56 protein-coding genes, 1 pseudogene and 1 riboswitch are annotated in these 54,845 nt (G+C 61.1%); of the genes and pseudogenes, 16 read left to right on the top strand and 41 right to left on the bottom strand.

All coding sequences use genetic code 11. The features are described 5' to 3' along the window. From ACPYOI_RS12850 to ACPYOI_RS12810, 9 genes are all read right to left on the bottom strand, one after another. Positions 1-1,026, bottom strand: a 1,026-nt coding sequence (locus ACPYOI_RS12850) for a beta-ketoacyl-ACP synthase (protein WP_481422919.1), incomplete at its 3' end; no start/stop codon positions are given. Next, positions 1,023-1,505 carry a 3-hydroxyacyl-ACP dehydratase FabZ family protein gene (locus ACPYOI_RS12845; protein WP_481418654.1) on the bottom strand — a complete coding sequence of 161 codons (483 nt, stop codon included), beginning with the start codon at positions 1,503-1,505 and terminating at the stop codon, positions 1,023-1,025. The genes ACPYOI_RS12845 and ACPYOI_RS12850, both read right to left, overlap by 4 nt. A gap of 113 nt (positions 1,506-1,618) precedes the next feature. Next, positions 1,619-1,897: an acyl carrier protein gene (locus ACPYOI_RS12840; RefSeq protein ID WP_007533215.1), complete on the bottom strand. Its 279-nt coding sequence runs from the start codon at positions 1,895-1,897 to the stop codon at positions 1,619-1,621. Between the two features lie 194 nt (positions 1,898-2,091). Continuing rightward, positions 2,092-3,072: an adenosylcobinamide-phosphate synthase CbiB gene (gene cbiB, locus ACPYOI_RS12835; protein ID WP_481418653.1), complete on the bottom strand. Its 981-nt coding sequence runs from the start codon at positions 3,070-3,072 to the stop codon at positions 2,092-2,094. Then, positions 3,069-4,070, bottom strand: a complete 1,002-nt coding sequence (cobD, locus tag ACPYOI_RS12830) for a threonine-phosphate decarboxylase CobD (RefSeq protein ID WP_481418652.1) — start codon at positions 4,068-4,070, stop codon at positions 3,069-3,071. The genes cbiB and cobD overlap by 4 nt, the downstream gene beginning before the upstream one ends. Continuing rightward, positions 4,067-5,374 carry a cobyrinic acid a,c-diamide synthase CobB gene (locus tag ACPYOI_RS12825; protein ID WP_481418651.1) on the bottom strand — a complete coding sequence of 436 codons (1,308 nt, stop codon included), beginning with the start codon at positions 5,372-5,374 and terminating at the stop codon, positions 4,067-4,069. The genes cobD and ACPYOI_RS12825 overlap by 4 nt, the downstream gene beginning before the upstream one ends. Continuing rightward, on the bottom strand, positions 5,371-6,213 hold the full coding sequence (cobA, locus tag ACPYOI_RS12820) for a uroporphyrinogen-III C-methyltransferase (RefSeq protein ID WP_481418650.1): 843 nt from the start codon (positions 6,211-6,213) through the stop codon (positions 5,371-5,373). Before cobA ends, ACPYOI_RS12825 begins: the two co-directional genes overlap by 4 nt. Positions 6,214-6,397: 184 nt before the next feature. Next, positions 6,398-7,348 carry a nucleoside hydrolase gene (locus tag ACPYOI_RS12815; protein ID WP_481418649.1) on the bottom strand — a complete coding sequence of 317 codons (951 nt, stop codon included), beginning with the start codon at positions 7,346-7,348 and terminating at the stop codon, positions 6,398-6,400. Positions 7,349-7,418: 70 nt separating this feature from the next. Next, positions 7,419-7,838: a cobalamin biosynthesis protein gene (locus ACPYOI_RS12810; RefSeq protein WP_481418648.1), complete on the bottom strand. Its 420-nt coding sequence runs from the start codon at positions 7,836-7,838 to the stop codon at positions 7,419-7,421. 95 nt (positions 7,839-7,933) lie between these two features. Here ACPYOI_RS12810 and ACPYOI_RS12805 point away from each other — a divergent pair, with 95 nt between their 5' ends. Then, positions 7,934-8,719, top strand: coding sequence for a TSUP family transporter (locus ACPYOI_RS12805; protein ID WP_481418647.1), 786 nt, complete (start codon positions 7,934-7,936; stop codon positions 8,717-8,719). Here the strand turns inward: ACPYOI_RS12805 and ACPYOI_RS12800 are convergent. The 5 genes from ACPYOI_RS12800 to cobU all read right to left on the bottom strand — a co-directional run bounded on the left by ACPYOI_RS12800 (position 8,716) and on the right by cobU (position 15,777). Then, positions 8,716-9,390: a cysteine hydrolase family protein gene (locus ACPYOI_RS12800; protein ID WP_481418671.1), complete on the bottom strand. Its 675-nt coding sequence runs from the start codon at positions 9,388-9,390 to the stop codon at positions 8,716-8,718. The genes ACPYOI_RS12805 and ACPYOI_RS12800 overlap by 4 nt on opposite strands. Positions 9,391-9,479: 89 nt before the next feature. Beyond that, positions 9,480-10,112, bottom strand: coding sequence for a cob(I)yrinic acid a,c-diamide adenosyltransferase (gene cobO / locus ACPYOI_RS12795; RefSeq protein ID WP_481418646.1), 633 nt, complete (start codon positions 10,110-10,112; stop codon positions 9,480-9,482). Further along, positions 10,112-14,188: a cobaltochelatase subunit CobN gene (gene cobN / locus ACPYOI_RS12790; protein ID WP_481422918.1), complete on the bottom strand. Its 4,077-nt coding sequence runs from the start codon at positions 14,186-14,188 to the stop codon at positions 10,112-10,114. The genes cobO and cobN overlap by 1 nt, the downstream gene beginning before the upstream one ends. A 9-nt stretch (positions 14,189-14,197) precedes the next feature. After that, positions 14,198-15,247 carry a cobalamin biosynthesis protein CobW gene (cobW, locus tag ACPYOI_RS12785; RefSeq protein WP_481422917.1) on the bottom strand — a complete coding sequence of 350 codons (1,050 nt, stop codon included), beginning with the start codon at positions 15,245-15,247 and terminating at the stop codon, positions 14,198-14,200. 5 nt (positions 15,248-15,252) lie between these two features. Beyond that, a complete protein-coding gene (gene cobU, locus ACPYOI_RS12780) occupies positions 15,253-15,777 on the bottom strand; it encodes a bifunctional adenosylcobinamide kinase/adenosylcobinamide-phosphate guanylyltransferase (RefSeq protein WP_481419161.1) in 525 nt (174 codons plus the stop codon). A 132-nt stretch (positions 15,778-15,909) separates the two neighbouring features. Then, positions 15,910-16,302: riboswitch (cobalamin riboswitch) on the bottom strand. A gap of 206 nt (positions 16,303-16,508) precedes the next feature. On the opposite strand from cobU, the gene ACPYOI_RS12775 reads away from it, so the two are divergent. Next, positions 16,509-18,299 carry a chloride channel protein gene (locus ACPYOI_RS12775; RefSeq protein ID WP_481419160.1) on the top strand — a complete coding sequence of 597 codons (1,791 nt, stop codon included), beginning with the start codon at positions 16,509-16,511 and terminating at the stop codon, positions 18,297-18,299. Positions 18,300-18,307: 8 nt separating this feature from the next. Here the strand turns inward: ACPYOI_RS12775 and ACPYOI_RS12770 are convergent, their stop codons facing one another. Then, positions 18,308-19,762, bottom strand: coding sequence for a cobyric acid synthase (locus ACPYOI_RS12770; protein ID WP_481419159.1), 1,455 nt, complete (start codon positions 19,760-19,762; stop codon positions 18,308-18,310). A gap of 539 nt (positions 19,763-20,301) precedes the next feature. On the opposite strand from ACPYOI_RS12770, the gene ACPYOI_RS12765 reads away from it, so the two are divergent. Beyond that, positions 20,302-21,288 (top strand): glycine betaine ABC transporter substrate-binding protein, encoded by a 987-nt coding sequence (locus ACPYOI_RS12765; RefSeq protein ID WP_481419165.1) that lies wholly within the window; start codon positions 20,302-20,304, stop codon positions 21,286-21,288. Between the two features lie 105 nt (positions 21,289-21,393). After that, positions 21,394-21,744, top strand: coding sequence for a hypothetical protein (locus tag ACPYOI_RS12760; protein ID WP_481419158.1), 351 nt, complete (start codon positions 21,394-21,396; stop codon positions 21,742-21,744). 6 nt (positions 21,745-21,750) lie between these two features. On the opposite strand, the gene ACPYOI_RS12755 is transcribed toward ACPYOI_RS12760, so the two are convergent. Both ACPYOI_RS12755 and ACPYOI_RS12750 read right to left on the bottom strand, forming a co-directional pair. After that, a complete protein-coding gene (locus ACPYOI_RS12755; RefSeq protein ID WP_168830937.1) occupies positions 21,751-21,906 on the bottom strand; it encodes an entericidin domain-containing protein in 156 nt (51 codons plus the stop codon). A gap of 99 nt (positions 21,907-22,005) precedes the next feature. Then, positions 22,006-22,947: a LysR family transcriptional regulator gene (locus ACPYOI_RS12750; RefSeq protein WP_205927203.1), complete on the bottom strand. Its 942-nt coding sequence runs from the start codon at positions 22,945-22,947 to the stop codon at positions 22,006-22,008. Between the two features lie 66 nt (positions 22,948-23,013). On the opposite strand from ACPYOI_RS12750, the gene ACPYOI_RS12745 reads away from it, so the two are divergent. The 3 genes from ACPYOI_RS12745 (at position 23,014) to ACPYOI_RS12735 (ending at position 24,797) form a co-directional block, all read left to right on the top strand. Continuing rightward, entirely contained in the window at positions 23,014-23,235 is a 222-nt protein-coding gene (locus tag ACPYOI_RS12745) for a hypothetical protein (RefSeq protein WP_481419157.1), read from the top strand. 60 nt (positions 23,236-23,295) lie between these two features. Then, positions 23,296-23,493, top strand: a complete 198-nt coding sequence (locus ACPYOI_RS12740) for a hypothetical protein (protein WP_481419156.1) — start codon at positions 23,296-23,298, stop codon at positions 23,491-23,493. A gap of 284 nt (positions 23,494-23,777) precedes the next feature. Next, positions 23,778-24,797, top strand: a complete 1,020-nt coding sequence (locus tag ACPYOI_RS12735) for a GlxA family transcriptional regulator (protein ID WP_481419155.1) — start codon at positions 23,778-23,780, stop codon at positions 24,795-24,797. A gap of 16 nt (positions 24,798-24,813) precedes the next feature. Here the strand turns inward: ACPYOI_RS12735 and ACPYOI_RS12730 are convergent, their stop codons facing one another. The 8 genes from ACPYOI_RS12730 to ACPYOI_RS12695 form a co-directional block, all read right to left on the bottom strand. Beyond that, positions 24,814-26,145 carry a diguanylate cyclase gene (locus ACPYOI_RS12730; protein ID WP_481419154.1) on the bottom strand — a complete coding sequence of 444 codons (1,332 nt, stop codon included), beginning with the start codon at positions 26,143-26,145 and terminating at the stop codon, positions 24,814-24,816. A 201-nt stretch (positions 26,146-26,346) separates the two neighbouring features. Then, positions 26,347-27,177 carry a response regulator gene (locus tag ACPYOI_RS12725; RefSeq protein WP_481419153.1) on the bottom strand — a complete coding sequence of 277 codons (831 nt, stop codon included), beginning with the start codon at positions 27,175-27,177 and terminating at the stop codon, positions 26,347-26,349. 146 nt (positions 27,178-27,323) lie between these two features. Continuing rightward, positions 27,324-29,837: a GcvT family protein gene (locus tag ACPYOI_RS12720; protein WP_481419152.1), complete on the bottom strand. Its 2,514-nt coding sequence runs from the start codon at positions 29,835-29,837 to the stop codon at positions 27,324-27,326. Between the two features lie 194 nt (positions 29,838-30,031). Then, positions 30,032-30,295, bottom strand: coding sequence for a hypothetical protein (locus ACPYOI_RS12715; RefSeq protein WP_481419151.1), 264 nt, complete (start codon positions 30,293-30,295; stop codon positions 30,032-30,034). A gap of 121 nt (positions 30,296-30,416) precedes the next feature. Continuing rightward, positions 30,417-32,975, bottom strand: coding sequence for a mechanosensitive ion channel domain-containing protein (locus tag ACPYOI_RS12710; RefSeq protein ID WP_481422916.1), 2,559 nt, complete (start codon positions 32,973-32,975; stop codon positions 30,417-30,419). A gap of 88 nt (positions 32,976-33,063) precedes the next feature. After that, a complete protein-coding gene (locus ACPYOI_RS12705) occupies positions 33,064-33,612 on the bottom strand; it encodes a DUF924 family protein (protein ID WP_481419164.1) in 549 nt (182 codons plus the stop codon). A 24-nt stretch (positions 33,613-33,636) separates the two neighbouring features. After that, positions 33,637-34,692 (bottom strand): sensor histidine kinase, encoded by a 1,056-nt coding sequence (locus ACPYOI_RS12700; protein ID WP_481422915.1) that lies wholly within the window; start codon positions 34,690-34,692, stop codon positions 33,637-33,639. Positions 34,693-34,961: 269 nt separating this feature from the next. Further along, positions 34,962-36,407, bottom strand: coding sequence for an MFS transporter (locus tag ACPYOI_RS12695; RefSeq protein WP_481420187.1), 1,446 nt, complete (start codon positions 36,405-36,407; stop codon positions 34,962-34,964). A 233-nt stretch (positions 36,408-36,640) separates the two neighbouring features. On the opposite strand from ACPYOI_RS12695, the gene ACPYOI_RS12690 reads away from it, so the two are divergent. From ACPYOI_RS12690 to ACPYOI_RS12675, 4 genes are all read left to right on the top strand, one after another. Continuing rightward, positions 36,641-36,901 carry a hypothetical protein gene (locus tag ACPYOI_RS12690; protein WP_168830926.1) on the top strand — a complete coding sequence of 87 codons (261 nt, stop codon included), beginning with the start codon at positions 36,641-36,643 and terminating at the stop codon, positions 36,899-36,901. A 106-nt stretch (positions 36,902-37,007) separates the two neighbouring features. After that, on the top strand, positions 37,008-37,997 hold the full coding sequence (locus ACPYOI_RS12685) for a DMT family transporter (protein ID WP_481422914.1): 990 nt from the start codon (positions 37,008-37,010) through the stop codon (positions 37,995-37,997). A 61-nt stretch (positions 37,998-38,058) separates the two neighbouring features. Then, the gene (locus tag ACPYOI_RS12680) at positions 38,059-38,295 is read left to right on the top strand and encodes a hypothetical protein (protein ID WP_168830924.1); all 237 of its coding nucleotides are present in this window, start codon (positions 38,059-38,061) and stop codon (positions 38,293-38,295) included. A gap of 94 nt (positions 38,296-38,389) precedes the next feature. Continuing rightward, the gene (locus ACPYOI_RS12675; protein ID WP_481419577.1) at positions 38,390-38,626 is read left to right on the top strand and encodes a hypothetical protein; all 237 of its coding nucleotides are present in this window, start codon (positions 38,390-38,392) and stop codon (positions 38,624-38,626) included. 6 nt (positions 38,627-38,632) lie between these two features. On the opposite strand, the gene ACPYOI_RS12670 is transcribed toward ACPYOI_RS12675, so the two are convergent. Next, on the bottom strand, positions 38,633-38,824 hold the full coding sequence (locus ACPYOI_RS12670; RefSeq protein WP_168831280.1) for a hypothetical protein: 192 nt from the start codon (positions 38,822-38,824) through the stop codon (positions 38,633-38,635). Between the two features lie 248 nt (positions 38,825-39,072). Here ACPYOI_RS12670 and ACPYOI_RS12665 point away from each other — a divergent pair, with 248 nt between their 5' ends. Continuing rightward, entirely contained in the window at positions 39,073-39,477 is a 405-nt protein-coding gene (locus ACPYOI_RS12665) for a hypothetical protein (RefSeq protein WP_481419576.1), read from the top strand. A 31-nt stretch (positions 39,478-39,508) separates the two neighbouring features. Here ACPYOI_RS12665 and ACPYOI_RS12660 read toward each other — a convergent pair whose 3' ends face one another. Beyond that, entirely contained in the window at positions 39,509-39,670 is a 162-nt protein-coding gene (locus tag ACPYOI_RS12660; protein WP_168830921.1) for an entericidin, read from the bottom strand. 230 nt (positions 39,671-39,900) lie between these two features. On the opposite strand from ACPYOI_RS12660, the gene ACPYOI_RS12655 reads away from it, so the two are divergent. Both ACPYOI_RS12655 and ACPYOI_RS12650 read left to right on the top strand, forming a co-directional pair. Then, entirely contained in the window at positions 39,901-40,086 is a 186-nt protein-coding gene (locus ACPYOI_RS12655) for a hypothetical protein (protein WP_168830920.1), read from the top strand. A 98-nt stretch (positions 40,087-40,184) separates the two neighbouring features. Next, positions 40,185-40,460 carry a hypothetical protein gene (locus ACPYOI_RS12650; RefSeq protein ID WP_481419575.1) on the top strand — a complete coding sequence of 92 codons (276 nt, stop codon included), beginning with the start codon at positions 40,185-40,187 and terminating at the stop codon, positions 40,458-40,460. A gap of 66 nt (positions 40,461-40,526) precedes the next feature. Here ACPYOI_RS12650 and ACPYOI_RS12645 read toward each other — a convergent pair whose 3' ends face one another. The 4 genes and pseudogenes from ACPYOI_RS12645 to ACPYOI_RS12630 all read right to left on the bottom strand — a co-directional run bounded on the left by ACPYOI_RS12645 (position 40,527) and on the right by ACPYOI_RS12630 (position 44,579). Next, entirely contained in the window at positions 40,527-42,113 is a 1,587-nt protein-coding gene (locus tag ACPYOI_RS12645; protein ID WP_481419574.1) for a gamma-glutamyltransferase family protein, read from the bottom strand. A 123-nt stretch (positions 42,114-42,236) separates the two neighbouring features. Further along, a pseudogene (locus ACPYOI_RS12640) lies at positions 42,237-43,236 on the bottom strand (LuxR family transcriptional regulator). 35 nt (positions 43,237-43,271) lie between these two features. After that, positions 43,272-43,466 carry a hypothetical protein gene (locus ACPYOI_RS12635; protein WP_481419573.1) on the bottom strand — a complete coding sequence of 65 codons (195 nt, stop codon included), beginning with the start codon at positions 43,464-43,466 and terminating at the stop codon, positions 43,272-43,274. Between the two features lie 285 nt (positions 43,467-43,751). Further along, complete coding sequence (locus ACPYOI_RS12630) at positions 43,752-44,579, bottom strand: universal stress protein (protein ID WP_481419572.1); 828 nt, start codon at positions 44,577-44,579, stop codon at positions 43,752-43,754. Positions 44,580-44,870: 291 nt separating this feature from the next. On the opposite strand from ACPYOI_RS12630, the gene ACPYOI_RS12625 reads away from it, so the two are divergent. Both ACPYOI_RS12625 and ACPYOI_RS12620 read left to right on the top strand, forming a co-directional pair. Beyond that, positions 44,871-45,782: a DnaJ C-terminal domain-containing protein gene (locus tag ACPYOI_RS12625; RefSeq protein ID WP_481419571.1), complete on the top strand. Its 912-nt coding sequence runs from the start codon at positions 44,871-44,873 to the stop codon at positions 45,780-45,782. After that, entirely contained in the window at positions 45,782-46,120 is a 339-nt protein-coding gene (locus tag ACPYOI_RS12620) for a chaperone modulator CbpM (RefSeq protein WP_481419570.1), read from the top strand. The genes ACPYOI_RS12625 and ACPYOI_RS12620 overlap by 1 nt, the downstream gene beginning before the upstream one ends. Positions 46,121-46,199: 79 nt before the next feature. Here the strand turns inward: ACPYOI_RS12620 and minE are convergent, their stop codons facing one another. The 10 genes from minE to ACPYOI_RS12570 all read right to left on the bottom strand — a co-directional run. Next, the gene (gene minE / locus ACPYOI_RS12615) at positions 46,200-46,460 is read right to left on the bottom strand and encodes a cell division topological specificity factor MinE (RefSeq protein ID WP_168830912.1); all 261 of its coding nucleotides are present in this window, start codon (positions 46,458-46,460) and stop codon (positions 46,200-46,202) included. Beyond that, positions 46,457-47,275 (bottom strand): septum site-determining protein MinD, encoded by an 819-nt coding sequence (minD, locus tag ACPYOI_RS12610; RefSeq protein WP_168830911.1) that lies wholly within the window; start codon positions 47,273-47,275, stop codon positions 46,457-46,459. The genes minE and minD overlap by 4 nt, the downstream gene beginning before the upstream one ends. A gap of 29 nt (positions 47,276-47,304) precedes the next feature. Then, complete coding sequence (gene minC, locus ACPYOI_RS12605; protein ID WP_481419569.1) at positions 47,305-48,039, bottom strand: septum site-determining protein MinC; 735 nt, start codon at positions 48,037-48,039, stop codon at positions 47,305-47,307. Positions 48,040-48,433: 394 nt separating this feature from the next. After that, entirely contained in the window at positions 48,434-48,769 is a 336-nt protein-coding gene (locus tag ACPYOI_RS12600; RefSeq protein ID WP_481419568.1) for a hypothetical protein, read from the bottom strand. Next, on the bottom strand, positions 48,756-49,169 hold the full coding sequence (locus tag ACPYOI_RS12595) for a hypothetical protein (protein WP_481419567.1): 414 nt from the start codon (positions 49,167-49,169) through the stop codon (positions 48,756-48,758). The genes ACPYOI_RS12600 and ACPYOI_RS12595 overlap by 14 nt, the downstream gene beginning before the upstream one ends. Before the next feature lie 286 nt (positions 49,170-49,455). Further along, positions 49,456-49,695, bottom strand: a complete 240-nt coding sequence (locus ACPYOI_RS12590) for a hypothetical protein (protein ID WP_481419566.1) — start codon at positions 49,693-49,695, stop codon at positions 49,456-49,458. A gap of 111 nt (positions 49,696-49,806) precedes the next feature. Then, positions 49,807-50,766, bottom strand: a complete 960-nt coding sequence (locus ACPYOI_RS12585) for a S1C family serine protease (protein WP_481422913.1) — start codon at positions 50,764-50,766, stop codon at positions 49,807-49,809. A 183-nt stretch (positions 50,767-50,949) separates the two neighbouring features. Beyond that, positions 50,950-51,357 (bottom strand): response regulator transcription factor, encoded by a 408-nt coding sequence (locus ACPYOI_RS12580; RefSeq protein ID WP_481419564.1) that lies wholly within the window; start codon positions 51,355-51,357, stop codon positions 50,950-50,952. Between the two features lie 307 nt (positions 51,358-51,664). Beyond that, a complete protein-coding gene (locus ACPYOI_RS12575) occupies positions 51,665-54,181 on the bottom strand; it encodes an ImcF-related family protein (RefSeq protein WP_481419563.1) in 2,517 nt (838 codons plus the stop codon). Next, positions 54,178-54,845: M15 family metallopeptidase (locus ACPYOI_RS12570; protein WP_481422912.1), on the bottom strand; the 668-nt coding region annotated here is incomplete at its 5' end. The genes ACPYOI_RS12570 and ACPYOI_RS12575, both read right to left, overlap by 4 nt.

Here is a 54,845-nt window from a genome sequence, read left to right as displayed (position 1 = left end):
TATGGCATGGCCGGAAACGCCGCCGAAGCCGCGGACGGCCGCGCCCGGAAGCTGGTGCTCGAGAACCGCCTTCTCGCGTGCCGCCAGATCATGCATGCCGGTCGAGCCCGAGAAGATGGCGGTGCTTTCCGGCGGCAGCGCCTTCGCTGGCCGAAGCAGGCGCTCGAGGCGGGCTTCGAAGTTTCCGGCATTGCGGCTCCCGCGATCGCCTTCGATGGAATCGACCGTGGCATAGATATGAGCGCCGCGCTCTTCGGCGTGCTTGCGCGATTCGAGCACGAGGAACGCACCCGCCGTTCCCAGGATCATGCCGCCGCCTTCACCGTCCTTGCGGGACCAAAGGGGAGCCCAATTGCCCTGCGCGTGGGCACCGATCGATTCCGGGAGCAGGATCATGTCCTGGCGCTCGGCGGCAAAAGCGCCGCCGACAAGCGCATGCGAGGACTCGCCGGACTTGATCCGGTAGAATGCAGTCTCGACGGCGGAGATGCCGGCCGCTTCCTCGCCCATGAAGGTACGCGAGGAGCCGGTGACCTTGTGCACGATCGAGATATTGCCGGCGAGCAGGTTGGAAAGCTGCGCCAGAAAGAGCGTCGGACGCAGTTCCGTGGTCAACTTCTCATTGAGCAGCAGCTCGCGGTCATTGCGCTTCAGGCCCTCGTCGACGATCAGCGTATCGACATTGATGTCGCGCTCGCCGCCGCCGGCCGCCACGATCATGTCCATGGTGCCGCAGGCCGCCGCATCATCCTTGAAACCTGCGTCATCGAGCGCGAGGCCGGCGGCAAAGACGCCGATCCGCTGCCAGTTTTCCATCTGCCGCTGATCGCCTCGCTTGGCGATCTGCTCTGACCAGTCGATTTCGGGCAGCGGGTGGACCGGATAAGGTTTGAACTTCTCGGCCTCGACGACCGGCTCCGGCGCGCGGCTGGCAGTCAGCAGCGCGACATGCGCCTCCGTGCCGACGCCCTGACAGGTGACAATACCAACGCCGGTAATGACGACATCATTTTGAGCCTTGCTCATCCCTTCACTCCCTGTCGAGCGATTGCATCCATAAGGCCTACTTCGCTCGCGCGCTTCTTCACGATATCGCCAAGCGGAATCTCACTGAAAGGCATGGTACGCAGCTTCAATTGCGCATCGCAGACCTTCTTGCCGCCGCTCGTGATCTTGGCCTTGGTCACGGCAAAGCCAGACCCGTCATGCTCCAGAACCGCCTCGATGTCGAGAACCGCCTCGGGCTCGACAAAGGTGCGCATCTTGGCGCCATCGACCGACATCAAGAAGGGCATCGCGGCAAAGTCTGTCGCCGCCAGCACCAGCATGCCGGATGCCTGCGCCATGGTTTCGATGAGAAGAACGCCCGGAACGAGCGGCATGCCTGGAAAATGGCCTTCAAAGACAGGGCTTTTCGCCGGCACGACCGAACGTGCCTTGAGCGTCCCCTTTTCGAGGTCAACCGTTTCTATGCGGTCAATCATCTGGAAATATTCCAGCAGCATCGGATCCTCCGGCCCGGCGGAAAAGAAACCGCCGAAGACGCCTAGTTAGGAACAAAACCGCCCGGCCGCTACGGTTCGCAGAGGCAGGGCGGAAAAAAATTCAGCGGTAGCGTTCAGGCCTTGGCGGCGCGAAGCTCGTCGATCTTGGCGCAAAGGTTCTTCAGCACGAAGTATTCTTCGGTGGAAACCTTGCCCTCGTTGACTTCCTGCGTCCACTTTTCGAGCGGGATCTTGATGCCGAATTCCTTGTCGATGGCGAAAACGATATCGAGGAAGTCGAGGCTATCGATACCGAGGTCGTCGATCGTATGGCTTTCCGGCTTGATCGTGTCGCGGTCGATCTCGCTGGTTTCGGCTATGATGTCGGCGACTTTATCGAATGTAGCGGTCACGCACTGTACCTCTTTGAATGACGGATTTATCCCCCTCATAGGCAAATCCGGTTCAAAAGCCAATGCTTTCGGACGGTCTGCTCTAAATTTTGGCGTACAGCTGTTGCCGAAACAGCAAAGCAGCAAAGCGCCGGGAGCCGCGCAGGCCGGCTTTCGGAAGCGCCATCCGCATTTTACCAGTGATGACGCGTGCCTCAGAGCAGGGCAAAGAAAATCAGAAACACAGCGATCGCCAGTACCATGCAACTCGCGTTGAATACCCCAAGAGCATCTTCGACATCTTCGACGGTAGCAATGGCGCGACCGCCGCCGTTGATCATCGGCTCCTTGACCAGGATGCCGGAATAGACACGCGGACCCGCAAGTTGAATATTCAGTGCTCCGGCCATCGCCGCTTCAGGCCGGCCGGAATTTGGCGACCGGTGAAGGCCGCCGTCGCGGATCGCAATCTTGAAGGCGTCGCGGCAGGCGCGCCCTCCGCGCCGAAGCCAGGCTCCTGCGGCGATCAGCAGAATCGAAAGACGTGCGGCAGGCCAGTTTGCGACATCATCGAGGCGCGCCGCCGCCCAGCCGAAATCCACATACTTGTCCGACTTGTGGCCGATCATGGAGTCGGCGGTATTCAACATCTTGTACATGAACAGTCCGGGCAGCCCGAGCAATGCATACCAGAGGGCCGGCGCAACGACGCCATCGGAGAAGTTTTCGGCGAGACTTTCGATCGCAGCACGACACACGCCCGCCTCATCCAGGATTTCGGGATCGCGGCCGACAATGCGCGAGACGGCTTTGCGGCCGGCGAAGATTCCCTCTCCGCGCAGGGCGTCCGCCACAGCAGACACATGGTCCGAAAGGCTCTTCTGCGCGAGCAGGATGGCGACGCAGACGACCTCGAGCAGAATACCGACAAAGCCGAGCAGGCCGAAAAACTCATGAAGCACAACACCTGCGGCGGCACTAAGCGCAAGCAAAATGGTGATGGAAACGGTGCCGTTCAGCCGCCGCTCGGCCTTCGTCAGCGTCTCGCTGTTGAATTGCCGGTCGAAATGCGAGATCGCCTTGCCGAAGATGGCGACGGGATGCGGACTCCGCGACCAGAGCCAATCGGGATCACCGACAATCCAATCCAGCAGGAGCGCCAGCAAAAGGACAAGGAGATTTTCGTCGATCATCATCCGTCGAAGCTTTCCAAAGCGGCCGCCAGTCTCTGGTCGGCGACAGGATCGGGCGAGAGGCCGAAGCGCAGCCAATCCGGCGCATAGTCAAACTTGCGGACGAGAATATGATGGCGGCAGAGGTGTGTGTGAATGTCGCCTGCACGGCCGTCTTCAACGAGTGCAAAGAGCGCAGTGCCGCCGGCGATTTTCAAACCGGACCTTTTCAGCACGTCCTGCAGCGCATCATGGCGCTCGGCGATCCTGCGGACAATCGGGCCGGTATCCGCCCGCAGCAGGGATGCGGCAAGCGATAGCGCCGGACCGGATACCGCCCAGGGGCCAAGCCAATCCTCAAAACGCTCGCGGATCCCGCCGACTGCGATGACGAAGCCAAGCCGCAGACCTGCTAGCCCGAAGAACTTTCCGAACGAACGGAAGATGACGAGATTTGAAAGCTGTGACGCCAGAGGCGCAAGGCTCCCGTCCGATTCCATATCGCCAAAGGCTTCGTCGACAACGAGATAGCCGCCCTGCCCTTTGAGCCGATTATGCAGCGCGGCCAGTTCGTCGGCTCCGTGGCTTCGGCCATCGGGATTGTTCGGATTGACGACAACGGCAAGCGCATGCCCGTCATCGATGGCGGCGATGCCATCGACCATATCCACGATGAAGCCCGCGGATTCGAACGCCTTCTGGTATTCCCCGTAGGTCGGCGAAACGATCGCCACCCGCCTGCCGGACTCGACCAGCCGCGGCAGCAGCTGAATGACCGATTGCGTGCCCGGAACAGGCAGCGGCAGGAGAGCACCGCTGCGATAGTAGTCGCGGGCAGCGAGCACAGCGGATTGCACCAGATGCTTGTCGGGCAGGCGATGCCATGATGCAGCGGGGATGGCGGGCAGCGCAACCGGACATGGGTTGATGCCGGTCGACAGATCGAGCCAGTCCTCCGGCCTTCCGCCGAAAGCGGCGGCGGCAGCAGTGATCCCGCCGCCGTGGACGATCGGAGCGCTCATGCAGGCGCTCCGGCAAGGTCGATCAGATGCATGTAGGACCCTGCGATCTGGCCGCGGCGAAGGCCAGCCTCACCGAGATCGGTCCCGAGCGCGTCGCGGACTCGGAAGAGCCGGTCGGCCTCGCCTTCCCGGACGACATTCGAAAAATGAAATTCATGGGCCGTCATCGGGTGGCCGAAGAACGACTCGTCGACCGGCTGAACGCGGCGATAACCGAGGTGGCGGCTGCGCTCCTCATAGCTCGTGACGACCGGCAGCAGGCCGAGCATTTCGTGCCGTTTGCCATCGGCGTCGATCAGCCCTTCTCCGAGCACCATGTAGCCGCCGCACTCGCCATAGATGCGCGTGCCGCGCCCTGCGGCCTCCATCATCCGTCGGCGAAAGTTCCGGGCGCCTGCGATTTCTCCGGCATGCAGCTCCGGGTAGCCGCCGGGCAGGTAGATTGCATCGGCATCGGCAGCGGGCGCCTCATCGGCAAGCGGCGAGAAGAAGGAGATCGTCGCTCCCCGCCGGCGCCAACCGAGCAGCATATGTTCGTAGGAAAAGGCAAAGGCGATATCGCGGGCGACGGCAATGTGAGTTCCGAGCGGCGGAAGCCGACGGATATTGGCGATAGAGGGGGTGTTGAGGCCCTGCCGCGCGACCCGCAGAAGAAATTCGAAATTGCAATCGACCGAGACTGCCTCGGCCGCATGCTCGATGAAGGCTTCGAGCCCCTGATGTTCGCCGGCCTGGACGAGGCCCAGATGCCGCTCCGGCAGGACCAGCGTCTTGTCGCTGCGAATGACCGCAACCACCGGCATGCGGATCGCATCCAACGCGTGGCGCAGCATCGCCTCGTGCCGATCGCTGCCTACCTTGTTGAGGATGACGCCGGCGATGCGGACATCGGCGCGAAAACCCGCAAAGCCGGTGACGAGCGGCGCGACCGAGTGCGACATCCGCGACGCGTCGACGACGAGAACGACGGAAAGGCCCATCATCGCAGCGAGGTTGGCGGGAGAGCCCGTGCCATCGGCAGCGCCGTCGAAAAGCCCCATCATCGCCTCGATGACGAGGATGCGGTCGCCGCTCCGATGCAGCGCGGCATTGGCGGAAATCAGTTCCGGCCGCATTGCCCAGGCATCGAAATTCAGGCACGGCGTTCCGCTGGCTGCCGAGTGAAATGCAGGATCGATATAATCCGGGCCGGCCTTGCCGGGGGCGATGGCGACGCCGCGGTTGCGAAGCGCTCGAAGCAGGCCGAGCGTGATCGTGGTTTTGCCAGAACCGGAAGACGGCGCGGCGATCAAGAGCCCGCTCATGCCGTCACCCTGCCTTCGGTGTCCCGGAACGGATCGGGCTCAAGCCGGCGTCCCGCCAGCGCGCCTAGCCAATCAAGCGAGGAGCGCAGCCTCACGACCTCGCCGACGACGACGACAGCGGGCGGCTCAAGGCCGGATGCGGCCACGGCCGCCGGTGCCTCGCCAAGTGTGGTCTCCAGCACCTGCTGACCGCGCGTGGCCGCATTGCAGACGAAGGCGACGGGCTCCGACGGCTTACGGCCCGCTGCAATCAGATTGGCGCTGATCTGCGCAATGTGCTTCATCGCCATATACATGACGATGACCGGCGAGCCGCGACCGATCGCTTCCCAGTTGACCGCGTCCGGCACGATGCCGGAGGAATCGTGGCCGGTCAGGAAGGTGACGGCGTGATTGACGTCGCGATGGGTGACGGGAATGCCCGCATAGGCGAGGCCGCCGATACCCGCCGTGATGCCGGGCACGATGCGGAACGGAATGTTGTGCTCGACCAGCGTCAGCGCCTCCTCGCCGCCGCGGCCGAAGACGAAAGGATCACCGCCCTTCAGCCGCAGCACACGCTTGCCGGCGCGCGCGAGCTCGACCAGGCGAAGTGAGATATCGCGCTGCTTGGCGGAAGGCTTGCCGCCCCGCTTGCCGGCATATTCGAGAACTGCGTCGGGCCGGGCGAGCTTCAGGCATTCCTCATTCACCAGCGCGTCGTGAACGATCGCATCGGCTTCTGCCATTCCCTTTGCGGCAAGCAGCGTCAGCAGCCCAGGGTCGCCCGGCCCGGCGCCCACGAGCCAGACGCTGCCCGGCTCCAGCACCGGCAGATGTAAGAATGCGTTTTCAATCATCCTGGTGGTCTATGCCCGGCGGCAGACTAGGTCAACGGCAACCGTAGAATCCGGGCGCAGGTGCGAAATGGAAGCCGACTCAATTTTCGAAGACGCTGTATCCGGATGAAAGGAAAGCGCGCCATCCCATTGATCGGATTCGACAAGAGCGGACCGGCCGGAGACCCGGCCGGTCCGCAATTCATCAAACGCGCAGCAGCGTTTCGCGAATGAGGCCGATCACCTTTTCCGACTCGATGCCGGTGCACACGATTTGGCTCGGACGGCCATCCCATTCGCCCGGCGGGAAGCGCCGGCCATCCGGCTTCAAGATCGTCTGACCATCGGCGATACCACCGCAGACGACGCGAACCGGGCCGGTCATCGTCGTGAAGAGTTCCGGCGCCACGAGGTAGACGCAGGCGCAGCTGTCATGCACCATCATGCCGTCGTCGACCGCATGCTTATAGAAGTCGATGTAATCTTGTGAGAGAGCGTCGAGCAGCCTGACGGCCTCGTCGCCGCGTGCCGCCATCTCGCCGAGATAGCCGCGGCTCATCGTGGTGACGGCGGTGACGTCGAGACCGATGACGGCCACCTTCCAGGGCGCGGTCATGACGATGTCGGCCGCTTCCGGGTCACCGTGGATATTGGCTTCGGCGACGGGCGAGACGTTGCCGTGCACATAAAAATTGCCGCCCATGATGACGACGGCCTTCACCAGCCTGGCGATCTCCGGATCTTCTCTCAGCGCCAACGCAAGGTTCGTCATGCGGCCGACGGCAACGAGTGTTACCTCGCCGGGATTGGCGCGCACGGTATCGATGATGAACCTATAGGCCGGACGCGGATCGAGCGGCAGATCGATGGTTTCCGGCACATCGATATTGCCGAGGCCATCTTCGCCGTGGACGTGGGTCGGCCAACCGATCTCCCTCCGGGACGGATCGATCGTTGCATTCGCCCCCTTGGCAACCGGTGCCGGGATATTCCATTCACGCTTCAAAAACAGCGCGTTGCGCGTCGTCGTCTCGATCGAGGCATTGCCGAAGACCGTCGTGATGCCGATCAGATCGATGTCCGGATGACGGTGCAGGAAGAGGAGCGCCATGGCGTCGTCGACGCCCGGATCGGTGTCATAAATGACCTTGTGCATGAAATTTCCTTTTAGTGCTATTTGCCAACGCGCGAGGATGGCGAGCGAAGTGGCAACACCATAACGCCCGCTATTCTTTCTGCAACAGCGTGCGGGCGATCGCTGCGGTGGCGTGTGGCGATTTTATCTTGGGTACCGCGAGCTCGGCCATCTCACCGGCGGCGGCCAATGCGGCGGACTCGGCAACGCCGTGGCACCCGACGCGGGCAAAAACGACGTCGGAAGGGTTCTTGAGCCTCGGCGTCTCCTCCTCGAGCCGTGCGGCGCTGAAAAACAGCACCGGTACGCCGAGGCGCGCAGCGGCCTCAAGAACGGCAGGCTCCTCAGCACGGCCGTCGATGGAGGCTACCGCCGCAAGATTGCCGGGCGCCAACCCAGCCAGCCGCAGGGCTTCGGCCGCGAGCGTCAGAACCTCATCGGCCGGTGTCCCGCGCTCGCAACCGAGGCCAAGCACATGGCGGTGTGAGATATCGAATTTGATCCCGGTCATCGGCCCTTGAAATAACGCGTCTATGTGTCTCCAGCCATTGCAGGCCAAGGCTGGAAATGCAACAAGGCGCAGCCCCAGTTTTCGAGTTCCCCGCCTTGCCCGATATCGCCCTTCATCTGCTTCTTCTCCTCTGCATCGCGGCGTTCTTTGCCGGTTTCGTCGATTCCATTGCAGGCGGCGGCGGGCTCATCACCGTGCCTGCGATGCTGATCGCCGGCATTCCGCCGCTGCAGACGCTTGGCACGAACAAGGTGCAATCGATGTTCGGCGCGGCCTCCGCGACACTCGCCTATGCCCAGAAAGGACATGTGAACCTGCAGGAGCAGCTTCCCATGGCAATGATGGCGGTCATGGGCGGCGCGCTCGGCGCAGCACTCGCGACCATCGTTCCGGGTGAAGTCCTGCAGGCCGTCATGCCGGTGCTGCTCGTCGCCATCGCGATCTACTTCGCCTTCAAGCCGAACCTCAGCGACAACGACACGCATCGCCGGATAACGCCTTTTGCATTCGGCCTGACGCTGGTGCCGGCAATCGGCTTTTATGACGGCGTTTTCGGCCCCGGCACCGGCTCCTTCCTGATGCTCTCCTTCGTGACGCTTGCCGGCTTCGGCATGCTCAAGGCAACCGCGCACACGAAACTTCTCAATCTCGGCTCGAATGTCGGCGCGCTGATCGTCTTCGCTTCCTTCGGCGCGACGCTCTGGAAAATTGGCCTACTGATGGGGTTCTGCCAGTTCCTCGGCGCCCAGGTAGGCTCACGGCTTGCCATGCGCATTGGCGCAAGGCTTATCAAGCCGCTGCTCGTCGTCGTCTGCATCGCCTTTGCGATCAAGCTAATCGCCGATCCGGTAAATCCGCTACGTGTCTGGCTCGGTCTCTAGTTGGACTTCTCGAACTTGATGTCGTCGATCTTCGTCAGCGTCGTCTTGGCGGAAACCCCGGGCGCATTGGCGAAGTGCCAGGCCACATATTGCTCGGCGTAAGGATCGGTGGACGACATGCCGTCGACCGGCAAGATGACATTCATGCCCTTGAGGGCCGCATAGGCGGCCGTATTCAGGACAGCACCCTCGGATGCGGTCCCCGTCACGATCACGGTCTTGATGCCCTTGCCGGCCAGTATCTTTTCGAGATCGGTATTGATGAACTTGTTGGCGCCAGACTTCACGACTGCGTCGCCATCCTTGGGGGCAAGCACAGTCGCGATATCGGCGGGCGTGGCATTTGCCGTTATACTGTAGATGATAGGCACCCCTGCCGAGCGAGCCGCTTTCATCAGCTTCTCGACCTGCGGCAGCGAGGCGAGGCAGCGCGGTTTGGTCTTGCTGTTGCACGGTCCCTTGTCGGGATTCTGCGCGCCGTTGAAATCGAGCAGCAGAAGCGCCGTGTCGGAACTGTTGACCGTCACCGACTTCAGCTCGGGTGCTGCCGGTGCCTTGACCGTGTTCCAATCATCGACGATCGTCGCATGCGCGGAAGAGAAGCCGAGAACGGCAATCAACAGCGAGCCGGCAGCCGCGACAGCCGGACCCTTCATCTTGCTCGACAACATTTTCACAGCACCCTCCGCCCGCTCAAAAACTGGCAGAACTCTTGAGGCAAGCCGTGCCGCTGTCAAATCACCAAGCCGCGATTGCGTCGTCAGAACTCCACGCCCGGCTGGCCCTTGATGCCCGAGCGGAACGGATGCTTGATCAGCTCCATCTCGGTCACGAGATCGGCAATCTCGATCAGTTCGTCCTTGGCGTTCCGGCCGGTCAGTACGACGTGCGTCATGTAGGGCTTCTCGGCCTTGAGGAAGGCAATCACCTCGTTGACGTCCAGATAGTCGTAGCGCAGGGCAATGTTGATCTCGTCGAGCAGCACCATGGAATTGCGTTCGTCGCGAATCAGCTCCTTCGCCTTCTCCCAAGCGGCAGCAGCCGCCGCCACGTCGCGGGCGCGGTCCTGCGTTTCCCACGTGAAGCCCTCGCCCATGGTGTGGAATTGGCAGACGTCGGAGAAGTGCTTCTCGATCAGATCGCGCTCGCCGGTCCACATCGCACCCTTGATGAACTGCACGACCGCCGACGGCTTGCCGTGGGCGATGTGGCGGAAGATCATGCCGAAGGCAGCCGAGGATTTGCCTTTGCCTTTGCCGGTATGGACGATGATCAGGCCCTTCTCGTCCGTCTTGGTCGCCATGATCTTGTCGCGCGCGGCCTTCTTCTTCGCCATCTTTTCGGCGTGACGTGCATCGTCCTTTTCGCTGGTCTCTGCTGGTTCTTCGCTCATCATTTTTCCAATCGAATTTTGGCCGTTTCAGTGTGAGGCGTTGACGCAAGGTCGAAGCGCGCCGAGTTGCTGCGCGGGGTCCAGAGATTGCGGTCGATCGCCTCGAGCAGCCGCTCCTTCATTTCCGCAAGCGCCGCCGGGTTCTTCGCCGCCATGAAATCGCGGACCTTGGGATCGGCGACGAAAGCCTGATAGACCGCTTCGAAGTGATGGTTGCCGACAGCACCGGTCGTCGCCGCGAAGGCAAAAAGGTAGTCGACCGTCGCGGCGATCTCGAAGGCACCCTTGTAGCCATGACGCATGGCGCCGTCGATCCATTTCGGATTGACGACGCGCCCGCGCACGACGCGGCCTATCTCTTCTTCGAGCGAGCGAATGACCGGCTTTTCCGGCCGCGAATGATCGTTGTGATAGATCGCCGGGCGACTGGTCCCCAGATGTTCGGCCGCAGCCGCCATGCCCCCTTCGAACTGGTAGTAGTCGTCGCTATCGAGCAGGTCGTGCTCGCGGTTGTCCTGATTCTGCACGACGGCCTGGATCGAGCGCAACCGCTCCTCGAAGATCCCGCGCTCGGCCCGGCCCTCTTCCGCCGCACCATAGGCATAGCTGCCCCAGACGAGATAGGCCTCCGCCAGATCAGCACGCCGCTCCCAGCCCTTCTCGTCGATCAGCGCCTGCAGGCCCGCGCCATAGGCGCCGGGTTTCGAGCCAAAGATACGGTAGCCGGCGCGTTTCAGGGCGGAGGCCTCGTCGAGCCCGGCTGCCGCAAGCCGCGCCACCTCGCCGCGCATGCGGGCGGCGATCGGATTGTCGGCAGCATCCTCGTCCAGCATGCCGACCGCACGGATCGCCTTGTCGAACAATGCGATCTGCTCTGGAAACGCATCGCGGAAAAAGCCGGAGATGCGCAACGTCACGTCGACGCGCGGGCGCCGAAGCAGCGCGGGTGGAATGATCTCGTAGCCGGTGACGCGGCGCGAAGTCATGTCCCAGACCGGTTTGACGCCGATCAGCGCCAGCGCCTGGGCGATGTCGTCGCCGCCGGTGCGCATGTTCGAGGTGCCCCAAGCCGTGAGGCCGAATGAAATCGGCCACTCGCCGTGATCCTGCACATAACGGCGTACCAGCAGCTCGGCCGATTTCTTGCCGAGCTCGTAGGCTGCAGGCGTCGGAACGGCGCGGCTGTCGACGGAGTAGAAGTTCCGGCCGGTCGGCAGCACATCAGGCCGCCCGCGCGTCGGAGCACCGGATGGGCCGGGTTCGACGAAGCTGCCATCGAGGCCGCGCAGGAGACCGTCGATTTCAGCCGTGCCGCAGGCGAGGATCGAGGGTTTCAGGCGGGCTTCGATTTCAGTGAGGACCGATCTGGTTTGGGACCAGAGGGCGGGGCATGGGGTTTCACCGGAGACGAGTTTTGCGGCAAGCAGTTCGATGCGCTCGACGGTGTCGCCGTTGGTGCGCCACGGGGCATCGGAGATGTCGGCGAGAATCGCCGGTTTCGGACCGGACCAAGGGGCGGCCATGTTGCAGTCCAGGGGATCGAAGGAAGACCCCTCCCCAACCCCTCCCCACAAGGGGGAGGGATTTCCCGCGGGCGCCTCGCTGAATCGATCTACCGCAACCTCGGCAACGGAGTTGGATCGAGAGGGCTGCAACGGGTTAAGTCCCTCCCCCTTGTGGGGAGGGGTTGGGGAGGGGTTTCCGAACAAGTCCCTTGCAATCGCCCGCTGCAAACTCTGATCGCCGCCCTCGCCCAGCCCACGCGGCACGCGGGCGAGCGCCACGGTCAGATCGGTCAGCAGGCGGCCCTCCGGCGCGATCCCGAAGATGTGCAATCCGTCGCGGATCTGCATTTCCTTCAGGTCGCAGAGATAGGCATCGAGCTTCCTCAGCGCTTCGTTTTCGCTTTCGCCTTTTGCGATGCCCGCATCCTTGTCCAGGCCGATGTCGGCGACGAGATCGAGGATCTGTTTGCTGAGCAATCTTATGCGCCGCGGATCGCTGCCGGAGGCTTCGTAATATTCGTCGACCAGCGCCTCCAGGTCTTTCAGCGGGCCATAGCTTTCGGCTCGGGTCAGCGGCGGCGTGAGGTGATCGATGATGACGGCGCTCGAGCGGCGCTTGGCCTGCGTGCCCTCGCCCGGATCGTTGACGATGAAGGGGTAGAGATGCGGCAGCGGGCCGAGAATCGCTTCGGGGTAGCATTCCTCGGAAAGCGCCAGCGCCTTGCCGGGCAACCATTCCAGATTGCCGTGCTTGCCCATATGGATCACCGCATCGGTATCGAATTCCTGCCGCAGGAAGGCATAGAAGGCGAGATAGCCATGCGGTGGCACGAGATCCGGCGAATGATAGCTTTCCTTCGGATCGATGTTGTAGCCGCGCGCCGGCTGGATGCCGATGAGCATGTTTCCGAAGCGAGTGAAGGGCAGAGCGAAACTGCCATCCGCGAAATAGGGATCGGCCTCGGGACCACCCCAGCGAGCTTCGATATCTTCTTGAATCTTTTTGGGAAGCGATGCGAAGAACGCCTTGTATCGACTCAAGGAAAGCGTTTCGCGGATCACCTTGCCGTCCCGGCCCGAATTGGTCGGGCCTTCGGAGAGATGACGCATCAGGGCATCGCCATTCGCCGGGAAATCGGCAATCGCGTAGCTCGTATCCCGCAACGCCTTCAGCACCTCGATCGTGCCGGCCGGCGTATCGAGACCGACGCCGTTGCCGAGACGGCCGTCGCGGTTCGGGTAGTTCGCCATCACCAGTGCGATCCGCCGATCTGCAGCTTGTCGGTTTCGCAGGCGCGCCCAGTTGGCCGCAAGTTTGGCCGTGTAGCGCATTCGGCCTTCGTCAGGCTCGCTGGCAACGATATTCGCCTCGACAGCCGCATCATAGCGGGCGGCCGATTTGAAGGAGACCGCACGCGAGAGAACGCGGCCGTCGACCTCGGGAAGTGCGACATTCATGCCGAGGTCGCGGGCGGAAAGACCTTGGGACGAGGAGGCCCATGCCTCTCTTGATGAGGCTGAGAAAATCGCCTGAAGAACGACGGCGCCATTTGATTCCAGCACGGTCGGCGCGCGGTCGGCGCCGGGCGCGGACACGGCAAAGCCGGTGGTGTTGATGACGACATCGGGCTTCGCTTCGGCAAAGACCGTTTCCAGAATGCCAGTGGAGACAGGGTCCTTGAGGCTGTAGGCAAAGACGGGCAGAGGGCGTAGGTTCTCTGCCGCCAGCGCTTCGATCAGCGCTTCGGCGGGTTTCGTCTCGCCGCTCTGGACGAGCGCACGGTAGAAGCTGATGGCGACGGTGGGGGGGTCGCAGGAACTTCCCTTCTCCCCAGCGGGGAGAAGGTGGCCCGAAGAGTCGGATGAGGGGGCAGCGCGGCAATCGCCAACTTCGCCCTCCTGGCCCTGTTCGCTCCTCGCGTCGCTCGCCCCCCTCATCTGCCCTGCCGGGCATCTTCTCCCCGCTGGGGAGAAGAGCGACTCGGAGAGAGCTCGCCACTCCTCCACACTGACAACGCCCCTGCCCGGCCACCAGATGCCCGCCTTCATCAGGGGCGCGGCAGCGGCAGGCTTTTCGGCGCCGCCCGAAAGCATCGCGGCAGCATAGTCCAGCAGACGCCGCGAATTCTCGTCGCCGCCTTCGATCAGATAAGCCCAAAGTGCATTCAGATCATCGAGCGGCACATTCGAGAACGGCGTCAGCCCGGCATCCGGCTTGGAATCCCCCGGCAGCACGGCAATCATCGCGCCGTGGCGTGCCGCCGCAGCGTGCAGTGCTTCCAGCGCGTAGTGGAAGTAGCTCGCCCCGCCGAGCGCACGGACGATGATCAGCTTCGCACGCCGCGCGGTCCGCTCGATATAGGCATCGACGGACATCGGGTGCTTGAGGCTCATCAAACTGGCGAGCCGAAGCGTGAAGGGTTTCCCTCCGCTCTGGCCGTGCGCAGCGGCGATTGCCGCAAGTTCGGTATCCGCCGCCGAAAGGAACAGGATATCGCCGGGCGACTGGCCAAGGTCGATCGCCTCGTCGCCGTCGCTGATCGTTCCTTTCTGGGCTAGAAGGAGGTGCATGGCCGAGCCTTAAACGAGCGCCTCAATGGCCTTGCGGACAACAGCCTGATCCATCTCGTGCAGGCCAATGACGACGAGGCGCGTGCCGCGCGTTTCGCCATTTGCCCATGCACGGTCGAAATACTGGTCGATGCGGCTGCCGACAGCCTGGATCTGCAGGCGCATCGGCTTTCCAGCCACGTCGGCAAAGCCCTTCAGGCGCAGAACGTCGTGTTCCGCAATCACCGCCTTCAGCTTTTCGACGAAGCCTGCCGGATCGGCGATCGCGCCAAGCTCGACGACGAAGCTGTCGAACTCGTCGTGGTCGTGCGGCGCGCCATCCTCATGCTCCAGCTCGTGATGGGACTTGCGGTTGGCGATATCCGCCTCCGTGCCAATGCCGAGGCCGAGCAGCACGCCTGCCGGAACCTCGCCGTTCCTCGCCTCGATCATGACAGGCTTGCGGGCAATGCGGGAGGTTACCTCCTGGCGCACGCGGCCGAGGCCGGCGGTATCGAGGAGATCCGTCTTGTTCAGAACGATCAGATCCGCGCAGGTCAGCTGGTCCTCGAAGAGTTCTTCGATCGGGCTTTCGTGGTCGAGCGACGCATCCTCGGCGCGCAGCGCATCGACGGCGTCGTGATCGTCGGCGAAACGGCCCGCCGCCACAGCTGCGCTGTCGACCACGGTGATGACGCCATCGACCGTCACTTCGCTGCGGATATACGGCCAGTTGAAGGCGGCGACGAGCGGCTGCGGCAAGGCAAGGCCGGAGGTCTCGATGACGATGTGGTCCGGGCGCTGCTCGCGCTCCAGAAGCTTCGTCATGGTCGGGATGAAATCGTCGGCGACGGTGCAGCAGATGCAGCCGTTGGTGAGCTCGATGATGTCGTCTTCCGTGCAGTTTTCCGCCCCGCAGCCCTTCAGCACGTCGCCATCGACGCCGAGATCGCCGAACTCGTTGATGATCAGTGCGATCTTCTTGCCGCCCGTGTTGGAAAGAAGATTGCGGATCATCGTCGTCTTGCCCGCGCCGAGGAAGCCGGTGATGACCGTTGCGGGAATTTTCTGCTGGTTCATAGGACTCAACCCTTCATTTTCAGCGGCAGACCCGCCGCGATAAAATACACTTCCGCGGCTTCCGCCGCGATCATCTGGTGCAGCCTTCCGGCGTGGTCACGGAAATCCCGCGCCATGTGGTTTTCCGGCACGATGCCGAGGCCGACTTCATTGGAAACGAGGACGAGGCGCGCCCTGGCTTTCGGCAGCCAGCCGGCAAGCGCGGTAAATTCCGCCGCCATGTCGCGCTCTTCCATCATCAGATTGGTAACCCAGAGTGTCAGGCAGTCGACGAGGATCGCCCGGCCCTCGCCGTCGATCGCGGAAAGACATGCGACGAGCTCAAGAGGCTCCTCATGCGTCGCCCAGAGCGGGCCCCGGTCTGCCTTGTGCTTATCGATGCGCTCACGCATCTCGTCATCCCAGGCACGGCCGGTCGCGACGTAATGGCGCTCCAAGCGGCTGTCGGTGACAAGCTGCTCGGCGAAACGGGATTTGCCGGAACGCGCACCGCCGAGAACGAAGGCGGTGCCGGTGATGGATCCACTCATGGGAAGCACGGTCCGATCTGGAGCGGACTGCGACGGACAGCAAAAACGTTCGCGGCATGCGAACGCAGAACTTCTCTTTCAGCCATGCAAACCTCCGTGCTGGCGGTGGGGAACAATACCCCAGGGTGGGCTTCTCGCCCGGCACGCATGGCAGGTCTCCTGGCTCGCGGGTCTCGGCCGCGACCGGAGCGACCATTGAGGTCGCCCTGATCGTGCCAGCGGATCTCCCTCGCCTTCCCGGCTGCATTTCGTGAAAAGGCGGACGATTCGTAGAAATAGAGGCGTCCTGCCCCGGCTGATCACGATGCATTTCCAGTGGCTTTTCCGGCGCCCTTGCCGCCTCACCCATTCCGCGACATGCGAAACAGCCATGAATTGGCCCAAACACCGGACGGAAGACCCTGACCGCTCTACAGTCGCGGGGTCGGCTGTGATGAGAACGCCCTGTTTGGGTCCGCCCCTTCACATTCCCTTTTCATCCGGATCGACGCATGTCGATCCGAAACCATCCGTTATGATAATGCATGGTTAGGCGCCCACCCCTGCCATGTCAATCAGCCGGAGGCGGACAAGGCGTTCATCTCGACTTACACTACCAACATTGTCGTTTTTAATCAGAGACTTACGTCATAAAAACTTTACTGCTGCGCCGGTATTCTGCCGCAATTGGCAAGCATGCGGAGGCCGCCCGCCGGCCTTGACCGCCACTCCTGCCGCCTAGTTGTCCTATGATGCTCTCCAGAATGCATATCCGCCGCCTCGGCCCTCTCACCATCTTTTTTGATATCGGCCGATTGCGGGCGCTCGCCCGACGCAGCGAGATGGGCATGGTCTTTGCCGGCGCGCTCGTCGGTGTCGCATCGGGGCTTGCGGTCACCGCCATGAGACTCGTCTCCGAGGAAATGCACAGGCTGATCTTCGGCATCGACGTCACGACCCGGCTCAGTGCCTCTCAGATCGACAATAAGCTCCTGCTGCTTACAGCTCCCGTCGCCGGCGGCGTCTTGCTCGGTCTCCTCATCTTCATTCTCGCCAGATGGCGCAAGAAGCCGATGGTCGACCCGATCGAGGCCAATGCGTTGCATGGCGGCCGCCTGTCACTGACCGACAGTATCCTCGTCAGCATCCAGAACCTCGTCTCCAATGGCTTCGGCGCGTCAGTGGGGCTCGAGGCCGGCTATACGCAGCTTGCCGCCGGTATCGCCTCGAAATTTGGGCTGAAACTGCAGCTTCGTCGTGCGGATCAGCGCACACTCGTCGGCTGCGGCGCGGCGGGCGCAATCGCTGCCGCCTTCAACGCTCCCCTAGCCGGCGCCTTCTATGCTTTCGAGCTGATCATCGGCACCTATTCGATCGTGTCGCTGACACCGGTCGTCGTTGCCGCGCTGGTCTCAACGCTGGTCGCACGGCTCCTCGCCGGCAGCGATTTCGTTATCGACATCGGCAGCTTCGGCACGGTCGCGCCGGCGGATTACGTGCCTGCCGTGCTGCTCGGCGCCTTCTGCGCCGGCGTCGGCATCCTGGTGATGCAGGGCGTCTCCTTCGTTGAGGAACTGGCACGCAAGAGCTCAATCGCTCCGCCCTTCCGACCAGCGCTCGGCGGCATCGTCGTCGGCCTGCTGGCGCTGGTCTCGCCGCAGGTGCTTGCGGCAGGTCATGGCGCGCTGCATCTGAACCTCGCCCGCGAGGTGACGATTCCCGCGCTCGTCAGTCTCTTCCTGCTGAAATCTTTCGCCTCCGCGATCTCGATCGGCTCGGGCTTCAGGGGCGGCCTGTTCTTCGCCTCGCTCTTCATGGGCGCCCTGCTGGGCAAGCTCTTCGCCTATTCCGCACCCTACTTCGCGGACGCGACACTGACGCCGGTCGTTTACGCCGTGGTCGGCATGAGCTCGCTTGCCGTCGCCATCATCGGCGGGCCGCTGACGACGACCTTCCTGGCGCTGGAGATCACCGGCGACTTTCCCATCACCGCGCTGGTGCTGGCGGCGGTCATCACCTCTTCGCTCGTCGTCAGAAGCACTTTCGGCTACTCCTTCGCCACATGGCGCTTCCACCTTCGTGGAGAGAGCATCCGCAGCGCTCACGATGTCGGCTGGATCCGCAACCTGACCGTCGACAAGCTGATGCGCGCCGACGTGAAAACGGCGAAGACCGGCTTGACGCTGGAGGAGTTCAAGCGAGCCTTTCCGATCGGCTCGACGCAGCGAGTCATCCTTATTGACGACTCCGACAAATATGCCGGCATCGTGCTTGTTCCTGACATCTACGCGAGCCTGGTCGATACCGACGACGAGGGCAAGGGCCTCCAGGATTTCATCCGCTACCGGAACGACTTCCTGCAGCCGCAGATGAATGCAAAGCAGGCCGCCGCGATCTTCGACAAGACCGAGAGCGAAGCGCTCGCCGTCGTCAACAACCTCATCGAGCGCAAGGTGGTCGGCCAGCTCAGCGAAAGCCATACCCTGCGTCGCTATAGCGAAGAACTGGACCGCCGCCGCCGGGATGTCTCCGGCGAAATCTAAATCCTGGGCTAACCGAGAAGCCCGGCCAGCCAGGCCTTGTCGAGATGCGTCTCAAGGTCGGCGGCGACCTCGTCCAGCGCCTGATCGACGCTTTGCCGATAGCCCTGCCGCTGACCGGAGAGCCCGAAACTCTCCAGAAGCTTGCTGCGATAGGCGTCGCTGCCGAAAAGCCCGTGAAGATAGGTTCCCATCACTCGCCCATCGGTAGAAACGGCGCCGTCCGGAACCCCATCGATGAGAGCCGACGGCCTTGCGCAATCCGGTCCAGTCGTTAGACCGAGATGGATTTGGTAGCCGGCAAGCGGAACCTCATATTCAGCCGAAACCGCCAGGCTGTTTCGCACGGTCTTTTCCGGCGCCATTTCCGTCTCGACATCGAGCAATCCGAGGCCCGCGGTCTCTGCACTTGCCCCTTCGATGCCAAGCGGGTCATGAACCATGCGGCCCAGCATCTGATATCCGCCGCAGATGCCGATGACGCGGCCACCGCGCCGCACGTGCGCCTCCAGATCGCGATCCCAGCCAGCCACGCGCAGGTCGGCAAGATCGGCGATCGTCGATTTCGAGCCGGGCAGGATCACCAGCGCTGCATCGGCCGGCAGGCGCTCGCCCGGCTTGACAAAAACGAGCTCGACGTCGGGCTCCGCGCGAAGCGGATCAAGATCGTCGAAGTTGGCAATGCGCGGCAGAACCGGCACGGCGATCTTCAAGGCGCCGGACGCACCCCCGGCAAGGCGTTCGAGCACGACGGAATCTTCCGCCGGCAAGCGCCCCGCCGCCTTCAGCCACGGCACGACACCAAAACATGGCCATCCCGTGAAGCGATTGATTGCGGCAATCCCCTCATCGAAAAGGGAAACATCGCCGCGGAACTTATTGATGATATAGCCGGAAATCATCGCCCGGTCGGCGTCCTCAAGGATCGCGTGCGTGCCGGCAAGCGAGGCAATGACGCCGCCGCGGTCGATATCGCCGACAAGCACGACGGGGACATTGGCCCGGGTCGCAAACCCCATATTGGCGATATCGCCCGGACGCAGGTTGATTTCCGCCGGCGAGCCAGCGCCCTCGACGATCACCAGATCGGCACCCTCGGAAACGATCTCGAAGCTCTGCAGAACATATTCCAGAAGCTGCGGCTTGAGCCTCTGGTAATCGCGGCCCCTAGCCTGGCCCCAGACTTTGCCCTGCACGACGATCTGGCTGCCGTTTTCCGACTGCGGCTTCAAGAGCACCGGATTCATATGCACCGACGACGGCGTGCGCGCGGCAAGCGACTGCAGCCACTGCGCCCGCCCGATCTCTCCCCCGTCATCGGCAACGGCGGCATTGTTCGACATGTTCTGAGGCTTGAAAGGCTTGACCTTGAGCCCGCGATTGGCGGCTAGCCGGCAAAGCCCGGCAACAAGTACCGTCTTGCCGACATCCGAGCCGGTTCCCTGGAGCATAATGGCCTTGGTCATACGGCGAGGCCTACAACGCGTCGCTGGCTGTGGTCAATCACCTGCCTGAAACACGAAAACCGCGCGGCCTGGCAGCGCGCGCGGTTTGCCGAAACTCTGGCGTATTCGCCAATACGCGGCGAAACTCGATTCTCCGGGACGCATTACCTAATCCGGAGAAAAACAGCGGTTGTCCCCCGCCGTTGCCCAACTGATACAGTGACATTCTTACCGGAATGTTATTGAGGACTTAAACAACGATTAATTTCGGCTTTTTTTGAAATTTTACTGATTTTTCCGCTGCCTATTCCATAGCTGGCAGACAACTCTGACTGGCCCGGGTTTACGCAACGGAAGACGATGCATCTTAGTGAAGGCTGAGCAGTTACTTAGCTGAAAGTCTTGATCCGCGCTGGATTTTCGGTATCGCGTCCAGTTCGGGGCCTGGAACAAGCAAAATCGACCGGGCGCAGCGTTCACCGAACAGAGAGATTTTGCGGCTAACATTGCAACCTAAAAGCTGCACGCCAGCAGAAAATGGGAACAGCCGAATGAAAGTCATGCGGGCCTTGCTTTTCCTCGCCGTATGTCTGCTTGATGGCGCTCGCGCCGCACAGGCGGATTGCGGCAATGTCTCGATTGCGGAGATGAAGTGGAAGTCGGCAGCCATCGCTGCCAATTTCGACAAATTCATTCTCGAAAACGGCTACGGCTGCAATGTGACGCTCGTGCCGGGCGGTACGATGCCCACCTTCGCTTCAATGGACCAGAAGGGTGAACCCGACATTGCCCCCGAGCTTTGGATCGGTTCCATCAAGACTGGATTCGATAAAGCGATAAAGAACGGACAGCTGATCGAAACCTCGAAGATCCTGTCGAATGGGGGGATCGGAGGCTGGTGGATCCCGAAATTCATTGCCGATGCGAATCCCGATATCCGTTCGGTGCAGGATGCCCTGAAGCGGCCGGACCTCTTCCCTGCGCCTGGAGCCAGCTCCAAGGGAGCCGTTCACAACTGCCCTCCAGGTTGGAGTTGCAGGATTTCGACGGCCAACCTTTTCAAGGCTCTCGATGCGGGCAAGGCGGGCTTCGAGCTGATCGACAGCAAAAATCCGGATGACCTGGACGATTCGATTGCCAACGCCTTCAAGACCAAGACCGGCTGGCTGGGCTATTATTGGGCGCCGACGGCGATCCTCGGACAATACGACATGATGCAACTCAGCATGAGTGTTGCCCACGACAGCGCGGAATGGCGGGCTTGCACGTCGGTCGAGGGATGCGCCCATCCGCAAGTCAACGCTTACCCCGTTTCTGAAGCCGTCACCGTCGTCACCAGGGCCTTTGCCGACCGAGCCGGTCCGGCACTCGGCTATTTGCGCGCCCGCACCTGGGACAACGCCACCATAAACGACGTTCTGGCCTGGCAGGATGAAAATCATGAGAGCAATGAGGGTGCCGCACTCTACTTCCTGCGCAACTACTCCGAACTCTGGGTACCATGGGTGCCGGCCGACGTCGCGGAAAAGGTGAAAGCGGCTCTTTAAGCGAAATGTCCGCGATTCCAGCCTCGCGAATGCTTTGGTGCGTAGCTACCGCAACTACTCAGCACTAAAGCTGCCGTGCATGCGGCGCCTTGTTATGGATACCCGATGACGCCAGCCGCTTCCTTCCCTGATCGCGAAATTGTCGCCAGCAAATTTGCGGGGGCCGCCGAAGCGGATAAATCGTATCTCTCGCTGCTCATGGAGAATGTGGCGCAAGATGATAATCTCATCGAGGGTTTGCACCGCTATCTGGATCTGGCGGCTGCTGCGCCGTTTCTCAATTCGCTGAAACTGGAAAAAACCGGACTATGGATCGGCGAAGCCGCCCCGGGACGGCTTCAGATCCGTCTGATGGAAGCGGCCAAGTCCAGCCAGCACCCGGCTTATCTTGCCTTCCGAGCCGGCTTGGTGCGGTCGGGCGGCCTCGAGCGGGCCTACCCAACCGCGGCAATCTGAAAAAGCTTAGCGGCTAGCGGCGCGGTTCACCGACCTTCCGGCATCCTGCGTTGCATTGACGACGTTTGCCGTATCGCGGCCCACGCCGCGGATGGTGTTGCCGCAGGAGGAAAGCGCCAGAAGCAGCATGAGCGCAGCGCCGATCTTGACTGTCATCGTCATCTTGAGAACCTCTCTAGAAACCAGAAATCGCGTGCTCGAATCGGTTAGCCGCTTAGAGCATAAACGCGACGAGATGCATAAGGTTCATCGGCGTTCGGTTCAAGCGGCGACAGCCTTTGCCTTTTCCGCAAAAGCGAAGCGGATGCTCTCGGCTACGGCTGCCATAGGACCCGAAAGCTGCGAGGCGGTGAGCAGCCGGATATCGAATGACCCGAGTTCGGGCAGCCCCTCCTGCGCACCAAGAATGACCATATCGCCGCTGACATAGGATCGCGGCAGCGGTGCGATCGCAAGATCGGAGAGCACGGCGGCGCGCTGCGCCATCGTGTGCCCGCTCAGGTAGGCGACGCGGTATGGCCGCTTGTTGCGTTCCAGCTGCGCCAACGCCTCCTGCCGCCAGATGCAGCCATCCTCCCAGATCGAGATCGGCAGAGGGTCGCGCCGGTGCGCCGTGCCGCACTTGGCACCCGCCCAGACGAGGCGCTCGCGGAATACGATCTCGCCGCCGGTCGGGAACGGCCGTGTGGCGCAATTGATGAGCGCCAGATCCAGCCTTTGCTCCTCCATACGCTTCTTGAGACCGAGACTCATATCAACTGTGACATCGACCATGATGCCGGGATAGGTTTCGGCAAAGCTCTTCAGAATGTTCGGCAGCAGCCGCTCGCCGATATCCTCCGGCGCCCCGAGCCGTACGACGCCGCTGAGTTCCGGCATGATGAAGCGGGAAACAGCTTCGTTGGAGAGCGCCAGGATGTTGCGGGCGTAGGTCAGCAGCAGCTCGCCGTGCTGGGTCAAAGTCACCGAACGCGCATCACGCATGAAAAGCGTGGCGCCGAGCTGCTCCTCGAGCTTCTTGATCTGCATGGAAACTGCCGAGGGCGTGCGGAACACGGCTTCGGCAGCGGTCGAAAAATTGCCTGTTTCCGCAATGGCGACAAAGGTTCTGAGGACGTCATTGTCGAGCAGCGGTATCGGCCTGCGAAAGGGAATGCTCATCGTCCCATCTTTCAATTTTTCTGATTTTAAACACAATATCATTTCGTTTGTCTGAAAGTCAACGCGTACTTATATTAGCATCATGGCTGATAGAAAAAGGAGGCCACGATGACCGGGACCGCACATGAAATTCTGGACATCTTCCTCGCGTTCAGGACGAAGCAGATCCAGCGCGCCGCTTGGCAAAATACCATGCGCCAGATGGCGGGATTGCCCGAGCATCTGGTGGCTGATGTGGACCCCTATGCAGCTGCGGCGACCGAACGCGACCTGATCTCCAGATCCTTCAACAAACTTGATGGTATCAATAAAATCTATTCGTTTGAATGATGGATCATCAGGGACCACATTAGACACCGAGCGCTAAGCCGCTTGAGAAAGGAAACGACAATGACCACGATCCACTATCGGGACGGCCACAGCTTCAGCGACACGCACTTCGATGTCGCAGGCCTTGTCCGCAGACTGGTGCATTCCTGGCACCAATGGCAGACGGCACGGGAAATCGAATCCATGCCCTTCGACATCCGCAAGGATATCGGCTGGCCATCTGCAGACGAAGCCGATGAACAGCGCAAGGTAATGTAATGAATGCGACATACTTCCCCGTTTGAGGCGGCGCTCTGCCCTGCGGCAGCGCCGCCTTCATCGTTTCAGAGCACCTTGGATTTGGTCTTAATTTTCAGAAGCCTATATTTTTGGAGCCACCTCGTCGCCCTCGGCATTGGCCTCTTGAGCGCGGCTTGAATTGCGCACGTCGCAAATTAGCTCTTCGTGGCCGCATTTATCCATGCGAATGTCGTTTTTGAGACATCGGGGCGACGCATTTCGCGCAACGAATAGACAGTCGCCCTCCAGTATGGATTTTGCTCATGAACAAGATGCTGACTAAGAAACGCTCTCTCGTCTTCTTCATGGTTCCCCAGTTCACCATGCTGCCCTTTTCGGCGGCGATCGACACCTTGCGCATCGCCAACCGGATGCTGGGCTACCAAGCTTACACGTGGCGGCTCACTTCGGTCGATGGGAACAAGGTCTATTCCTCATGCGGCATCGGGGTCGAGGCAAACACCTCCCTTGCCGAAGAACGGCGTCATCTCGGTGGTGAGAACCGGCCAAACATGGTGCTCGTCTGTTCGGGCATCGACGTAGAGGAGTTCAACAACAAGTCCGTCAATGCGTGGCTACGCGAATCCTACAATCGCGGTGTCGCGGTCGGCAGTCTCTGTACGGGCGCGCATGTGCTAGCTCAGGCCGGACTCCTGAACGGCAAGCGCTGCGCGATTCACTGGGAGAACCTGCCGGGCTTCTCCGAAGCCTTTCCGCAGGCGGAGGTCTATGCCGATCTCTATGAGGTGGACAGCAATCTTTACACCTGCGCCGGCGGCACGGCCTCGCTCGACATGATGCTGAACCTGATCGGCCAGGATTTCGGCGAAAGCCTCGTCAACCGCGTCTGCGAACAGCACCTGACCGACCGGGTCCGCAGCCCGCACGACCGCCAGCGCCTGCCGCTTCGCGCGCGCCTTGGCGTCCAGAATTCCAAGGTTCTTTCGATCATCGAATTGATGGAAGGCAATCTTGCAGAGCCCCTGTCGCTGCTCGAGATCGCCGACGGCGCCGGGCTGTCCCGCCGTCAGATCGAGCGCCTCTTCCGCCAGGAAATGGGCCGCTCTCCCGCCCGCTACTATCTGGAGATCCGCCTCGATCGCGCCCGTCACCTGCTGGTGCAGTCTTCGATGCCGGTTGTCGAAGTTGCCGTCGCCTGCGGCTTCGTCTCCGCATCGCATTTCTCGAAGTGTTACCGCGAACTCTACCATCGCTCACCGCAACAGGAGCGCGCCGAGCGCAAGCTTACGATGGCAACGGCCCGTGAGGCGATCGCAGCGTGACGAAGACGGCGGCGCGCTATTGCGCCGCTTCTTCCGTCATCTTGGCATCTGAAAACACCTGATTGCGGCCCTTGTGCTTGGCCATATAGAGAAACTGGTCGGCGGCGTTCAGATAGTTGTCGAAGGTTTCGTAGCCGGATACTTCAGCGACGCCGATCGACACGGTAACCGATAGCTCCTCATCGTCGGCCGTTACCTTCAGCCGCGAAATATCCGAGCGGATCTCATCGCAAAGCTTCGTTGCGGAGGTGGAATCCATCAGCGGAAAAAGGATCGAGAACTCCTCGCCGCCGAGGCGCGAGAGCAGGTTGTCGCTGCCTTCGAACATCGCCGCGAGGCGATTGGCGACCGCCTTCAGCACCTTGTCGCCGATCTCGTGCCCATATGTGTCGTTCAGCCGCTTGAAATGATCGATGTCGAGGATGGCAACGGAACTAGGGGACTTCTGTCTCAGGCACTCGTTCACAATCTTCGGGCCGTGGTCGAAGAAATAGCGGCGATTATAAAGACCGGTGAGATAATCGCATGCCGCCGCCGCCCGCAGCTGCTTCATCTGCGCCAGCGTTTCGACGTTGTTGGCAATGCGCCATTGAAGCTCCTCGGCCACGAACGGCCTGTAGACGAAATCGCTTGCCCCGGCCTTCAGAAAGCTCGCAGACAGCATCCGGTCGGTGGAGGACGAGATACCCACGACCCGCATATTCTCGGAACCGAAGCGATGGCGGATGCGGCGTGTCAGCTCGTAGCCCGTCATATCCGGCATATGGTGATCCGTCACCACGATCTCGATGTCGCCGTAAGTCTCAAGTGCAGCCAAGGCCTCCAGCCCAGAGGTCGCCTCGACGACTATGTATTGCTGCGCCTTCAGAAGATCGACGAGAACCTGGCGCGCAGAGGTGACGTCATCGACAACGAGAACGCGCGTCTTCCGGTTCAGCATCGCACGGCGGACGGCCGCGACCAGATTGTCGAGGGCAAATTCATTGTCCTTGAGGACGTAATCGATGACGTTCCGCTGCATCACCCGGTTGCGGATGGCAACATCGAAGGTTGCGGTGAAAACGATCGCGGGAATATTATGCTCGACCGTGCAGTCGAGCGCCTCGCCATAGGGAGAATCCGGCAAATTCAGGTCGACGACCGCCATTGTATAGCCGTGACCATCCTGCGACAGGGCGTCCTGCAGTGCTTTCAACGAAGAGCATGGTTTGACGTGGAGGCCGAGTTCCGTCTGGAATCGGTGACAGAGCACAGCGGAAAACATCCGGGAATCTTCAACCAGAAGTATTGTCTGGCTGCCGAAGCGCGGGCCTGAGCCATCCCGATTGAAATCCGCTGGAAACGCCATACAGCCCGCCTATGTGCCGAAACGCAGTGAAAGCCCGAATCGGCCTTCATTGCAGTGGCATGGACGATAACCGAGAGGCCACGAAGATTGAAGCGCCGGAACGGCAGCAAAGAAACCTAAAATTGCAAGAATTCGTGAGTGAACAACGGGCGCGTTCTGATTCATCCAGAGTTCCTACTCGTATCGCGCTCTATTTTCGCGTCACGCAACCGTCCGCTCCTTCCTCATCGTCTGGATCTGCAGCAGCGTGTCGAGGTTCTGGTTGACTCGGCAATAGAACTCCTCGTCGATAAAGGGCCGCAGCATGAAATCGTTGCCGCCTGCTTTCAGAAACCGCGCCGAAAGCAGCCGGTTGGACGAGGAAGAAACGCCGATGATGCGCAGCCGATGCGAGCCGATCGTGGCGCGGATGCGCCGCGTCAGCTCGAAGCCGTCGATGTCGGGCATATTGTAGTCGGTGACCATCAGCCCGATATCCGGATTGGTCTTCAGGATATCAAGCGCCTTGGCACCACTCTCGGCGACACTGACGCGGAAGTTGTAGCGCTTCAGGCGGCTGGAAAGGAGCGCCCGAGCCGTTGCGCTGTCGTCGACGATCAGAACGTGGTGGCGCTTGTTGGTGAGAAAACGGCAGATCGATTCCGCCAGCAGATCGACGGCGAAGACATTGTCCTTGAGGATGTAGTCGACGATTTCCTTCGCGATCAACTCGTCGCGCAGGCCCTCATGGAATGTACCGGTGAAGACGATCGTCGGAATACTGAGATCGACCAGGTACTCCAGCGCTTCGCCTTTTTCAGCGCCGGGCAGATTGATGTTCGAGATCGCCAGCGTGATCGGCTCGATAGACTTGTCGTAGGCGAGTTGCAGATCCTCGAAACTGCGGCAGATCTCAACGTCGATGTCGAAAAGCTCTTTCAGCCGCTTGCTGATCATCGACGTAAAGACATTGGAATCCTCGGCCAGAAGAATACGCGCCCCGGCAAACATCTCGCCGGAATACTGCATTCCCGAAATGCCTAAAAAAGACATAAGAAACCTTTTGATTGAAAACTTCTATTCCCCTGAAAATCGATACCTCAACTCGTTTGAACAATTGTTAACTGCCGTATTGTTGGCCACAAGAAAAAGGCGGCCCATCGGGACCGCCTTCGATTTCTCGACTTATGCTTAAGAGATTATGCGCGAAGCGCTGCATTCTCCGCGTCGAACGGGCTTTCTCCAACGACCGTGGCATTATACATCGTGCCGAGGATCTTGATCTTCAGCCTGGTGCCGTCCTTGGCATAGTCCGGCCGCAGCATGGCAAGCGCCAGCGAGCGGTTGATGCGGAAGCCGAAAGTGCCGTTCGTCGCGCGGCCGACAAGCTCGCCGGCCTCATTGTAGATGGCTTCGGAGCCACGGGCGTCGACGTCGTTGCCAGCCTCGACAACCAGCGTCGCAAAGTTCCACTTGAGGCCCTTTTCCTTGTAGGCAAGCAAAGCCTCGCGGCCGAGGAATTCCTTCTCCGGCTTGATGAAGCGGTCGAGCGCCGATTCATAGGCATTGTACTCGATCGACATTTCGCGCGGGATCAGGCGATAGGACTTCTCGACCGACATCGAGAGCATGGCGCGAATACCGAAGGGCTTGATGCCGTACTCGGCACCGGCTTCCATCAGCTTGTCGAAAATGTAGTTCTGCATTTCGATCGGGTGGTGGAGTTCCCAGCCGAGTTCGCCGACGAAGTTGACGCGGAGCGCATGCGCCGTTGCGGCGCCGACGGAGATCTCCTTGCCTGTGAGCCAGGGGAAATCCTTGTTCTCCAGGCTTGCGCGCGTGAGCTTCTTGAGAACGTCGCGGGACTTCGGACCGGCGAGCACGAGCACGCCGAGACGCTGGGTGATCGGCTGCAGGCGAACCGAACCATCGGCCGGTGCGAGCTTGCGCAGATAGTCGTGGTCATGCGCTTCGTAGGCACCTGCGGACACGAGATAAAAGCGGCCCGGCGCCCACTCATAGACCGTGAATTCAGCCCGCACACCGCCCCGCACCGTCAGCATATGGCAGAGTGCGATACGGCCGCGCTTCTTCGGAATGGCGTTGGCGAAAATCGATTCCAGCCAGGCGCGCGCGCTGGGACCGGAGACTTCCATCTTCGCGAAGGCCGACATGTCAAGAACGCCGACATTTCTGTGAACGTTCATGACCTCGTTGCCGACATGCTCGAAATAGTTCGAGCGGCGGAACGACCATTTTTCGAGGATGCGGCCATCTTCGGTTGGCGTGGAGTGGTTATGGTTGGTGAGAACATCGGCGCCGACGCCGATCTGGTCCTTCGGAAGGTCGTAGCCTTCGGGCGCAAACCAGTTCGCGCGTTCCCAGCCATAGACGGAGCCGAATACGGCGCCCATCTCTTTCAGGCGGTCATAGACTGGCGTCGTCTTCAGCGGACGGGCGGCGGCCCGCTCTTCGTCCGGATAGTGCATGGTGAAGACGTTGGCGTAAGCTTCCTCGTTCTTGGCGATCAGGTAGCCTTCAGTCGCATAAGGACCGAATCGGCGCGGATCGACGCCCATCATGTCGACGGTCGGTTCGCCATCGACGATCCATTCGGCAAGCTGCCAGCCCGCACCACCGGCGGCGGTGATGCCGAAGGAGTGCCCTTCGTTGAGCCAGAAGTTCTTGAGGCCCGGCGCCGGACCGACGATCGGGTTGCCGTCCGGAGTATAGGCGATCGCGCCGTTATAAACCTTCTTGATGCCGACTTCGCCGAAGGCCGGAACGCGGGCGATGGCGGCCTCGATGTGCGGCATCAGGCGATCGAGATCTTCCTGGAAAAGCTCGTATTCGCTCTCGTCCGACGGGCCATTGACATAGCACACCGGCGCGCCGTGTTCATAAGGGCCGAGGATGAGGCCGCCGTTTTCCTCGCGCATGTACCAGGCGCTGTCAGATTCGCGCAGCACGCCCATCTCCGGCAGGCCCTTGGCCTTACGCGCGAGGATCTCAGGATGCGGTTCGGTAACGATGTACTGATGCTCGACCGGAATGACCGGGATGTTGATGCCGACCATCTCGCCCGTCTTGCGGGCAAAGTTGCCCGTACAGCTGATGATGTGCTCGGCGGTGATCTCGCCCTTGTCCGTCGTCACCTTCCAGATCCCATCCGGCTGCTGCTCGATGGCCGTGACCGTCGTGTTGCGGTAGATGGTGGCGCCACGGTCGCGGGCGCCCTTGGCGAGCGCCTGCGTCAGGTCGGCCGGCTGGATGTAGCCATCGTCGGGATGCTGGATCGCGCCGAGCAGGCCGTCGGTCTCGCAGAGCGGCCAGACCTCCTTGACCTCTTCGGGCGTCAGGATCTTGACGTTGACGCCGATCGTCTCGGCGATGCCGGCATAGTACATGTACTCGTCCCAGCGGTCTTTGGTGCGAGCCAGACGGATGTTGGAGACTTGGCTGAAACCGACATTCATGCCGGTCTCTTCCTGCAGTTCCTGGTAGAAGCGAACCGAGTATTTGTGGATCTGGCCGACCGAATAGCTCATGTTGAAGAGCGGCAGAAGTCCCGCGGCATGCCAGGTCGAGCCGGAGGTCAGCTCCTTGCGCTCAATCAGGACGGCATCGTCCCAGCCCTTCCTTGCAAGGTGATAGAGCGTCGAAACGCCGACGACGCCGCCGCCGATGACCACTGCCCGCGCATGTGTCTTCATGGAGAAATTACCCTCTGTTCAACTGAGCATCCGGAAGGGCCGGACGAAAATCACTATTCGGGACTATGCAGTGAGGCACGGTTCCCCAAACGCCTGTTTACGACATGCGAAAAGCTTGCCGCGACGACATGCGAATAGACAAGCGCCAAATATGATTTCGGCGAAATTTCGGGACGCGCGGGTTCGGCGAGCGCCTATTTTATGACGGCAGTGCCTTTGACGATATCAACCGTCTCGCCGCCAGTAAGACCGATGCGGTCACCGTCTGGCGTCATCATGAAGCAGCCTGTGCTGCAAAGCATTTCGGAAGCACCGGCATCGACCACCACCTCCACGCGGTTGCCGCCTTCGGTGATGACAAGGACGACCGGTGCCGGATTGGTGTTGGTGATTGTCGCCGAATGAGCGCCTCCGGCGGCGAGAAGTGAAAGAAGCAGTGCAACGGCAAACCTTGCCATTCAATGCGGCGCAGCGAGCGCCCTCCCCTGGTGTATCTCGGCGCTGCTGCCCCCAGCAGCGAAATCCCGATTACCCAGGCTTTATAAGCACAAGCCTCTGAATGATCCCTGAATAAAGCGACTAGCTTTTGAGAGAGCGATCGGCGGTCTTGCCCCGCAACTGGCGCACCGCTCCGTCGTCCCTTTCGCCTTCGTCCTCCTGCCCGTCGTCCGCGATCATTAAGGAGGGCTCCTTTGCCGAAACCGGCGCGTTGTCACGGTGAAAAACGACATCGCTCTGCGGCAACGGGATCTCGATCCCTTCTTCCTTGAAGCGTTTGAGGATGGCGATGCGCAGGTTGTTTCTCACCTTCAGGCCCTCACCCATATCCGCCAGCATAAAGCGCAGTTCGAAATCCAACGAGTAGGTGCCGAAACGCAGGAACTCGACATGCGGCTCCGGATTACGCAGCACGAAAGGAGCCTCATTGACCAGTTCGAGCAGAATATCCATGACCTTCTGCGGATCGGCATCATAGCTGACGAAAACCGGGATCTCCGAACGTCCGATCTTGTTGCGATGCGTCCAGTTTCCGACCGCAGCGTTGATGAGTTCGGAATTTGGCACGATGATCGACTGCTTCCGGAAAGTCTCGATCTCCGTGGCACGTACGGAAATCCGCGTCACGATGCCTTCCGCCGCTCCCGACACGACGTGGTCGCCGACCTTGAAAGGCCGCTCCACGAGAAGGATCAGACCCGACACGAAATTCGAGACGATGTTCTGCAAGCCGAAACCGATACCGACCGAGAGGGCGGAAGCGACAAGTGCAAGGTTCGACAGGTCGATCCCTGCCGCTGAAACGCCGATGATCGACGCGAGAGCGATGCCGAGATAACCGATGCCGGTCTTTACGGAGTTGCGCACGCCGATATCGACATGGCTTCGCGCCATGACGTTGCTGTCGAGCCAGCGCTGAATCCAGCGGGTCACGAGATAGCCGCCGGCAAAGAGCAGGATGCCGGTAAAGATGCCCAGCAGGGAAATGCTGATGCCGCCAAGGCGGACCTCGGTGAGAAGCCGGTAGGCGATCAGCTCAAGATCCTGGATATGGAAACCCCAGAGCAGCAGGGTCAGCGGAATGCCGGTCAGGAGTGCGACGCCATAGATTGCGAAGCCAACTGCGAGGCCGACCTGGTCGATCGCAACCGGCCCCATGTTGAAGCGGGTTCTCAGAAAGCGGCCGACGAAGGTGTCGCCGAAACTCTCCTGCCTGGAAATCGCCTTGCCCAAGAGCAGGCCGATATACGTGGTCACCACGATGGCGCCGGTGATGATGAGCTGCGTCGCCACAAAGCGCGCAAGGCCGACATAGCCTGTCAATGCCGTCACGATAAGACCGAAGCCGAGAAGGCGGAGGATGATCGCCATCCCACGCGGCCAGTGCCGGCCGGGCGCATCGGGGTCGCCGCTGCGCGCCAGCATGGGCCGGCCGAAGGAGGCCGCAATCAGGATCAGACCAATGATCAAGGCGGCGATCAGGCTCCTGACGACAGTCAGAACCAGCGGTGAGCCCATGGCCTCGCTGATGGAGCTGAAGAAATAGTCGAGGGCGTTGACGATCGCCATTGCCAGCAGGCATGCGCCGATCGATTGCGCACCGCGGTTCGATAGCCGCACCAGCCGCCAGTGTGGTTCGCGTGGCGCAAAGATTGCATTGCTAAATCGGGCAACGAAATAGATAAGTCCGATCGCCGCGAAAAGAGCCGCGACAACCGGCGCGATGTCCGGCCTCAACACATTGAAACCGTTGAGGAAAAAATAGGATGTGACCAGCACCGCGGCAAGCGCGAATGTCCGGATCAGCGTTGACCAGAAGGCAACGGAGAGCCGACTGATATAGGAGGGATTCTCGACACCCTCATCCCGCGTCAAATAGCGGCCGAACATGCGGTAACCGCCTGAAAGCATGATCAGGCCCGTTCCGAGCGACATAAAGATTGCCGCAAACAGCGCGAAGCGTTTGAACTTCCAGGCGAAACTAAGCCAGCTCGAAAGCGCCTGCTGGAATTCGCTGACCTCCTTGACAAACGCCGTGCCGGCATCGCCATAAACAGAAGCCGAAACCTCGGTGCGTCTCAGCAATGTCGCGGCAAAGAGACGGCGGCGGGTTTCAGCCACTTCGTTCATCAGCTTGTTGACGCCAAGCGAGAGGTTTTCAGCGTCGCCGGTCACGGCGTTGATCTGCGAACGTTCGGCCATCAGGGCGTTCCGCTCGTCGGTCACGATCTTCGCTTCCGGCGGCTGCCCGTCCTTCGGCGGATCGCCGATCTCGGCAAGACGATTCGTGATCTGCTCGAGGCGCGGCCGGAGAGTGACCGAGCTCGCGAGAATATTGCGCCCCAATTCGTCCACTTGCGCGGACAGCCCGACGAGCGCATCGTCGTCGGTGGCGTTCTGCTTCACGCTCTCCTGCAGGGAGGCGAGCTTCGACTTGGCCTTTTCAATATCCTTGACGGCTTGATCGAGCGGTGAATCGACAACCGGGGCTGGCGCCTGCTGTGCCTGAGCCTGCGCTTGCGGCTGCTCCTGAACTTGCGGCTGTTCCTGCGCAGCGGCGGAGCCGCCAGGCAGACCACCAGCAGACAGCGCAAAAATCAGGTAAAGAAATGACAGGAGCAGAATGAGTTTCGGCCGCAAAATGTCCCCGCTAGGATTCTCTTCGTGATGAGGCCGTGTTTTATAGCAAAGAAAGGCGACAGAAAGGCGGATGTTCTTTTTCCGCCTCTCAGAAGCCGGCGCCAGGCTTCGCAAGATACTCCAATTCTGCCGCGGTCGAGGCTCTTCCGATGATGGCATTGCGATGGGGAAACCGGCCGAAAGAAGCAATCACGTCGCGATGGCGAATCGCATAGTCGAGATAATCGGCGTCGCCTAGGGCCTGAAACAGGGTCACCGACTGCTCCTGCGCCGCTATGTCTTCGGCGTGCTCGAAAGGCATATAGAAAAACGCCCTGCATTCTCTATCGACGAGCCGGTCGGCGCCGGCATCGATGGCCAGTTTCGCCTCGCAAAGCGCCAATCCATCCGTCGCAAAGGCAAGCGGTGTGTTCCGGTAGATATTCCGAGGGAACTGATCGAGGACGATGACCGCCGCAAGCCGGTTCTTTGGGCTGGCATGCCAGGACCCGATAACGCCTCCCGCCAACGCCAGGTGCGTATCCCGGAAGCGGTCTCGAATTTCCTCATCCAGCGACAGCGTCGACTGAAACCACTTTTCGCGGCTGCATCTTTCGAACCAAAAGGAATAGACCTCCTCCGGTGCACATATCTTGATCGTCACTTTGCCCCCTAGCGCCGGTCAACTGACGGGAAAAATCAAAATGGCGCGCGTGCCGCGACACGCCGGATCATAAGTGAGTTCCGACTTCAGGCTTGCGGCCATGGCAGCCAGAATCTTCGTGCCGAGGCCGCTCCCTCTCGCAGGGCTCGAGTGATCGAAGCCGCCGCCATCGTCTTCGACAACGAGATGCAACTCCTCATCGATTTGTTCGACGATAACCCGAATCTCGCCGTGCACGCCTTCACGATAGGCATATTTGAAAGCATTGGTAACGAGTTCGCCGACAATAAGGCCAAGCGTGACGACCTTGTCCGTCGGCAGATTGATCGGGCCTGCCGTCAGCACGACGCGGTGAGGCCGCTTGTCGTCGCGGATGGAAGCCTCCAGCTCGCTCAGCAGATTCTGGAGGTATTCATCAACCTGGACCTTGCCGATCTGGCGACTGTCGTAAAGACGCCGGTGAACACTCGCGATAGCATTGATGCGCGACTGCGTTTCATGCAGCGCGTCGATCGCCACCTGGTCCGTCAAGATCGACGACTGCATGCGGATCAGTGCGCCGACGAGGCCGAGACTGTTCGCGACGCGATGATTGACTTCCGCAAGCAGCAGCTCGGCGCGGTCCCGCTGCTGGCGGATCAGCTCTTGCGCCTCGGCTGTCTCCCGCCGGAAGCGCGCCCGCTCCAGGCTTTGTTCCAGCGTCGCCGCGACCAGATCGAAGTAGTCGGGGGAACTGCCCTTGAGCACATAGTCATCCGCACCCGCCTTTAACGCTGCCACGGCAATGCCGGTGTCGTTGGCGCCTGTCGCATAGACGACAGGGGGACGATCAGGCAGCGCCATTAATTGCGGCAGGAAATCAAGGCCAAGTTCTGTTTCCAGCGTATGATCGAGCACCACCGCGTCGATACCGCCGTCAGCGATGCGTCGCAGCGCGGCGGCACCATCCTGCACCCATTCGACCTCGAAACCGTGCTGGGTCAGGTGTTCTTGCATCAGCAGCCCGAGCATCTCGTCCTCGTCGACGTAGAGGATGCGGATTTCGGACTTCGCATCGTCGGGAGCGTCACCCATGCGCCCTCCGGAGGCTGCCTGGCAGCCACGCAACGGCCCCGCGGCGAGGGCATCCGCGATCGAATGTCGTATTGCATCGGTCATTGCGCGTAAACGGCGGCGAAGCCTCCGCCCCCCTGACCTTCAATCGAAGGAAGTTCGAATTTGGAACCATAGCGGCAATATAACCCTGCCCGCAGGACAACTCGCGGGATGAAAAGATACTGCGAACGGAAAGATGCGCAAACCCACCGTTAAACGCGCCTGACCCGAAATAGTTCCGTCCATAGTCAAGTTTTTTGATAGCGCCTGTGCTTCGAGACTTCCGCACCGGCATCTGCAGGCAGCCTAAGAAAGCGCAAGGATGAAACGATCCCGATCAGGCCAATTGCAGCAAAAGCCCAGCGGAAATCCGCAAGCGCAGGCTCTGCCGCTGCACGCAACGCAACGGAGACATTGAGCACCGCCGCGGCCACTGCGACCCCGAGCAGCATAGAGAGCTGCTGCAGCATACTCGACAACGTGGAGGCGGAACTGCGCTGTGCCGGACCGACATCGGCGAAGGAAAGCGTGTTCAGCGCTGTGAACTGCATCGAACGCGAAAGCCCCGCCACAAGCAGGATTGCGTAGATGAGCGGTTGCGGCGTAGCCGGCGTGAAAAAGCCGCAGGCAATGATAGAACAAGCGGCAATCAATCCGTTGAAACAGAGGACTTTGCGGAAGCCGAACCGGGCAAGCAACGGCGTCGTCACGACCTTCATGCCGAGATTGCCGAGGAAATAGACCAGCAGATATGTCCCCGCAGCAATCGAACCGAGCCCGAAACCGAGCTGGAACAGCAACGGCAGCAGGAAGGGCGTGGCGTTGACGGCGAGCCGGCAGGCCGTGCCCGCAGAAAGCGTCGACATCGCGAAGGTCTCGACCTTGAAGGCCGACAGGTCGAGCAGTGGATTCTTCACCCGCAGGAAATGCCGGATTGCTAGGCCGGAAAGCGCAATGCCCGCCGCAACCATCGCCAACACGGCAAGCAGGCTGCCCTCCCACTTTACGGAGAGCTCGAGCGCGGCGAGCACGAATGTCATGCCGGCGCCACTCAGAATGAAGCCCAGGATGTCGAGGGGGCCGGCATGCTCCTCGCGTTGCTCCGGTACGAAACGCAGCACGAGCGCGATGCCGAGCAACCCGATCGGTATATTGATCAGAAAGTTCCAGTGCCAGCTTGCATAGGTGGTGATGAAACTGCCGAGTACCGGCCCGACGACCGGCGCCGTCAGCGCTGGCCATGTGATCAGCGCGATCGCGTTCACCAGCTCGGACTTGGGCGCATTCTTCAAGACGATGATGCGTCCGACCGGCGTCATCAACGCGGCGCCGGCGCCCTGGATCGCACGCGCGACGATGAATTCCGCAAGGCTGCCGGATAGGCCGCAAAAGAGCGACGCACCGGTGAAGACCGCAATCGACGCCAGAAAGACCCGGCGCGCGCCGAAACGATCGCCGAGCCATCCGGAAAGCGGGATGAAGGCCGACATCGTCAGCATGTAGACCGTGATGCCGATGCTCATGGAGACCGGCTGCACACCGAAGCTCACCGCCATCTGCGGCAACGACGTCGCGACGATCGTACCGTCGAGAATTTGCATGAAGAACGATACGGCGACCACCAGTGCCACGATTTTCGCCTGGCGGCCGCTCGCCGCCTCGTCCGGCTTTTCACTCGTCTGTACTGCGGTCATCGATACGTCACTGAGTATTGCGGAAAGAAACGCTTATCGCGCGGTCAGGCAGGATTGAGGCACTTTGATACGCCGCTCATGCCGAAGCGAAAAGCAAAAACAGGCAAGCGCCGCTCACAATTTCCAATTTGCTGCAATGGTTCATGAATCGACGGCACAAATTGGCTTCACAAACGTTAATGTAGACGGGCGGCGAAATTTCGCCTTGCGGGAATTCAATCGAGGATATTTCAATGACGCCGGAAGACCGACGCGCTGTCTTCAGCCATCGCAAGATCGCAGCCATTATCAAGGGAATAACGCAGGATGACGGCACCGACATGTCCATAACGGGCAAGTCGCTCGGCGAGGCAATTCTATTCGTGTCCGAGCAATCTGCGACGGATGCATCGAGCGTGCATATCATCTATGGCGACAACGGTTCGCTGAGCTACACGGATTGCCTCAGCATCTATCGGGAATACAGCACGGAAATTCGCAGTGAATTGGAGTAAACGGCCGGATCGCACATTCGCATGCCAGCTATTCGCAACCGTCTCTCCTTTCCCCGGCGATTTTTGAGTATGCGGGGACAACCTGCCTCAAATCCGATTCGAGAACATGTCTTCCATCCATTCGCCTCTCCGCGGTGTCGCCGTCGCGTTCGTCGCCTACGCGGTCTTTGCCTTCAGCGACGCCTCGATCAAAATTCTACACGGAGCAATACCTCCCTATCAGGTGGCATTCATCGGCGCCATCTTCGGGCTGGTCGTCCTGCCGGTCATCAAGGCGCGGAATGATTCATGGCTGGATATCGCCAGGACATCGAACCGCACCTTGTGGATGCTGCGCTTCATCTGCGGGGCAATCGGCGCTCTCGCCTCGATCATCACCTTCACGAAGCTGCCGATGGCGGAAGCCTTCTGCCTCCTCTTCCTGCTCCCCTCCTTCGTGACGATTCTTTCCGTCATCTTCCTCAAGGAGGATGTCCGCTGGCAGCGCTGGACGGCGGTCGTCATCGGGTTCATCGGTGTGCTGATCGTGCTGAGGCCCGGTTTCCGCGAATTGTCGGTCGGCCATCTGGCGGCTGCGATCGGCGGTCTGAGCGCGGCGATCTCGATTGTCATCCTGCGGGCCATGGGCCCGGCCGAAAAGCGCCTTTCGCTTTATGGCGCAGGGCTTCTCGGTACACTGACCCTCAGCGGCCTGCTGATGGTTTCAAACGTGGTTGTTCCGACGCCGCGCGAGTGGCTGTTCATTGCGAGCTACGGAATTCTTGGCGCAATCGGCAACGTGCTTCTCATGACGGCTGCCCGCTTTGCGCCTGCCAGTCTCGTCGCACCACCGCAGTACAGTCAGATGATCTGGGCGATCGCCTTCGGCTACCTCCTCTTCGATGACACCATCGACCTGCCGATGGCGGCCGGCATCGTGCTGATCATCTGCTCGGGCCTGCTCACCCTCGCCCGTGAGCGCAAGCGCGGCACGCCGCTTCCTGCTGCCGTTGTTTCGGTGGATAGCCAGGCGCCTGTCTCTGCCACGGCAGAGCTCCCGGAAACCCCTTCCGGCGGCTTTGCATCCACTCAAATTCGACCGTCCGACGTTATTTAGCCCGGCTTTTATCGGAACAATCACGGGAGGGGCTTGTTCCTGACAAAAGAGCGGAGTTGTCATGACGGATCAAGGCAAGGGCGAAGGGCGCAAGCCATCGATACCTCCATCCCCCGCAGAAGAAGAAAGCCGGTTGCTGGCGCAGGAGCGTCGCAGCTGGCTGATCTGGACGCTAGGTGTCGCGGGAGCGATCGTCGTGGTGATCATCGCAGGGGCCATAGCAATCTCGCCGGGACCCGATCAGACCACGACCGGCTCCACACCCAAGCCGCCTCAGGTCGAACCACCGGCGCCCTGAGCCCATGGTAGCTTGCACGTCAGGACAATGCTCTTGACGGTCTTCCAAGCGCCGCCCTTCAGCTGTATCAAGCGATGAAATGAAAGGAAGTTCGATGGCCGCACGAGACCGTTATTCGAAGAAGCTGACCTGCCCGCAATGCGGCAACACCGGCATCGCCGAAGTTTCGGAGGACGACCATCCGTCGCGCAAGCATCCCGCATTTAGCATCGACGACATGCCGGCGGGATTCTTTGAAGAAAAGAACTCGAATTTTCCGGAAACATATATCGTCCGCTGCGAGTGCAGCCGCAAGTTTCCTTTCCGCTCGCTGACGGAAAAGACCGCCTGAACCGGCTCAGGCGAGACCGAGCGGCGGCACCTCCGCGATTTTGCGGCCCGGGCCATAATCGCGCTCATGCGAAGAACGATAGCGACCGTCGCGGCGCGCGCTGAAATCGATGCGATTGGATTCGAAAAGACCGTCCGCGTAGGTGCCGGTGTCATCGGTTTCGACTTCCGGCTTGGCGAGAAAGATCTTTAAAAACATGGACGTCCTCCTATTCGTTGCCTCGACGGCCAGCATTGCTCGTATCCTCCTCATACGCGGAGATAGTTAAAAATTAACCATAACCAGGCGGCCAAATTTCTCGAACAACGATTTTAGTCACGAGAGAAATAGCTGCAGAACCGAACATTGCTTTGATTCCCCGAAATTGATCTTGCTTTCGCGACCAGTATTTTCCTAGTCACGAAGAAGTGGTATTTCACGAACCGGCTAAGCAGAGGGGGATTCTCATGCCGAGAGTAGCAGAACTTTACTTCAAGACTGCGGTCGTCTTTTTCATCATCGGGGTTATGATCGGTTTAAACATGGCGATCTCGCAGGATTACTCCGTGATCGGCGCCCATGCCCACTGTAATCTCCTGGGCTGGGTCAGCATGGCGCTCTTCGGGGGCTATCATGCGCTGAACCCGAACAAGGCGGAACGCCGCGTCGCGATGATCCAGTACTACGTCTATACGGCAGGCGTCGCTCTGCTGGTGCCGGTGCTTTATCTGATGCTGAAGGGGAACACGGCGCTGGAGCCGGTCGTCGCCCTGGCCTCGCTGATCATCTTTGCAGGCGTGCTGCTCTTCGCTTTCATCATCTTCTCACCGAAGCAAGCGGCGATCACGCCGTCGGCTGCGCCGCTGCGATAAGATCAGCAGACAAACAAAGGGAGGGACGGCGTCAGGGCCGTCTCCCCGCGCCAGCCGACAGCACGCGGTGCGAAGCATCGTCCATCGCGTGGCTCGCTTCCTGTCCGTCGCGCTTCAGGCCCCAGGCCGTATTGCCGCACGACGAAAGCAGGAGCGCCGAAAGGCAGACAAAGGCGAGCATGGTTTTCGGCATCGAATTCTCCATTGGAATCGGTAATGTCTTGAACATGTTACGATCCGCCACAAAATCAATACCGCGCCCAAGAATGCAGTGAAGTCCTGGCTGGTGGAGCAACGCCAAGAGGGGAGGAAATTGCTTCGGCTAACGAATGCCTCGATCGTAAAAATCCGCCGCCGCCCCTATTTGATTTGCTTCTAAATTAGACTTTAGTATTATCCCTCCTATACTAGGGGAGGATTGTTATGGAGCGCATCGAGCCGCAGGAAGCCACGACGGAAGCTGCAACCCAAGTCTGGTCAGTGACCGAATTTTGCGCGAGACACAGACTCGACACTGACGAGGAAGCCAGGCTGCTTCTATTGTTCGGGCCATTCGCAACAGCCTTCGAGCTCCTGCACAACGCCAGGCGAACGCCGCGATGGAGATAATTGTTACACAACTCGAAGCCGGCTCATTTTTCCTGAGCGTTAACGCGGCACCAGCGGCGGCGGACAGATCGTTGGCTCTGAACTATGGGGCGAGACGGATGTCTTCTCAGGCAAGGAGAGCCGCCCTGAGCGCGCAGAACCGCTACCAGAATACCGACGAGGTCCCGGCAAGCGGCAAGCCTATTCCGCAGTCGACCGAGAGCGACGGAGACGGCAGCGAACTGCCGGATTCCAATCTTGGCGACGCTCGCAAGCCGCCCGCCGATCCCGGCGATACAGACGAACGTGTCGAAGGTTTACCAGATGCGGACCCGGAAGCGGATCGTGTTGATACGGATTCCCCTCTTCCGCCGCCGGTCGCCAACCCGCATTGAGAATTTCCCCACCAACGTGCCGCGCCGTGGGAATTGACCACGGAACGGCAACGTTTTTGCAGCGTGCTAGAAACCGAGGGCAGAGCCGTCCTTGCGCTGGTCAGAACCGCCGAGCAGAAGGCCCCGCTCGTGGTCGATGTAGATCGCCTGGGCGCCGCCGATCGGGGTTGGTGCCGTCTGCAGCTTATGGCCGAGCCGGGCGAGCCGTGCTGCTGTCTCCGGATCAATGGTCGGCTCGATTTTGAGGACGCCGTCGAACGAGAAGCTGCGCGGCGCGTCGATCGCCTGTTGCACGTTGAGCCCCCGATCCAACATCCCGGACAGGAAAGCCGCATGGCCTGCGGCCTGGTACTGGCCGCCCATGACGCCGAAGGGCATCAGCGTGCGGCCGTTCTTGCGCACCATGCCGGGAATGATCGTGTGCATTGGCCGCTTGCGCGGACCGATCGCGTTCGGATGGCCGTCTATCAGGCGGAAGGATGAACCGCGGCTGTGGAAGAGAATGCCCGTCGCCGGATCGAGCCGCGTCGAGCCGAAACCATCGAAGATCGAATTGATGAAGGATAGCGCATTTCCGTCACGGTCTACGGCGCAAAGATAAACCGTGTCCTTGTGCTCGCGCTCGTTCCAGAGCGCCGGCGCCAGCAGCCTGTCGGGGCGGATGCGCGCGCGAAGGGCAGCGGCCATCTCTTCGCTGAGCAGCGTTTCGATGGGGTAAGGCAGGCTCGACGGATCAGAAACAAGAGCGTTGCGGTGGTAGTAGGCAAGCTTGGCCGCCTCGGCGTGCAGGTGGATGCGCTCGGCAAGCGTTACCCTTTCCGAAAGATCAAAGCCGGAGAGCATGTTAAGGATCATCAGCGCGGCAACGCCCTGACCGTTCGGCGGACATTCGTACACGTCGACGCCGCTATAACGCGTCGAAATCGGCGTCACATAGTCGGCGCCGTCGACGGCGCTTTCGAAATCCTCCATCTCATGCAGGCCGCCGAGGCTTTTCAGGAAGGCGACCGAGGCGGCCGCCGTCTCGCCGGTATAGAAGGCTCTCGCTCCCTGCTTTGCGATCGCCTTCAGGCGCTGCGCGAGCGCCGGCTGGGCGTGGCGCTCTCCCTCGCCCACGGCTTTGCCGCCGGGCAGGAAGACGGCAGCCGCACCCGGATCACCCGCGACGGCCTCGGCTTCGCGCGCCCAGTCGTAGGCGACGCGCGCTGTGACCGGATAGCCGTTCTCCGCATAGCCGATGGCGCGCGACAGCAGCCGTTCGAAGGGCAACCGGCCATGATCGCGGTGCAGCTTTTCCCAGGCCGCGACGGCGCCCGGAACCGTAATCGCATGGGCGCTGGTGCGGGGGATTTCAGAAAGGCCTTCCGACCTCAGCCGCTCGACCGTTGCCGCCGCCGGTGCCCGGCCCGAACCGTTGAGCGCGATCACCTCACCGCCCGCAGGAGCGTAGAGCGCAAAGCAGTCGCCGCCGATGCCGGTCATCAGCGGATCGACGACGCACTGCACGGCGACGGCGGCGATCACCGCATCGACGGCGTTACCGCCTGCGGCAAAAATCTCGAGTCCCGCCGCCGTCGAGAGCGGATGGGAGGTGGCAATCATGGCTTCGCCGGCGAGCGCGGGATCGCGGCCCGGCGTAAAAAAATCTCTCATGAAGCAATCCTTTTGCAATTCGAATTTCGGCAGGCCCTCGGCCCATTCAGTATCACTGGGAGGAAAGATCGCAAATCCGATCCTTGTCGCGCAGGCAGGCGGCAACAACTGAGCCACGTGACGTTATTTGGTCGGGGCCTCAGCACTCAGCAGGGTGCGGATCAGGGCGACCTGGCTGCGTGCGCCGGTCTTGTCGAAGATGCGCTGCAACTGGGTGCGCAGCGTGTTGACGCTGACCCCGAGCAGACCGGAGGCGGCTGCGAGGTCGCGCCCATCGACGATCAAGCGGACAAGCCGGGTCTGCGCCGGCGAGAGACCGAAAACGTCCCGCGCACTCGCGATCCGGCGTTCGACCATCTCTGCGTCGTCAAAAGAAATCAGCACCTTGCCGTCCTCGAGCAGGACCCAGCAGTAGAGCGGCGCTCCCGCCTCGTCCTCACCCAGCGCCACCGCCCAGGCCTGCTTCGGCACGACGTTCAGCGGGCGCTGGCTCTGCAGCTCGCCGAACGCCAGGCGCACCGTTTCGCGTAGCGCGGCGTCACGTTGGCGTTGCCGGGCGCGCAGCCGGCCGGCAGCGGCGGCGAGACCCGGATGGCTCCGCATCCGCTCGTGCGCCAGTCGGTTCGTCCAGAGGATCCGCGCCTCCGCGTCGACCTCGATCAGCGGGCAGTTCGCCTCCTCGACGCTGCTCTCCATCATCACCATGCAGCCGATCTTCCAGGCCCCGTCGACCCGGTGAAGAATACGCAGCTGGCGCTTGCGGTCCTCGCCGGTGTCGCTGCCGATCTGGTCGAAGGTCACCCAGGCGACGTTCCCGTCGACGACGACGTTGACCCTTTCCCAGCGGACGCGTTCCGCGAAGGCTTGCTTCTCCGGAAACCGCTCCACGATCTTCCTGATCCGGGCGGCGATCGCGTCCCAGCCTTCGTCCACTCGCACGCCAAGCGAGGTCCACGACTCCATCCGCCGTGTCTGTGGCGACTGCACCCAATGGCTCGCGAGCTTCTCGAAGTCCCGCTGCAGCCAGGCCTCGGTCTCGGCGCGGATCACCGCCAGGACTGCCGCCCGATCAGCCTCGCTATCCTCCATCCTGCGGTTCCCTATCGCCATGGACCGGCAGCATAGCACGGTCGATCTGTTGGACGGCATAGCGGTATCTCACACCTGGACGATACCGATCACCAGCAGGATCACGCCAGCGGTCGGGGCCATCAGACCGAGCAGCCGAAGCCGCCGACGCCATAGGGTGATGATGAGATCATCGCTGTAATATCGATCCTCGTCTAAGGCGCTCATCTTCGCGGGAGGCCGACGGTTGAGCATGTGTGCGGCGACCAGACTTAGGGGGTCCATTTGTTGCCTCCTGGCTGGGGGTTCATCGGGGAGGCATCCTCGCACGCATCCGAGCCGTATTCTGTCATGCAGGCGGATGACATCCGCCCGACGCCCGGCTGACGGAGATCTGGGGGTGATGAGTCGCGTAGGGCGACGAACGGGCGATCTGTCTAGTGGATAGCCTCGGCTGTTGCGCCGGGACGAACAGAAAGCTGGACCTTTGCTGACGCGAAGCTGCCGCCGTGCGCACGGGCTGATGTCAGTTACGCAATTCCGTACCAGACTACAGAGCCAGCGCACCCATCAGTGCGCGATAACCAGCGGCACCGGCGACTGCCTCAGGAATTTGTAAGTCACCCCGCCGAGCAACCATTCGCGCAGGCGCGAATGCCCGTAGCCGCCCAGCACCACCAAATCGGCATTCTGCTCGCGCACGACTTGAAGCAGTGTCGACGTCGTATCGAACCGGCCTTCGTTCATGATGTTTATGGAGGCTCGGATACCGTGTTGATCGAGGTATCCCACGAGTTCCTCTTCCTGCTCCGGCGGAAATTCCGGCGTGCCCCTTTGCTGGATCATGACAACGGTGACCTGACGGGATACGAGGAGATACGGCAACGCCTCCGTGACCGCCCGAGCGGCTTCCCGGCTTCGGTTCCAGGCAATGACTGCGTGCTCGAAACCATGTTCGAAAGGTTTCCGGTCGGCAACGAGGAACAGGTGCCTTCCCGATTGGAAGAGCACTTCCTCGACAACGTCACGTCGCTCCAGCGTTTCGTCAGTCAACCGGAGACCGACAAACACGTCGGCGGTCCGGCATTCTCGGGCCGTAATCCGCGCCTGTTCATGGGCGTAAACGTCGAAACGGCGGCATTCGAATGAGCGCGCCATGTCCCGCAGTCGGTTGGTGAACTCGGCTTGCATCATCTTTCCCCGCTCTCGGGCCTGATCCAGAGAGCGCGTCCAGAATTCGACGGTCGCTCCGGTGTCTTCCAATGTCGGCTCAGGCAGGATGTTCAGAAAAAGGCCGACGACATGTGCATCAAACAATTTAGCCAGGCTTTCGCAGGCGCCCAACCGGAATTTATCGCCCGGCGTCCCGTCGAGCCGCACCATAATTACCCTGATCATGGCTGCCTCCCGCATTTGGCGAGGGATTCTGTGCTCCCTCGCGTGATGCTTCCCGTTCCCTCTTGTGAAGATAGCTCTGACGGGCGCCACGGCAACTGGCTGCCGCCGGCGGTATATCTTTCAGCATCGTCCCATCGAGCACGGCTTCTCTCCTTCTCAAAATGTGTGTAGCTTGACGCACGTTGCGCTGTTCAGCCGCGGTCGTTGACGACTGTCATTCGTGCAGCGCGACGACGGATTATCCTTGCGGCACCCGGTGCCTGTCGGCTTGGGATGCGGAGAGCTGTTGCGATGGCAAGTACCGATCCCTACGAGCTGCTTGGCGTGCCACGCAATGCATCGCAGAAGGATATTCAGACAGCCTATCGACGGCTCGCCAAGAAGCTGCATCCTGATCTGAACCCGGGTGACAAGGAGGCCCTGCGAAAGTTCCAGGAACTTTCCGGGGCCTACGATATCGTCGGCGACGAAACGAAGCGGGCGCGCTACGATAGCGGCGAGATCGACGCATCGGGAGCCGAACGGCCGCCGCGCCAATATTACCGTGATTTTGCGCAGGCAGGCGCAGGCTCCGAACGCTATGAAGATCCCTCGGGATTTGCCGATTTCGGTGACTCCGACGACATTCTCTCGTCCTTTTTCTCACAAGGCGGCCGTCGCGGCTTCCGCAGGCGCGGCGCCGACATGCATTATCGGCTGGAGGTCGACTTCCTTGACGCCGTCAACGGCGCAACACGCCGCATCGTGCTCCCGGACGGGTCCTCCCTCGACGTTGCCATACCGCCCGGCGCAAGGGACGGTCAAACGCTTCGCCTGAAGGGAAAAGGGGAACCCGGTCCACAGGGCGGGGAACCCGGCGACGCATTGATCGAACTTACCGTGCGTTCGCATCCGTTCTTTGAGCGTGACGGCAACGACATCCGCCTTGAACTTCCGATCTCATTGAACGAGGCCGTTCTTGGCGGCAAGGTGCCCGTTCCGACCCCGACCGGTCCGGTTTCCGTTACGATCCCAAAGGGATCGAACACCGGCAAGGTCCTGCGCCTGAAAGGCAAGGGCGTCGCCGAACGGAGCGGCAAGCGCGGCGACCAGTACATCACCTTGAAGGTGGTGCTTCCCGAGTCCATCGATTCCGAACTCGAAGAGTTCCTGTCGCGATGGCCGGGACAAGCTTACGACCCGCGGCGAAAGATGGGGATGTGATGCTGACTGCCAAGGAGTTTTGTGTCTCGGCCGAAATTACACACGCAACACTGACCGCCTGGGTCGAGGCAGGCTGGATTTCGCCGCGTGAGACCTCAGGGGGCTGGCGGCTCTCCAAAATTGATCTCGCGCGAGCGCGGCTCATTCTCGACCTCAACGGCCCGATGGGCGTGAATGACGAAGGCATTGCGGTGGTCCTCCATCTGCTGGACCAGGTTCACGGTCTCCGCCGCGCGCTGCGAGGCGCAAATGCCAGCTATCGGCAAGTCACGATCACTTCCACAAACCGCACGGTCACGAGGAGGTCTGGCCAGAGGTCAAATAGGGGGGACACCTGAACGCCTTCCTCCTGCACACTCCCAAACGAAAAGAGGCGGGGATTGATCTCCCCGCCCCTCAAACGTCATCGAGCTTATATCAAGCCGCGAGGCCGGTCGCGTTCAAGGGTATCTCGACATCGATCTCCAGGATCGACATATGCTCATCGCGGTCCATCTTTACACGCACCCTGTCACTCTCGACCTTCACGTGCTTGGCGATCACCGCAAGGATTTCCTCGCGCAGCAGCGCTACGAGATCTGAACTTGTCGAGCAGCGTTCGTGCGCCAGGAGCACCTGCAAGCGTTCACGCGCTGCCGGTGCAGTTCTCTTTTTCCCAAGGAAGCTGAAGAGGCTCATGCGGCAGCCCTCCGTCCAAAAATCTTGCCGAACAGACCCCGTTTTTCGCCGGGAATTGTGACGGGCAAATCCTCACCGGCCAGCCGGCGAGCTGCGTCGAAATAAGCCATCGCCGGCGCGCAGCGGCTGTCGGCCAGAGTGACGGGCGCGCCGATATTGGAGGCACGCAGAACATCCGTGCTTTCCGGAATGATGCCGAGCAGCGGGATGGACAGGATTTCCAGGACGTCGTCGACCTTGAGCATATCGCCGCGTTCGGCCCGGCTGGGGTCGTAGCGGGTCAGCAGCAGGTGCTTGTCCATCCGCTCGCCGCGCTCGGCCTTCAGCGTCTTGGAGTCCAGCAAACCGATGATGCGGTCGGAATCGCGAACCGACGAGACTTCGGGGTTGGTTACGACCACCGCCGTGTCCGCATGGCGCATGGCGAGCGTAGCGCCGCGTTCGATCCCAGCCGGGCTGTCGCAAATGATCCAGTCGAAATGGCGCTTCAAGTCGTTCATGACGCGCTCGACACCCTCGGGCGTCAGGTTATCCTTGTCCCTGGTTTGCGATGCCGGCAGCAGGAACAGTGTCTCGAGCCGCTTGTCGCGGATCAGCGCCTGGGAGAGCTTGGCGTCGCCCTGTATGACGTTGATCAAATCGTAGACGACCCTTCGCTCCGCACCCATGACCAGGTCCAGATTCCGCAGGCCGACGTCAAAATCGACGACGACCACCTTCTCGTTTCTCTGCGCCAAAGCGGCGCCCAAGGCGGCGGTGGAGGTTGTCTTGCCAACTCCGCCCTTGCCTGAAGTGACTACGATGACTTTCCCCATCTTGCTCTCCTGTGTCCTGGCCTCTCGGCTCAGATAAGTTTTTCCGCCATGATCGAATCGCCGTCGAGCCAGAGCTGGACAGATTGTCCGCGAAGGTTCGGGGCCATGTCTTCCGCCGTTTTGTAGATGCCGTCGATTGCAACCAGTTCAGCCTCAAGCTTCCGGCAGAATATCCGCGCGGAGGCATTTCCGACCGACCCCGCCATGGCTCGCCCGCGCAGCGTTCCATAGACATGGACCGATCCGCCGGCGATGATTTCTGCGCCCGAAGCAACCGATCCGATGACAGTGACGTCCCCTTCCGGGAAGATGACCGACTGACCGGAACGCACGGGTTCCCTGAGCACGATGGACTGCATCGGCGAACGGCTCTCCGTCGCGTTCCTATTGCTTCGCGTCTCGGCCACTGGCTCCTGTGCTGGCTCTTGTGCGGGAACCTCGATGTCGGAAACAGGCCGCCCGCCTTTCAGCGACGGAGGCATGCCCGGTCCAAGCATCGACGGACGCGCACCCTCGATACCCATGATGCTGACGTTCCGCCCTGCAAGCTCCGCAATGAGCTCCTTCAGCTGCGCCCGGTCGATCGGCAGGTCCGTCACGTCGAGCACGACCGGCCGCCCCAGGAAAAACCCCGCCGAACGGGCGGCGAGATCATCTAGCCTGACCAACCAATCATCGAAGGGCAGATCGGGCGAAAGCATGACCGCCAGGAAGGAGCGGCCCTTGATACGGATAGAGCGAGCGTCTGTTAGCACTTTGGTCATCTATGTTAAGGAATGGTTGTCCTTACGTACCAGTGCCATGGTTAATAAATGGTAAACAGAGACGGAAAAGACGGCCCTCACGGACCAAAATTATCATCTGAAAATTCCGTTGAAAGGCCTGCCACACAAGGGTTTTCCGCGAATCCGCCGTTTCCCATGCAAGGGTTAACAGGGATCCGCCTTGTGCCGGATCGCGGATTAACTAAACAAGCACTCCGAGTCGTTGCGCAAAGAGCGCAGAACGGAATCACGCGAGCCGATTTTACCAGCGTAAGGAAGCTGACCAGGCTTGCGGCCTCGAACTTGTCTGTGCCGGGGACCGCGCCGTCAGAGTGCTAGGCGCGCCTCATCGATTGGCGCTCCGAACCGATTGGCAGCGGCACCAGCGGTTGCTTTATGAGTATCGCCTGAGGCCTTCGATCCGGTGGCGGTAACGCGAAAGCAGTGTTTCCACGGGCATGGCCGCCGTCTTTCGCGGACGCAGGAACGCGGTCGCTGCGACGACTCCCAGCGTCGCAGCGAAGGCGAAGAAGAAGGACTCCGATAACGCGCCCCGGGATCGAGCCGGCGCATTGCCCTCGATCCGGCGCCGCATGGTTGCCACCTGCTTCTTCAGCTTCGCGACCTGCCTCTGATGGTTGGGATCGTTCGCCTGCACGCCAACGAAATCGTGCTCCACGTCGACGACGCCCTTCGGGATTGGCTTGCCGATGCCGTTATCTTCTGCCATGGCGGCGCCCCCGTGCATTGAGTTCACCGGCGATCAACGGCATTGCCGCTGTGGCAATTGCTCCGACCGGCAGCCTGCTCAGGAGGCGCCCGATCAGGAATGTTCCTGCCATCGCTGCCGCGAGCTTCGCCCAAGGATATGATCCGAGCTGCTCGTGCGCACTGGTGTCGAACCGCGTGGCACTCGCCCTCAGGGTATTGCGGGCCCGCCGCTTGATGGTCGCCAGCTGCACGCGAAGACCGGCGAGTTCATCCTGCAGGTTCTGCAGGCTACTTTCATCCGGCCGATCGATGTCATTCAGCGGGATCGGAATGGCGTCCTCAGCAGGAGCTTCGGCTTCGCGCTGGGCGAGATAGGCCTGCAGTTCGGCCTCCGTCTTGAAAGCTGTGGGGTTTCTCATGGGTTACATGCCTCCCTAGTGCTTGTCAGCGCGGCGGGCGCGCAGAACGCAGCCCATATCGCTTCCCGGTTCGAGACGTTCGCGCTTGGTCATGATGCTATCTCCTGTGATCGCGGTGACAGAAGAACGCGCGTGGAACCTAAAAGATGCATGAAATCAGCGACGGTACGGGAGCTTACAAACATCCCCCGCAGACTCGGAACTCATCGGGCCGCGAAGTCCGTTCGTTGTAACTGGAGGGGCGTCGCAGGACTTGAGCCCCGGCGGCCTACACCGCCCACATGGGTCAATGGTTGTAAATCGTTACTTCTTTGACGATCAGATCGGGATAGAGCCGGGACCGAACGCGTTCAAGCCGCTCGACGGTGAGGCGTTCCCTCTCGATCGCCTCGGCGGTAACGTTCCGCCATGACGATCCGGCCGGCTGATCCCAGACCGTTCCGCCAGATTCCAGGAACTCGCAGAACCTCCTGCCGCACTTTATGCGACTGGTGATCTCCACATAGCGGTTGAGACGATCATTCATGGAGGCCTCCCCAGCTTATCCATAGGTGAACGGTCGCTTGCGAAAGTGACCGTATCATGGCCATCTCGCCAAATCAGCCGGATGCCGTAAGTTTCTAAACCTCCGGTGTCGCTACTCTTTCCAGGCCTGAGGACGGACGATGCGCGTTTCGATGCGGCCAAGCACTGAGAAAATCAGGAATTCGCTATCCTCGTCGATCCTCTCTCCGTCCATGAGCCTGACGACGTCGTCTATGCCGGAAACAGGATGGCCGTCGATCGCCAGGACATAGTCGCCTTCCTGCAGCCCTGCCCTTTCGGCCGGACTTTCCGGCTCGACGCGGCGGAGCCTGACGGCGGTCTGTTGTGTGACGCCTGCTTCAAGCGCGATCCGGCGCTGCAGGTCCACGGTGTCGGCTGCGATGCCGATATAGGCTCTTCGAACACGGCCGAACCGCAGCAGTTCCGACACCACATGCCTTGCGGTATTCGATGCGACGGAGAACGCAATGCTCTGGGCGCCCTGGATGACAGCGGTGTTCACGCCGATGACTTCACCGGCCGACGACACCAGAGGCCCTCCGGAGTTGCCGGGATTGAGAGCCGCATCTGTCTGGATGATGTCTTCCATCAGCCGGCCGCTGGCAGCGCGCATCGAGCGGCCGAGCGCGGAAACGATGCCCGCCGTGACTGTCCACTCGAAACCCAATGGATTGCCGATGGCAATGGCGATGTGACCGCGCTTCAGACTCTTCGAATCCCCTAGCTTGGCCCATTCTCCCGACCAGTCGTTGGCGCGGATCAAAGCAAGGTCTGTGTCGGGATCGCGCCCCAGCACCCTGCCCTCCACGGCCCCTCCGGCCGGAGTCCTGATCCGAACAGTCTTGGCATCGTCCACGACGTGATTGTTGGTGACAATTAGGCCGTCGGGCGAGATCGCGAAACCAGATCCGTGGCCAGAACGTCCCCCGATGAGTTCGATGCGGCTGACCGCCGGGCCGACCAGGTCGACTGCGGCCGAGACCGACGAAGAATAGGCATCCAGCAGTTCGGCATCGGACGACGGCTGGATGTCACGATCAATGAAGCCCATGAAAATCTCCTCGGACGCAGAAGGCGTCCCTTTGAGGACCGGCAGCGGCTGCAAAATAGCGAGGGGCTGTCAGTGCGACAGATTGAAATCAAAGTATCAGGTGATGCGCCGCCCCTCGTTATTCAAGGGCAGCATTGATGAGCGGGGTTGCGCAACATTTCGATGGATTAAATGGCAGAGCTACTAAAGGAAATGGCCGTTCCGTCGTAGACTTGAGGCCGTTGCCTCGAGCGCCTTGCAAAGATTTTGGGTGAGGTCCTCGAAGGTGAATGGCTTGGTAACGAACGACGCGGCGCCGCTCTCATAAGCCCGCTCTTCAAGGCCGGGCTCGCTGCGTCCGGTCATCAGGATGACCGGGAGGCCCTTTGCAAGCTCATGTAGCCGGCGCGCCAGTTCCAGTCCGTTCATCGTCGGCATGTGAATGTCGCTGATGACGCAGGAAAAACCGCTCAGATCCGCGCATCCCAGGAACTGTTCTGCCGACGTGAAGCATTCCACGCGATATCCCAGAGAGCGGACAAGACTGCTTAAGGCAGCGGGAATTTCTGCATCGTCATCGACAATTCCGATAAGTATTTCTTGCGGCCGCATTCCATGCTCCCCTGTGCACCATCTCTGATGCCATAGGGAGTACGATAGGACGTTCTCCAGCGCCTTCAATCATCCGTAGGTATATCCGCCTTACGAGATCGGATGATGGAGGTTAAGCCAGCGGCGGCCCAAGCAAGCAGGTGCCCTCTCGTCTGTACGCTAGCGCACAGGAACGCGGGACAGAGTCAGTTCGTTAAAGGGGTGGCCGCGCGGCGGTCTTTTCTGGCCACCAGCGATGACGCGCCCTCATCCTGGTGCCGCGCGGTCATTACCCAATGCGCGATGCTGAGATTGGATCCAAATCCACTCAGAGCGTGAGCGGGCAGGTCAAGCCGCGCATTAAAGAGCGTATCGAAACCGGGTTGGCGGGCCCCGCGAAGGACATCTGAAGATAGGCGCGCGCGCCCTTGGCACGGACATCGATCAGGAACCGGCGACCGGCCTCACGGGGGCGCAAGCGTGATCCGTCCAGGAACCGTAGGAGGCCCCATGGACCGGGTGCGCTCTTCTTCTCGACAGCAGCGCCGTTGTCGAAGGATATCTCGAAGCCGCGCGCGGGTGCGGCTCCTGGCCAGTTCAACGTGACCGACGCCCCGGAAGTGACGACCGGCGCATGAGCGCCGCCGATCGAGACGGTCGCGGCTCCTCGCTGGGCAAGCGCCTCCAGCACAATCGGCACGTTGGGCGACGCACCCTGTTGAAAAAGCGCCTGACCAACGGCAATCGCCCTTTGAAGAAAGGCCGCGCTTTCGGGTGCATAGCCGGAAAGCCGCGCTTCCGGCTTCCAGCGCCACGGTGTCGTCGACGTGTCCATCAAATGTGCCAGCTGCACCCGAAAATACCGTCCTATAGTGCCGTCGGGCGCGAAGATCCGCGCGACTTCGGTCATGTCTGCATCAGGCCCGTCAAAGAACGGATAGCGGCCGCTGACAGCGGCCTGGCAGGCGGTAGCAACCTCGGAACCCCAAGGTGACTGTGGCTGTGACTGTGCGGGTGCCTGTGAAGGTAACTGTGTCTGCGGCGCCTCTTTTGGAACCTGATCCGCAGCAACTTCTGGCGCTTTTGGGGCAGCCGTTTGCGAGAGTACATCCTCGACAATCTGCACGACCAGAAGCGGAGCTTGCTGCAAGGCAACGATCGAATTTGCGCGCTCCTGTGCATCCATGAGGGATTTCTTGCCGATCTCCGCATCCGCATCGAGGACGGAGAGAGCCACGTTCAGCGATACGAAGAGTTGCGAGATCTCCGACATCCGGCCCTGTTCCACGAACTGGATTGCCGGCCCCAATGCCGCGGCGGTCCGAAGCTGGTTGGCGTGGCTGCGGCTGCGATCGTTCCCGCCGGACTGGCGCCAGGCCTCGCGGATGAGCGCCGAGAGCGGCGAACTGCGTGCGCTTAGCGCCCCGCTGATCACGACAGCGGTGGGTTGATCTGTGAACGGCCTGACGCGAAGTTCACCCAGATAATCCGTCCATGTATCAAGTGTACGCTTTTGAAGCAGGTCCATAACCGCTTCGGTGGTCGTCGTGGCGCTCGACGACAGGAGCGTTTGGGCCTCGGACTTTGCCCGGCGGATCGCCTCCTCGGCACCATCAGACCGCGCATAATTCCATCCAGCCTCCGTATAGAGACCGGCGACACCACGCTCGATCGGCACGCCTGACCGATGGATCAAAATTGTGCCGAGACCAGGCGCGGCCTGATCAAGAGACCAGGGAGGGAGAGCTGCCGTTTTTTCGGCACGGGTCAGCTCGAGCAAGGCGCGCTCACTCGCCAAACCTTCGGCAGCGAACTGCCGCGCCTGGGCGATCGTTTCGGGATCCGGAGATGGAAGTCTCGGCTGGGGCCCGGGCATGGCGGCCACATGCTCGGCCAGCAAAGCAAGTTCGGGGAAGGTTTCGGCTCGGTCGGCGACCCAGCCTGCCAGAAACCGAGGCTGCCACTCCGATGTGCCCTTCAGTATCGACCAGGCACGCAGGGAATCATAGAGCGCATCGGCCTCCCCTTCCGTCGCAAGCGCAACAGAAAGCGCGTCGGCGAGCGGCTCGGCAACCAGGGCTTCGGCCGCCTTGCCATAACGACGGCGCGCAGCTGCGGCGGGATCGACAATCTCGATGTGGTGGATCAACCCAAGCGGCGAGCGGCCGGCTTCCTGCTCGACGAGCCGGACCGCCGCTAGGAAGGCATCGAGCTGAGCCGCCCGTGCAGCTGGCGTGGCGGCCTTGCCGGCTTCTACAACGCTTTCGACATCGGGCAATTGCGCCAGCAGCCGCTCGCGAAACCGCCACTCGGCCCACGCGGCCCAGCCGACGAGCATCGCGAAGAACAGAGCGATCGCAAGAAAGACAAGGCCGCGATCTGCCCGTGTTCTGTGCTGCTCCTCCTTCGACTGTGCAGCTTGGATGGCTTCATTGCAGTGCCCGAGGAAGCGGGCAAGATCACGCCGCGCCAAGCCGCCTTTCGCAGCCTGAGCGGCCCGTTCGGCGAGGCCATTGGCGCCAATCATGTGGCTGATCGGAAGGGCGGCCGCCAGCGCGCGCTCCCATCGCTTGATCGGCAGCGCCGGATTGCTGCGCGCGCGGACATCGAGCAGTGCGACGAGCGCGTCGCGCGCATCCAGGAGCCAGTCCGGCGGAACGTTCCTGCGGCGCGCTTCTTTCTCGAACTCGGCTACGAGCAAGCGGGCGGTCGCGGCCAACTCCTGCGGATCGGGCCGCTTCTCGCTTTCGGCCCGCTTGGCGAGGCTCAGTAATGGCTCGGCCAATGCGGGAAGCACGTCCGCTCCCGCTCCATCCTGATCCGGCGACTGGACATAGTCTCTCACAGCTTGCCCTCCGCCGCCCATTTGCGAAGCAGCGCCTCGCCCACTTCAAAGTGCATCGAATCTTCGCGGCTATAGCCGGCACCCCAATACCAGCCGGCGTCGTTGAAAAACTCTGCGAGCACCACAAGTCCGAACTGCGTGCTGTCATCTCCCATCCTGTCGAGGTTCTTCTTGAGCGTCAGGTCGACGGCCGCACCCCAGGCGTGCGAGGAAACAGACTTCGTGGAGCCCCGCACATAACGCGCGCAAAGCGCACCAGCCGTACCGATCGCGGCATAGATGTCCGGCTCCTCCTTTCGGAGGCGCTCCATGACCTGCCCCAGAGAATCGAGCGCGGGCCTGATCATCGTCAGGCGGAAATGCCCTATGTCTCGGCTTTCCAGGGTTCTCAGCAATTTCGGGTTGGTGACCGGCTGGCAGCTTGTGGAATAGACACTTCGCGGCTCGCCAAGGATTTGGCGGAGCACTGCCGGGGTCGGGCGTATGACGCGCTCGTTGAAGCGCTTCTTCGCCAGCTGCATGGGCTCCGTCATGTTTTCGGTTTCCTCCGGGGGCGCCATGCCGCCGAATTGATCGATCGAAAACGACTGCTGGCTCGGAGGTTCGCCGCTGTCTCTTATACACATCTCCGAGCCCACGAGACGCGTAGTAATCTGGGGGGGGG

The organism is Rhizobium sp. SVR5-2C, assembly GCF_056755115.1.
Note: the sequence above shows the minus strand (reverse complement) of the source record. Positions and strands in the feature narration are given on the sequence as shown.

Excerpts from the sequence above, each read along its gene's own strand:
- minE (WP_168830912.1), bottom strand. The coding sequence starts at position 46,460 with ATGAGCCTCTTCAGCTTCCTTGGGAAAAAGAGAACTGCACCGGCAGCG.
- ACPYOI_RS12595 (WP_481419567.1), bottom strand. The coding sequence starts at position 49,169 with ATGAGAAACCCCACAGCTTTCAAGACGGAGGCCGAACTGCAGGCCTAT.
- ACPYOI_RS12715 (WP_481419151.1), bottom strand. The coding sequence starts at position 30,295 with ATGGCAAGGTTTGCCGTTGCACTGCTTCTTTCACTTCTCGCCGCCGGA.
- ACPYOI_RS12755 (WP_168830937.1), bottom strand. The coding sequence starts at position 21,906 with ATGACGATGACAGTCAAGATCGGCGCTGCGCTCATGCTGCTTCTGGCG.
- ACPYOI_RS12680 (WP_168830924.1), top strand. The coding sequence starts at position 38,059 with ATGACGGATCAAGGCAAGGGCGAAGGGCGCAAGCCATCGATACCTCCA.
- ACPYOI_RS12800 (WP_481418671.1), bottom strand. The coding sequence starts at position 9,390 with ATGTTGTCGAGCAAGATGAAGGGTCCGGCTGTCGCGGCTGCCGGCTCG.
- ACPYOI_RS12775 (WP_481419160.1), top strand. The coding sequence starts at position 16,509 with ATGCTCTCCAGAATGCATATCCGCCGCCTCGGCCCTCTCACCATCTTT.
- cbiB (WP_481418653.1), bottom strand. The coding sequence starts at position 3,072 with ATGATGATCGACGAAAATCTCCTTGTCCTTTTGCTGGCGCTCCTGCTG.
- minD (WP_168830911.1), bottom strand. The coding sequence starts at position 47,275 with ATGGGGAAAGTCATCGTAGTCACTTCAGGCAAGGGCGGAGTTGGCAAG.
- ACPYOI_RS12665 (WP_481419576.1), top strand. The coding sequence starts at position 39,073 with ATGCCGAGAGTAGCAGAACTTTACTTCAAGACTGCGGTCGTCTTTTTC.
- ACPYOI_RS12685 (WP_481422914.1), top strand. The coding sequence starts at position 37,008 with ATGTCTTCCATCCATTCGCCTCTCCGCGGTGTCGCCGTCGCGTTCGTC.
- ACPYOI_RS12580 (WP_481419564.1), bottom strand. The coding sequence starts at position 51,357 with ATGCGGCCGCAAGAAATACTTATCGGAATTGTCGATGACGATGCAGAA.
- ACPYOI_RS12740 (WP_481419156.1), top strand. The coding sequence starts at position 23,296 with ATGACCACGATCCACTATCGGGACGGCCACAGCTTCAGCGACACGCAC.
- ACPYOI_RS12845 (WP_481418654.1), bottom strand. The coding sequence starts at position 1,505 with ATGCTGCTGGAATATTTCCAGATGATTGACCGCATAGAAACGGTTGAC.
- ACPYOI_RS12720 (WP_481419152.1), bottom strand. The coding sequence starts at position 29,837 with ATGAAGACACATGCGCGGGCAGTGGTCATCGGCGGCGGCGTCGTCGGC.
- cobN (WP_481422918.1), bottom strand. The coding sequence starts at position 14,188 with ATGCACCTCCTTCTAGCCCAGAAAGGAACGATCAGCGACGGCGACGAG.
- ACPYOI_RS12745 (WP_481419157.1), top strand. The coding sequence starts at position 23,014 with ATGACCGGGACCGCACATGAAATTCTGGACATCTTCCTCGCGTTCAGG.
- ACPYOI_RS12765 (WP_481419165.1), top strand. The coding sequence starts at position 20,302 with ATGCGGGCCTTGCTTTTCCTCGCCGTATGTCTGCTTGATGGCGCTCGC.
- cobO (WP_481418646.1), bottom strand. The coding sequence starts at position 10,112 with ATGAGCGAAGAACCAGCAGAGACCAGCGAAAAGGACGATGCACGTCAC.
- ACPYOI_RS12635 (WP_481419573.1), bottom strand. The coding sequence starts at position 43,466 with ATGGACCCCCTAAGTCTGGTCGCCGCACACATGCTCAACCGTCGGCCT.
- ACPYOI_RS12650 (WP_481419575.1), top strand. The coding sequence starts at position 40,185 with ATGTCTTCTCAGGCAAGGAGAGCCGCCCTGAGCGCGCAGAACCGCTAC.
- ACPYOI_RS12590 (WP_481419566.1), bottom strand. The coding sequence starts at position 49,695 with ATGAATGATCGTCTCAACCGCTATGTGGAGATCACCAGTCGCATAAAG.
- cobD (WP_481418652.1), bottom strand. The coding sequence starts at position 4,070 with ATGAGCGCTCCGATCGTCCACGGCGGCGGGATCACTGCTGCCGCCGCC.
- ACPYOI_RS12645 (WP_481419574.1), bottom strand. The coding sequence starts at position 42,113 with ATGAGAGATTTTTTTACGCCGGGCCGCGATCCCGCGCTCGCCGGCGAA.
- ACPYOI_RS12725 (WP_481419153.1), bottom strand. The coding sequence starts at position 27,177 with ATGTCTTTTTTAGGCATTTCGGGAATGCAGTATTCCGGCGAGATGTTT.
- ACPYOI_RS12675 (WP_481419577.1), top strand. The coding sequence starts at position 38,390 with ATGGCCGCACGAGACCGTTATTCGAAGAAGCTGACCTGCCCGCAATGC.
- ACPYOI_RS12690 (WP_168830926.1), top strand. The coding sequence starts at position 36,641 with ATGACGCCGGAAGACCGACGCGCTGTCTTCAGCCATCGCAAGATCGCA.
- ACPYOI_RS12825 (WP_481418651.1), bottom strand. The coding sequence starts at position 5,374 with ATGAGCGGGCTCTTGATCGCCGCGCCGTCTTCCGGTTCTGGCAAAACC.
- ACPYOI_RS12700 (WP_481422915.1), bottom strand. The coding sequence starts at position 34,692 with ATGGGTGACGCTCCCGACGATGCGAAGTCCGAAATCCGCATCCTCTAC.
- cobW (WP_481422917.1), bottom strand. The coding sequence starts at position 15,247 with ATGAACCAGCAGAAAATTCCCGCAACGGTCATCACCGGCTTCCTCGGC.
- ACPYOI_RS12655 (WP_168830920.1), top strand. The coding sequence starts at position 39,901 with ATGGAGCGCATCGAGCCGCAGGAAGCCACGACGGAAGCTGCAACCCAA.
- ACPYOI_RS12625 (WP_481419571.1), top strand. The coding sequence starts at position 44,871 with ATGGCAAGTACCGATCCCTACGAGCTGCTTGGCGTGCCACGCAATGCA.
- ACPYOI_RS12770 (WP_481419159.1), bottom strand. The coding sequence starts at position 19,762 with ATGACCAAGGCCATTATGCTCCAGGGAACCGGCTCGGATGTCGGCAAG.
- cobA (WP_481418650.1), bottom strand. The coding sequence starts at position 6,213 with ATGATTGAAAACGCATTCTTACATCTGCCGGTGCTGGAGCCGGGCAGC.
- ACPYOI_RS12670 (WP_168831280.1), bottom strand. The coding sequence starts at position 38,824 with ATGTTTTTAAAGATCTTTCTCGCCAAGCCGGAAGTCGAAACCGATGAC.
- ACPYOI_RS12600 (WP_481419568.1), bottom strand. The coding sequence starts at position 48,769 with ATGGCAGAAGATAACGGCATCGGCAAGCCAATCCCGAAGGGCGTCGTC.
- ACPYOI_RS12750 (WP_205927203.1), bottom strand. The coding sequence starts at position 22,947 with ATGATATTGTGTTTAAAATCAGAAAAATTGAAAGATGGGACGATGAGC.
- ACPYOI_RS12815 (WP_481418649.1), bottom strand. The coding sequence starts at position 7,348 with ATGCACAAGGTCATTTATGACACCGATCCGGGCGTCGACGACGCCATG.
- ACPYOI_RS12730 (WP_481419154.1), bottom strand. The coding sequence starts at position 26,145 with ATGGCGTTTCCAGCGGATTTCAATCGGGATGGCTCAGGCCCGCGCTTC.
- ACPYOI_RS12760 (WP_481419158.1), top strand. The coding sequence starts at position 21,394 with ATGACGCCAGCCGCTTCCTTCCCTGATCGCGAAATTGTCGCCAGCAAA.
- ACPYOI_RS12620 (WP_481419570.1), top strand. The coding sequence starts at position 45,782 with ATGCTGACTGCCAAGGAGTTTTGTGTCTCGGCCGAAATTACACACGCA.
- cobU (WP_481419161.1), bottom strand. The coding sequence starts at position 15,777 with ATGAGTGGATCCATCACCGGCACCGCCTTCGTTCTCGGCGGTGCGCGT.
- ACPYOI_RS12660 (WP_168830921.1), bottom strand. The coding sequence starts at position 39,670 with ATGCCGAAAACCATGCTCGCCTTTGTCTGCCTTTCGGCGCTCCTGCTT.
- ACPYOI_RS12630 (WP_481419572.1), bottom strand. The coding sequence starts at position 44,579 with ATGATCAGGGTAATTATGGTGCGGCTCGACGGGACGCCGGGCGATAAA.
- ACPYOI_RS12585 (WP_481422913.1), bottom strand. The coding sequence starts at position 50,766 with ATGGGCTTCATTGATCGTGACATCCAGCCGTCGTCCGATGCCGAACTG.
- ACPYOI_RS12810 (WP_481418648.1), bottom strand. The coding sequence starts at position 7,838 with ATGACCGGGATCAAATTCGATATCTCACACCGCCATGTGCTTGGCCTC.
- ACPYOI_RS12735 (WP_481419155.1), top strand. The coding sequence starts at position 23,778 with ATGAACAAGATGCTGACTAAGAAACGCTCTCTCGTCTTCTTCATGGTT.
- ACPYOI_RS12695 (WP_481420187.1), bottom strand. The coding sequence starts at position 36,407 with ATGACCGCAGTACAGACGAGTGAAAAGCCGGACGAGGCGGCGAGCGGC.
- minC (WP_481419569.1), bottom strand. The coding sequence starts at position 48,039 with ATGACCAAAGTGCTAACAGACGCTCGCTCTATCCGTATCAAGGGCCGC.